Source organism: Chryseobacterium sp. FP211-J200 (assembly GCF_001643375.1).
Taxonomy (GTDB): domain Bacteria; phylum Bacteroidota; class Bacteroidia; order Flavobacteriales; family Weeksellaceae; genus Epilithonimonas; species Epilithonimonas ginsengisoli.
The window spans coordinates 1-57671 of the sequence record NZ_LSHB01000009.1 but is presented as its reverse complement, the minus strand read 5'-3'; the positions used below and the strand labels follow the sequence as shown (position 1 = coordinate 57671).

General features: G+C 35.8%; 46 protein-coding genes (1 of these 46 running past the window's edge). 27 read left to right on the top strand and 19 right to left on the bottom strand.

From position 1 onward, the window contains the following. The 4 genes from AXA65_RS03260 to AXA65_RS03245 form a co-directional block, all read right to left on the bottom strand. Nucleotides 1-145, bottom strand: the 5' end (the start) of a protein-coding gene (locus AXA65_RS03260) for a hypothetical protein (RefSeq protein WP_063968707.1). It extends 215 nt beyond the left edge of the window; only the first 145 of its 360 coding nucleotides appear in the window; its start codon is at nucleotides 143-145; its stop codon lies beyond the left edge, outside the window. Nucleotides 146-304: 159 nt separating this feature from the next. Further along, on the bottom strand, nucleotides 305-1651 hold the full coding sequence (locus tag AXA65_RS03255) for a sigma-54-dependent transcriptional regulator (RefSeq protein WP_063968706.1): 1347 nt from the start codon (nucleotides 1649-1651) through the stop codon (nucleotides 305-307). A gap of 117 nt (nucleotides 1652-1768) precedes the next feature. Next, on the bottom strand, nucleotides 1769-3142 hold the full coding sequence (locus AXA65_RS03250) for a sensor histidine kinase (RefSeq protein ID WP_063968705.1): 1374 nt from the start codon (nucleotides 3140-3142) through the stop codon (nucleotides 1769-1771). After that, nucleotides 3139-3828 carry a response regulator transcription factor gene (locus tag AXA65_RS03245; RefSeq protein ID WP_063968704.1) on the bottom strand — a complete coding sequence of 230 codons (690 nt, stop codon included), beginning with the start codon at nucleotides 3826-3828 and terminating at the stop codon, nucleotides 3139-3141. The genes AXA65_RS03250 and AXA65_RS03245 overlap by 4 nt, the downstream gene beginning before the upstream one ends. Before the next feature lie 205 nt (nucleotides 3829-4033). On the opposite strand from AXA65_RS03245, the gene AXA65_RS03240 reads away from it, so the two are divergent. The 7 genes from AXA65_RS03240 to AXA65_RS03215 all read left to right on the top strand — a co-directional run bounded on the left by AXA65_RS03240 (nucleotide 4034) and on the right by AXA65_RS03215 (nucleotide 11565). Then, the gene (locus AXA65_RS03240; RefSeq protein ID WP_063968703.1) at nucleotides 4034-4606 is read left to right on the top strand and encodes a porin; all 573 of its coding nucleotides are present in this window, start codon (nucleotides 4034-4036) and stop codon (nucleotides 4604-4606) included. Further along, complete coding sequence (locus tag AXA65_RS03235; RefSeq protein WP_063968702.1) at nucleotides 4607-5362, top strand: hypothetical protein; 756 nt, start codon at nucleotides 4607-4609, stop codon at nucleotides 5360-5362. It begins immediately after the preceding gene. A gap of 14 nt (nucleotides 5363-5376) precedes the next feature. Continuing rightward, entirely contained in the window at nucleotides 5377-5796 is a 420-nt protein-coding gene (locus AXA65_RS03230; RefSeq protein WP_063968701.1) for a Dabb family protein, read from the top strand. An 18-nt stretch (nucleotides 5797-5814) separates the two neighbouring features. Further along, nucleotides 5815-6303: a hypothetical protein gene (locus AXA65_RS03225; RefSeq protein WP_063968700.1), complete on the top strand. Its 489-nt coding sequence runs from the start codon at nucleotides 5815-5817 to the stop codon at nucleotides 6301-6303. 57 nt (nucleotides 6304-6360) lie between these two features. After that, nucleotides 6361-6537, top strand: coding sequence for a winged helix-turn-helix domain-containing protein (locus AXA65_RS19810; RefSeq protein ID WP_165596558.1), 177 nt, complete (start codon nucleotides 6361-6363; stop codon nucleotides 6535-6537). 306 nt (nucleotides 6538-6843) lie between these two features. Beyond that, nucleotides 6844-9996, top strand: coding sequence for a T9SS type A sorting domain-containing protein (locus AXA65_RS03220; protein WP_063968699.1), 3153 nt, complete (start codon nucleotides 6844-6846; stop codon nucleotides 9994-9996). An 87-nt stretch (nucleotides 9997-10083) separates the two neighbouring features. Further along, nucleotides 10084-11565, top strand: a complete 1482-nt coding sequence (locus tag AXA65_RS03215; RefSeq protein ID WP_063968698.1) for a tetratricopeptide repeat protein — start codon at nucleotides 10084-10086, stop codon at nucleotides 11563-11565. Nucleotides 11566-11660: 95 nt separating this feature from the next. Here the strand turns inward: AXA65_RS03215 and AXA65_RS03210 are convergent, their stop codons facing one another. The 3 genes from AXA65_RS03210 to AXA65_RS03200 form a co-directional block, all read right to left on the bottom strand. Beyond that, a complete protein-coding gene (locus AXA65_RS03210; protein ID WP_063968697.1) occupies nucleotides 11661-12536 on the bottom strand; it encodes a hypothetical protein in 876 nt (291 codons plus the stop codon). A 121-nt stretch (nucleotides 12537-12657) separates the two neighbouring features. Beyond that, on the bottom strand, nucleotides 12658-13647 hold the full coding sequence (locus AXA65_RS03205; RefSeq protein WP_063968696.1) for an SH3 domain-containing protein: 990 nt from the start codon (nucleotides 13645-13647) through the stop codon (nucleotides 12658-12660). A 6-nt stretch (nucleotides 13648-13653) separates the two neighbouring features. Beyond that, nucleotides 13654-15411, bottom strand: coding sequence for a patatin-like phospholipase family protein (locus AXA65_RS03200; protein WP_063968695.1), 1758 nt, complete (start codon nucleotides 15409-15411; stop codon nucleotides 13654-13656). 299 nt (nucleotides 15412-15710) lie between these two features. On the opposite strand from AXA65_RS03200, the gene AXA65_RS03195 reads away from it, so the two are divergent. Beyond that, the gene (locus AXA65_RS03195; RefSeq protein WP_063968694.1) at nucleotides 15711-16478 is read left to right on the top strand and encodes an XRE family transcriptional regulator; all 768 of its coding nucleotides are present in this window, start codon (nucleotides 15711-15713) and stop codon (nucleotides 16476-16478) included. Nucleotides 16479-16601: 123 nt separating this feature from the next. Further along, a complete protein-coding gene (locus AXA65_RS03190; RefSeq protein WP_063968693.1) occupies nucleotides 16602-16802 on the top strand; it encodes a DUF2945 domain-containing protein in 201 nt (66 codons plus the stop codon). A 91-nt stretch (nucleotides 16803-16893) separates the two neighbouring features. Here AXA65_RS03190 and AXA65_RS03185 read toward each other — a convergent pair whose 3' ends face one another. Beyond that, nucleotides 16894-17796 carry a leucine-rich repeat domain-containing protein gene (locus AXA65_RS03185; RefSeq protein ID WP_063968692.1) on the bottom strand — a complete coding sequence of 301 codons (903 nt, stop codon included), beginning with the start codon at nucleotides 17794-17796 and terminating at the stop codon, nucleotides 16894-16896. A gap of 451 nt (nucleotides 17797-18247) precedes the next feature. Between AXA65_RS03185 and mnmE the strand changes: the two genes are divergently transcribed. The 10 genes from mnmE to AXA65_RS03135 all read left to right on the top strand — a co-directional run bounded on the left by mnmE (nucleotide 18248) and on the right by AXA65_RS03135 (nucleotide 27803). Further along, on the top strand, nucleotides 18248-19633 hold the full coding sequence (mnmE, locus tag AXA65_RS03180) for a tRNA uridine-5-carboxymethylaminomethyl(34) synthesis GTPase MnmE (RefSeq protein WP_063968691.1): 1386 nt from the start codon (nucleotides 18248-18250) through the stop codon (nucleotides 19631-19633). 167 nt (nucleotides 19634-19800) lie between these two features. Next, entirely contained in the window at nucleotides 19801-20940 is a 1140-nt protein-coding gene (locus AXA65_RS03175) for a site-specific integrase (RefSeq protein WP_063968690.1), read from the top strand. 173 nt (nucleotides 20941-21113) lie between these two features. After that, nucleotides 21114-21326, top strand: coding sequence for a helix-turn-helix domain-containing protein (locus AXA65_RS03170; protein WP_063968689.1), 213 nt, complete (start codon nucleotides 21114-21116; stop codon nucleotides 21324-21326). Next, nucleotides 21323-21658 (top strand): HipA N-terminal domain-containing protein, encoded by a 336-nt coding sequence (locus tag AXA65_RS03165; protein WP_063968688.1) that lies wholly within the window; start codon nucleotides 21323-21325, stop codon nucleotides 21656-21658. The genes AXA65_RS03170 and AXA65_RS03165 overlap by 4 nt, the downstream gene beginning before the upstream one ends. Beyond that, nucleotides 21651-22598 (top strand): HipA domain-containing protein, encoded by a 948-nt coding sequence (locus tag AXA65_RS03160; protein ID WP_063968687.1) that lies wholly within the window; start codon nucleotides 21651-21653, stop codon nucleotides 22596-22598. Before AXA65_RS03165 ends, AXA65_RS03160 begins: the two co-directional genes overlap by 8 nt. A 79-nt stretch (nucleotides 22599-22677) precedes the next feature. Continuing rightward, nucleotides 22678-23478, top strand: a complete 801-nt coding sequence (locus AXA65_RS03155) for a hypothetical protein (RefSeq protein WP_063968686.1) — start codon at nucleotides 22678-22680, stop codon at nucleotides 23476-23478. A 124-nt stretch (nucleotides 23479-23602) separates the two neighbouring features. After that, nucleotides 23603-23884, top strand: a complete 282-nt coding sequence (locus tag AXA65_RS03150; RefSeq protein ID WP_063968685.1) for an excisionase family DNA-binding protein — start codon at nucleotides 23603-23605, stop codon at nucleotides 23882-23884. Nucleotides 23885-23986: 102 nt separating this feature from the next. After that, nucleotides 23987-25147: a VapE domain-containing protein gene (locus AXA65_RS03145; RefSeq protein WP_063968733.1), complete on the top strand. Its 1161-nt coding sequence runs from the start codon at nucleotides 23987-23989 to the stop codon at nucleotides 25145-25147. Between the two features lie 216 nt (nucleotides 25148-25363). Next, complete coding sequence (locus AXA65_RS03140) at nucleotides 25364-26347, top strand: toprim domain-containing protein (protein ID WP_063968684.1); 984 nt, start codon at nucleotides 25364-25366, stop codon at nucleotides 26345-26347. A gap of 295 nt (nucleotides 26348-26642) precedes the next feature. Beyond that, nucleotides 26643-27803 carry a hypothetical protein gene (locus tag AXA65_RS03135; RefSeq protein WP_063968683.1) on the top strand — a complete coding sequence of 387 codons (1161 nt, stop codon included), beginning with the start codon at nucleotides 26643-26645 and terminating at the stop codon, nucleotides 27801-27803. 308 nt (nucleotides 27804-28111) lie between these two features. Here AXA65_RS03135 and AXA65_RS03130 read toward each other — a convergent pair whose 3' ends face one another. Both AXA65_RS03130 and AXA65_RS03125 read right to left on the bottom strand, forming a co-directional pair. Beyond that, the gene (locus tag AXA65_RS03130) at nucleotides 28112-29206 is read right to left on the bottom strand and encodes a hypothetical protein (RefSeq protein ID WP_063968682.1); all 1095 of its coding nucleotides are present in this window, start codon (nucleotides 29204-29206) and stop codon (nucleotides 28112-28114) included. Between the two features lies 1 nt (nucleotide 29207). Continuing rightward, the gene (locus AXA65_RS03125) at nucleotides 29208-30005 is read right to left on the bottom strand and encodes an RNA polymerase sigma factor (protein WP_228391611.1); all 798 of its coding nucleotides are present in this window, start codon (nucleotides 30003-30005) and stop codon (nucleotides 29208-29210) included. Between the two features lie 398 nt (nucleotides 30006-30403). Here AXA65_RS03125 and AXA65_RS03120 point away from each other — a divergent pair, with 398 nt between their 5' ends. Continuing rightward, complete coding sequence (locus AXA65_RS03120; protein WP_063968680.1) at nucleotides 30404-30637, top strand: helix-turn-helix domain-containing protein; 234 nt, start codon at nucleotides 30404-30406, stop codon at nucleotides 30635-30637. Nucleotides 30638-30974: 337 nt separating this feature from the next. Here the strand turns inward: AXA65_RS03120 and AXA65_RS03115 are convergent, their stop codons facing one another. From AXA65_RS03115 to mobA, 7 genes are all read right to left on the bottom strand, one after another. Further along, entirely contained in the window at nucleotides 30975-33347 is a 2373-nt protein-coding gene (locus AXA65_RS03115) for an AIPR family protein (RefSeq protein WP_063968679.1), read from the bottom strand. A 3-nt stretch (nucleotides 33348-33350) separates the two neighbouring features. Next, nucleotides 33351-34328, bottom strand: coding sequence for a PD-(D/E)XK motif protein (locus AXA65_RS03110; RefSeq protein WP_063968678.1), 978 nt, complete (start codon nucleotides 34326-34328; stop codon nucleotides 33351-33353). Further along, nucleotides 34325-37165 (bottom strand): Z1 domain-containing protein, encoded by a 2841-nt coding sequence (locus AXA65_RS03105; RefSeq protein WP_063968677.1) that lies wholly within the window; start codon nucleotides 37163-37165, stop codon nucleotides 34325-34327. Before AXA65_RS03105 ends, AXA65_RS03110 begins: the two co-directional genes overlap by 4 nt. Next, the gene (locus tag AXA65_RS03100; RefSeq protein WP_063968676.1) at nucleotides 37162-38622 is read right to left on the bottom strand and encodes an ATP-binding protein; all 1461 of its coding nucleotides are present in this window, start codon (nucleotides 38620-38622) and stop codon (nucleotides 37162-37164) included. The genes AXA65_RS03105 and AXA65_RS03100 overlap by 4 nt, the downstream gene beginning before the upstream one ends. Next, nucleotides 38619-39866, bottom strand: coding sequence for a DNA cytosine methyltransferase (locus AXA65_RS03095; RefSeq protein ID WP_063968675.1), 1248 nt, complete (start codon nucleotides 39864-39866; stop codon nucleotides 38619-38621). Before AXA65_RS03095 ends, AXA65_RS03100 begins: the two co-directional genes overlap by 4 nt. Before the next feature lie 10 nt (nucleotides 39867-39876). After that, a complete protein-coding gene (locus tag AXA65_RS03090) occupies nucleotides 39877-40305 on the bottom strand; it encodes a very short patch repair endonuclease (protein ID WP_063968674.1) in 429 nt (142 codons plus the stop codon). Between the two features lie 126 nt (nucleotides 40306-40431). Next, a complete protein-coding gene (gene mobA / locus AXA65_RS03085; RefSeq protein ID WP_185114310.1) occupies nucleotides 40432-40872 on the bottom strand; it encodes a conjugal transfer protein MobA in 441 nt (146 codons plus the stop codon). A 521-nt stretch (nucleotides 40873-41393) separates the two neighbouring features. On the opposite strand from mobA, the gene AXA65_RS03080 reads away from it, so the two are divergent. The 4 genes from AXA65_RS03080 to AXA65_RS03065 all read left to right on the top strand — a co-directional run bounded on the left by AXA65_RS03080 (nucleotide 41394) and on the right by AXA65_RS03065 (nucleotide 43521). After that, nucleotides 41394-42161 carry a ParA family protein gene (locus AXA65_RS03080; protein ID WP_063968672.1) on the top strand — a complete coding sequence of 256 codons (768 nt, stop codon included), beginning with the start codon at nucleotides 41394-41396 and terminating at the stop codon, nucleotides 42159-42161. 12 nt (nucleotides 42162-42173) lie between these two features. Further along, the gene (locus tag AXA65_RS03075; protein WP_063968671.1) at nucleotides 42174-42575 is read left to right on the top strand and encodes a DUF3408 domain-containing protein; all 402 of its coding nucleotides are present in this window, start codon (nucleotides 42174-42176) and stop codon (nucleotides 42573-42575) included. Between the two features lie 371 nt (nucleotides 42576-42946). Beyond that, a complete protein-coding gene (locus AXA65_RS03070; RefSeq protein ID WP_063968670.1) occupies nucleotides 42947-43243 on the top strand; it encodes a helix-turn-helix domain-containing protein in 297 nt (98 codons plus the stop codon). Continuing rightward, the gene (locus AXA65_RS03065) at nucleotides 43240-43521 is read left to right on the top strand and encodes a helix-turn-helix domain-containing protein (RefSeq protein WP_063968669.1); all 282 of its coding nucleotides are present in this window, start codon (nucleotides 43240-43242) and stop codon (nucleotides 43519-43521) included. The genes AXA65_RS03070 and AXA65_RS03065 overlap by 4 nt, the downstream gene beginning before the upstream one ends. A gap of 95 nt (nucleotides 43522-43616) precedes the next feature. Here the strand turns inward: AXA65_RS03065 and AXA65_RS03060 are convergent, their stop codons facing one another. Beyond that, entirely contained in the window at nucleotides 43617-46811 is a 3195-nt protein-coding gene (locus AXA65_RS03060) for a sacsin N-terminal ATP-binding-like domain-containing protein (protein ID WP_063968668.1), read from the bottom strand. A 101-nt stretch (nucleotides 46812-46912) separates the two neighbouring features. After that, nucleotides 46913-48163 carry a site-specific integrase gene (locus AXA65_RS03055; RefSeq protein WP_063968667.1) on the bottom strand — a complete coding sequence of 417 codons (1251 nt, stop codon included), beginning with the start codon at nucleotides 48161-48163 and terminating at the stop codon, nucleotides 46913-46915. Nucleotides 48164-48633: 470 nt separating this feature from the next. Between AXA65_RS03055 and AXA65_RS03050 the strand changes: the two genes are divergently transcribed. From AXA65_RS03050 to AXA65_RS03040, 3 genes are all read left to right on the top strand, one after another. After that, entirely contained in the window at nucleotides 48634-51546 is a 2913-nt protein-coding gene (locus AXA65_RS03050; RefSeq protein ID WP_063968666.1) for an NACHT domain-containing protein, read from the top strand. Between the two features lie 165 nt (nucleotides 51547-51711). Further along, a complete protein-coding gene (locus tag AXA65_RS03045) occupies nucleotides 51712-55140 on the top strand; it encodes a helicase-related protein (RefSeq protein ID WP_063968665.1) in 3429 nt (1142 codons plus the stop codon). A 3-nt stretch (nucleotides 55141-55143) separates the two neighbouring features. After that, nucleotides 55144-57671: BREX-1 system adenine-specific DNA-methyltransferase PglX (locus AXA65_RS03040; RefSeq protein ID WP_228391610.1), on the top strand; the 2528-nt coding region annotated here is incomplete at its 3' end.

Below are 57671 nucleotides of genomic sequence, written 5' to 3'. Positions count from 1 at the left end.
CACCTTTCCTGATAAGGTTTCTGATCTGTCTTGTAAAGACATTGATCACCATAAAGGAATTTTTGGTTTTATAAACCTCTTCGAACTCCGCTTTGGAATCCGGAACCACTTGTATGATCTCCTGTATTGCTTCTGTGTGATTCATTTTAGTAATTGTTTTGAATCACTAATGCCAATAAATATTCCCACTAGCAACCAAAGTCAATAACTAACAAACAATCAATACATTAAAATTAAAAATGAATTTTTGACCAATAAAAAAGCCTATCAAAATGATAGGCTTTTTCTCAATATGATAATGATCTTATGAAATTTTGTATTCTTCGATCTTGCGGTAAAGCGTGGCAATACCAATTTCTAGCAATCGGGCTGCTTCTGCCTTGTTTCCTTTGGTGTAGTTCAAAGTTTTCTGGATCTGAATTTTTTCTGCGCTTGCAAGAGAGAACGCCGACAAACTTTTGTTATCGGAAATATTGGAATTAACATTTTGAAAATCTGATGGAAGCGAGGTCAATTCCAGTTCGGAACCATCGGTCAGGATCACACTTCTCTCTATCACATTCCGAAGTTCGCGGATGTTGCCCTTCCAAGGATGGTGTTTTAGGGCTTCAAGGTATTCCTGACTGATTGAATTAATTTTCTTTCCCGTTTTGAGAGAAAAATTTTTCAGGAAGTAATGCGCCAACTCCTCGATATCCGAAACCCTTTCCCTAAGTGATGGTAGCGAAATATTAAAAATATTGATCCTATAAAACAGATCTTCTCGGAAGTTCCCGGCTTCGATCTCTTTTTCCAGATCTCGGTTGGTGGCCGCAATAATTCTGACATTGACCTTCGTCGCTTTGTTATCGCCAACTTTCAGAAATTCGCCTGATTCCAATACCCGCAGCAGTTTTGCCTGCAGATCGAGAGGCATTTCTCCTATCTCGTCCAGGAAAACAGTTCCATTGTTGGCTTCTTCAAAAATCCCTTTGGAATCCTTGATCGCACCAGTAAAAGCACCGGCTTTGTGCCCGAACAATTCGTTCTCGAGTAATTCTTTGCTGAATGCAGAACAATTGACCGCGACAAAATTCTGTTTGCTTCGGTTGCTCGCATTGTGGATCGCTTGCGAAAAAACTTCTTTTCCAGTTCCAGTTTCGCCTGTGAGCAGCACTGTAGCGTCTGTAACCGCCACTTTTTTTCCGGATTCTATGGCCGACCTTATCTGTTTTGATCTACCGATGATCGCATCAAAAGAATATTTGTTTCCCAATTGTTTTTCCAATTGAAGGACCCGTTTGTTCAAGGCAACTTTTTCGATGGCTTTGTAAACCAATGGAATGATCTTGTTGTTGTCATCCCCTTTTGTGATGTAATCAAAGGCGCCATTTTTGATAGCCTGCACGCCATCGGGAATATTTCCAAAAGCGGTAAGCAGGATGATCTCCAGTGACGGGTATTTGTCTTTGATAAACTTGGAAAATTCTACACCACTGCCGTCAGGAAGCTTGACATCACATATCACAACATCGATGTCAGAAACCTCGAGTCTTTTTTTTCCGTTTTTCAGATCAGAGGCCTGGAAAACTTCAAAGCCTTCCAAACCGATAATTCGGGAAAGCAAGGTTCTTATTTTTTCCTCGTCGTCGATGATAAGTATTTTGTTCACTCTGCAAAAAATTATGGACAAAGATAAATATTAAAGAACCTATCAAAATGATAAACTTTGGTAAAAATGACATTAGGCCAGTAAAACAAAATTCCAATTGGATCATTCATATCATGATCATTTCTTCGCTGGCAGCCTTATTTTGAAAACGCTTCCTACTTTCAGTTCAGATGCAACTTCCAATTCTCCCTGATGGATCTCTATGATCCTTTTGACAATAGATAAACCGATTCCGTTGCCTTTGCCGTAATTTTTATTATTTCCACGGTAAAACAGATCAAAGATATTTAACTGATCTTCCTCCGAAATTCCTATTCCACGGTCTATAAAGCGAATCTCCAAAGCATATTTTTGAACTTCTATCTCTACATTACAAAACTTGTCTGGCGAATATTTGCAGGCATTTTCCATCAGATTGAGAAAAGCGATCTGGAGCAGGTAAGGATTTCCGTTAAAATCATAATTGCTCTCATCTTTGTCTGCGAGATTATCCATATAATTGATCCCGATCTTGTAATCCTGATTTTTTTGTAGCAATGCAACTTTCGCATCTGCCAGCACCTCATCCAAACGAACATCCGTAAAACTGATCTGCGAAACGTCATAACTTGCCCGCGCAAAATCCAAAAGTGCCGATGAAAGCTGCGATGCATGATTGGCGTCCTGCAAAGCATTATCAATGGACAGTTTGTAATCATCCAAGGTAATATTAAGTTCCTTTGCCAGTTCCAGCTCGGCTATCAATGTGGAAAGCGGCGTTCGGAATTCGTGCGAAATGGTCGTCACAAACTGCTTGTGGTTGTTGAATGATTTTTCTAATCTGTTAAAAGTCGAATTGAAAGTTTCCGCCAGTTCAGAGATCTCGTCTTTGGCTTTTGGAATGACCAATCTTTTGTTCAGATTATGCTCCGAAATATCGCGGATCTGGAGAATGATATCTTTTAAAGGTTTCAAGGTGTAATATGAAAAGAGAAAACCTATGATGAAAATGACAGCGATGGAAATAAAATATACAACAATTACATCATCCTTAAATTCCGAAATATGTTCTTTTCCTGTCACATCTACCGCACTTCCAATGATGTAATAATTGGCGCCACCAGACTCGTATTTGATTGCCATGTACTGCCGTTCTCTTCTCAGCCATGTCATCCTGTTCTTTCCACTCCTGATGAGTTTATCTAGGTAATGCTGATTTTTGGAGGAAGGCGTGATATCTGTGAAGATCAAATTCCTGTCACTGTTGTAAACACTGATGTCAGCTTCGTTCAGCATTTTTTTGTTGCGCTCGTGGAGTTCTTTGATCTTCGAATTAGGAATTTTCGCATCAAATATAAACTCAGAGCGCCAAATGATCTTGTAGCCCAATCGGTCATTGAACTCGTCTTCCCTATTCTTCTCGGAAACAAAATACAAGACGTACGCAAAAACGAAAAGGATCCCAGCAGTCAACAATGCGTAACTGAGTGCTGTTCTGGTAGCAATTTTCATAATTGATCAGTGAATATGAAACCTACTCCAGGTTTTGTATGAATCAGTTTTTCATCAAAATCTTTATCGATTTTCTTTCTGAGGTAAGCAATGTAAACATCGATATAATTGGTTCCGGTATCAAAATGATTTCCCCAGACATTCTCCGCAATCTCGTCCCTAGCCAGTATCCTATCGGCGTTGCTCATTAGAAAAACCAATAGTTTAAACTCTTTGGGCGTAAGATTGATCTCTTTTTCATTTCGGAAAACACGGTTGGTATTTTTATCCACTTTTAGATCTTTATATTCGATGTGATCCGAAAGTTCATTTTTCTGTGATGAAGTTGATTTCCTTAATAAGATCGCTTTTATTCTGGCGTAGAGTTCTCTGATCTCAAAAGGTTTCACCATATAATCGTCTGCGCCTGCATCAAAACCTTCGATCTTTTCATCGATCGTTCCTAGTGCGGTCAGCATAATGATGGGAAGTTCTGGATTTTTTTTCTTGATCAATCTGCTTAATTCGATTCCGTTCATCTTGGGAAGCATAATGTCTGTGATCACAAGCTCGAACACTATTTTATCGACCATTACCAACGCATCTTCCGCGTCTTCCGAAATATAGATCTGATAACCCTGACTTTCCAAACCTCTTTTCAAAAGTGCGGAAACACGGGCATTATCTTCAATAATTAAAACCTTCATATGAACATTGTTACAGGACAAACTTCAAGATCCCCAATATCAATCAGCTGATTATCATCGTCCTTTAAATTCTCTGCAAAGGTATCTCATATTTTTATTCTTAATGAATTTCTAAAGATTTTCTAATGGTTTTCTAACGACGACCCGGGATTTCCGAAAGTAATTTTGTCCCGTTGAAATCAACAAAAAGAGGACAATCAATATTATGAACAAAAAATCTATCAAAGCAGGGCTGGCCATACTTACCATCATGGGAATGTCAGCCAAAATGGAGGCTCAGAAAAAAAATGACTTTAATAATCCGGGACTCACGCATTATCTGAATGACGAACATACACGCTACGTTTCCTTCAGCGGCTATGCAGAATTGTGGGCAAGATACACCCAGCTGAATCCAGGAAGTCTTATCAACGACCAGGCAAAATCTGATGTTTCCGATCTGTCTCTTAGAAGGGTGAGAGTAAAGATGACCTACAAACCGACGGAAAAACTGATGTTCGTTCTACAGGCCGGAACCACCAACGTGAATATGAATGCGAAAGCAAGCAATTACATCGACCTTTTGGATGCTTACGCGGAGTATGCTTTTAATGATAAAATTGCGGTCGGGGCTGGGCGTTCCACTTGGAGAGGTCTATCAAGATTCACAACTGGACCTTTGAACACTTTGTTGTATGACCTTCCTGCCTATGCTACTTCCAACGCTGGAGCAACAGATTTTACGGTAAGAGAATTAAGCGTTTATGCGAAAGGCCAATTGGGAAGATTTGATTACTGATTGGTAGTTGCAGATCCTTACACAATGGCGACCGCTGAACCAAAAGTGAATGTTGCTACTTTCAGCAAAAACGCGCCAGGTAAAGATTTTTCAGGTTATTTCCGATATGCATTTCTTGACAAAGAAAATATCACAACACCTTTCAATTCCGGGACTTATGGCGGCAAAAAGAAGGTCTTGAGTTTGGGAGCAGGTTTCGATTACATCCACAATGCAACTTGGCACAAGTACTTTGATAACAATGTTCTGAATGATGATATGCAGAATTATGCGGTCGACCTTTTCTATGACGCACCTATCAACAAAGACAAAGGAACATCCATAAGTGCATATGGGATGGCGATGTACAATGATTACGGCCCCAACTATGTTCGCTACGTTGGGACCAATAATCCCGCAACTTCCGTGAATGCTTCACAGGCAAGTCTCAATGGTGCTGGAAATGCAATGCCTGTGATCGGGACTGGAAACACCTATTACGTACAAGTTGGTGGCACGCTTCCTTACTTTAATAAAGACAAAAAGAACCTACAACTACAGCCCGCAGTTGGGATGCAATTGTCCAATCTGAAAGGACTTCAGGATAATGCGATTGTTTATGACGCCGGAATATCATTACTAATGAACGGCATGTCTTCCCGATTGACCTTTGATGCGCAGAACCGACCGATTTTCACTGGAGATGCATTAAACAAGGGTGTTGTTTCTGACAGACAATGGCAGTTTGTCCTTAAATATAGAATTGATTTTAATTAAAAATAATAAATAAAATGGAAAGAAGAAAATTCTTGTTCCGATCCGTACAGGCTTCTGCCCTGCTACTTTTATCAGGAACCCTATTCGCATCAGTTTTACCCAATATCAATCCCATAAAACCTACAAAAGTGTACGCTCACAATTTATTCTTCTGGCTTAGAAAAGACCTTTCCGCAGCAGAAGTGAAAGACTTCGAAAATTTCTTCGAAGGTCTTAAAAAACTTCCTTATCAAAAAAATCTACGTTACGGAAAACCAGCAGGATCCAGTCCGAGAACAGTTCTAGACAGCACTTACAGCTACAATTGCGCGATGCAATTTGATTCTCTGGAAGAACTGGAAGCTTACGGGAAATTACCAGAGCATTTGGCTTTAGTTAAAAAATACAAGCCAATGTTTGAGAAAATGTTGGTCTATGATACTGTTTACAATTAATAAATTATTATATTTAAAATGAAAAAATTCATCAAAGGAATATGCCTCGCATTGGCACTAAGCTCATTCGTAATGAAAGCACAAGACAAAGAAAACAAAAACCTCAGCATCAAGGTCAATAAGGAAGAATCGAAAGAATATATTCCTGCAGTGAGGCTCATCAACAATCCTGATGGTTCTTGTACCTTCGAGAAAGGCAGAATTCCTACTTTGAAACATCTGAACACGACCACATTCTGGATGAGCAACAAGACAGAAGATTGGGAAAAAAATGCGCATCCCGCTCCAAGAAGACAATATGTGATCACTCTGAAGGGAAATATCAGATTCAAAGTGACGGATGGTTCTACTTTTATCATCAAACCTGGAACTGTGCTTCTGGCTGAAGATCTGAAAGGAAAAGGTCACAGTTGGGATATGGTGAGAAGCAAGGCGTGGGAAAGACTATACATTCCGATCGCGGAGAATGCAGACGATTTTTTTGTCGCAGATAAAGACCATGATTGATCATAATTTTGATGAAAGATGTTTCCCCTGTAAGCAGATGTCAGGATCAGGGGTGTTTTGGACTACCATAAAAGCTTCAGCCCAGATAAGAGTTCCTATTCCTACGAAATAACATTGACCAGACAACAACTGGCATCTATAATAGTCCTTCGGGTAGAAACCGTCATCCGCAACATAAAAAATATTGAAAAGCAGGAAGTTCTGAAGATCATCAATAGAAATATCTATTATTAAAATTAAGTCGTAAAACCCACCTTATAAAGTGGGTTTTGTGTTTTCTGAGGAGCTTCAATACTGAAAAAATTGAGGTTTTGATCTGAAGTCGATCAAAAAAAATCCAATTAATTAATCCAGTGGCTTTGCCTAAACTATTTATATTCTTCAAGTCCTAATCGTGGAAATAATAAGCTCTCAAAAACAGACCAATATCAAGCCGATATCATCATAGAATATCATTTGTCAACAGCATTGTCAACACTGTAAGCCAATTAAAGAATGATATTTGGAATAAATTTACCTAACAAAATTAAATTGTATTAGATGAAATTTACTATCAGATCCATTGTTGTTTTTGTGTCTACAGCCATCAGTATTGGTGCTGCTGCACAAAGCACAAATCTAAAAAAACAAAACGGCTACCTCGCTTCTCAAAAGAATGGCAGCATTTCTTTACTATCCCGATGGAGCTCTTTCAGAGCAAACGATGGGTACAAAACCTCTTTTGATCCGCAACAAAAAATGCTAGCCCAAATGGGCCTGTCAATACCCGAATCAAAAATATCAACTAAGACGAACCAGTTCTACGGTGGCGAAGCCTACAAAGGCAATAATGTCCCTTACGCCTCAATTACAGATGGTCTGGGAAATACTTATATTACAGGAGGAAGCTCTAACGAAAACCAATCGTCTGGAGACTTATTTACGATCAAGATCGGGCCAGATGGACAGACACTTTGGCAAAAACGGGAGCTGGCGGCACAGTTTGCCGTAGAATACGGAATGCAGATCAGCTTTGATAATTTGGGAAATATCATTGTATCTGGTCTTAAATGGAATGGTAACGATATGGATATCCGGGTAGTGAAATATGACACTTCCGGTTCCAAAATTTGGGATACGACCTTTGATAACGGTAAGGAAGGACTTGATGTTCCAAACAGCATGACCACGGACGCCAATGGCAACGTCTACATCACCGGAATTGCATGGTCCGGAAATTCTAGTGATTTTGTGACCATCAAATATAACAGCAACGGTGTTGAGCAGTGGCACCATACAGAAAATCCGGCAGGGGGAGAAAACTGGAATGAAGCAACAGCCGTAGCAGTAGATACCTTCGGAAATGTTTTGGTCACAGGCTATAGTCCCAATTCAGAAGGCTGGCTAAATTACCATACGATCAAATATAATGCTAACGGTTCGAAGCTTTGGGAACAGGATTATAATTATGAAAGTACCGACCCTGAGAATATTGCTGACGTCACCAACTCTGTAGCACGGGCCATAACTACAGACAGCGACGGCAATGTTTATGTGACCGGAACTTTTGACACCTTCCTTAACCGAATTGGAACCATCAAATATAATTCTGAAGGCCAGCAAGAATGGGTTCGAACTTACAGAAGCGAGAGCGAAGGAACAATGGGTTGGAAAATAGGCTTTAACAATAATGCATTGTATGTAGCAGGCAGCCATTCAGGAGGATTTTCAGATGACGGAACTGTATTACTTTCTTATACCAATAATGGTGAAGAGAATTGGAGCAAAGAAACCAGTGATCTCATCGACATTAATAATGCTTCTCTAACCTTTGACCAAGAAGGCAATATTATAACCTCAGCCAATGGTATGACGCCAGGCGCAGAAGAATGGGAACAGGATGTTGCAGCTCGTGCCTACAAATATTCAGCGGATGGAGAACTTTTGGGGCAATCTGCTTTTGTTATCTCTACATCCACAGGAATGGCAAGTATGGGACAAATGGCGGGAGCAAGAACTGATGCTAACGGGAATATCTATTTCTCTGTCAATTCCTATTACACTGACAAAGGCGCTGTCTTTGAAACTGTAAAATCAACCTTTGAAACCACCAGTCCAACACCACAGTGGAACGCCACTTACGCCAACTTAGGAACCAAGGATGCGACATTGCTCAATTCTTTCAATGATAAGAATGGCAACACGTTTTCGACAGGTTCGTATTATAACTATGCCGATGGAATGCTTAATAACAATTACTTCCTCGTAAAACACAATACCGAAGGAAATATAGTTTGGGATGCCGTCTTTAATTCAGAAAATGGAAATGCTGCGGAAGGTATTGTAGCAAGAGCCGATGCCAACGGAAACACTTATGTTTGTCTATTGCCTGGTTTTGAGCAGAATCCTCCAGCTTTAAAAGTGATGAAACTTTCACCGGAGGGCAATCAGATCTGGTCAAAGGACATTGAAATTTTCAATCCTCAGGTCTATGTGATGGAACCTCAGGCAGACGGATCGGTTTATCTTGCTGGTACTGGTAAACAAACAGAAGGAAGTAGTTCAAGTTCTTTTTTAGGAATTAAATTAGCTGCTGACGGCTCTCTTGCCTGGAAAACTTATATGCCTGGATCAAGTGATAATAACATTTATAGAATCAATTCCGGAAAGGTGGATTCCAACAACCGACTAATACTTACAGGTTCACACGGTAACGGTAGCTTCATCTCCGAAAATGTCGACCTGACAACCGTTCAGTTCAATGCGGATGGAACGCCAGGCTGGATCGCTCCCGTAACCATTGAAGGTTCAAACTCTTATGGGACGGACCTGTATATTGCTGAGGATAATAGTATTTATGTTAATGGTTATGCGAAAAATAAAGAAACTTATGCTGACGATATTGTTACAGCAAAAATAAGTGCAACAGGAAATATACTTTGGAGCAAGACCTTCGGTGATGCTGACAGAGATGAGCGCTCATACACCATAAAACCTTTCAGCAACGGCGATATTGCAATGGTAGGTTACAGCCTTGCACTTAATGGTGACATTAATAATACTTTGGTAAAATACAATGCTTCTGGTGATGAACTTTGGAATTTCGCATCAGAAAACATGCGTTACTACAACGATTTCCATATCGATGCTTCTGATGTGAGTTATGTTATGGATCAAGTTCTTATCGATCCGTTCCCTCACAAGATCTTTAACCAGCCTTTTCCAATTGCTTCCTTGATCAAAATCGATAAAGACGGACAAAACAAAGGAGAGACGTTTTTCAACGGACCAGAATATGCTGAGTTTTTTGGACAGAAGCTTATCCCACATTCTGATGGCAGGCTTTTGCTGGCAGGCAGCGTGAGTAACCAATCTTTTTTCAAAGGGCTTTACTTTTTTGAAACAGAGCATGACGAAACACTGAGTCTTTCGGATGACTTAAATTCTTCGACAACAAAAGATGCGCTAGGTCAAAACTATCCCAATCCTGCTTCAAATAGCACAACAATTCCATTTACTCTCATTAGTAGTGGAAAGGTTGTCATAAGACTTTACAATACGCAAGGGAGCTTGATCAGGGAAATAGCTTCGGCGGTTTATCCTGCGGGGCGTAACCTCATAACATTTGATACCAAAGGTTTACCAACCGGCATTTACTTTTATCAATTAGAATCTTCTGGCATCAAACAAGCCAAGAAAATGATCATCAAATAGTTTTGATTACTAAAATCAAAGGCTCTGGGTAAATATCCAGAGCCTTTTTTTTGTTTACGCAGTATAAAAATTTAAATTTGGATTATTATGCTGAAGATGAATAAAGTAAATCCAATACTATTCCTGTTTTTAATTTTACTGTTTGCCGTTTTCTGCAATGATGAAGGCGCTAAATCTGTTGCTAATAAAAACCATTCTGCAAAAGACGAATCAGGCAATTTCAGGAAGCTTGGCGATGAGCAATGGCATCTTGGAAACTATCAGGAAGCACTTAATTATTTCACTAAGGCTTATAAAAAAGTAAAAGCCTCCGGTGATGAAAAAGAAACCGCTACCCTACTCAACAATCTCGGATTGGTGCATTGGCGGCTTGAAAACAACACGGCCGCCTTAGAATGCTATACAGAATCAGCGGCATTAGCGGAAAAAAATGGAATGCAAAGGCTTTTGGGTTTAACGCACACGAACCGGGCATTGATCCTAAAAGAACAACGAAATTTTGAGGAAGCATTTATCCAAAACAATGAAGCGATCAGGCTGTTCAAGGAAATCAACAAACCTCATGATCTGGCAACGGCTTACAATAATCAAGGTCAGATCTACAGATATTCTGGAGCCTATGATGAAGCTCTGAAATTCTACCTTTTATCTTTAGAGCAGTGTGAAAAAATAAATGATCTGGAAGGCAAGGCGGTTGCCTATCAAAATCTGAGTACAGTTTATGCTAAGCAAGGAAAAAAGGAAAAGGCTCTTGACGCCGCCAGAAAATGCCTTAAAATAAGCTATAAGACCAAAAGCAAAGTTCGTATAAGCGAGGGTCTTTATGAACTTTCCCACAATTTTGATCGATTTAAAATGCCTGATTCTGCATTGTACTATTTCAAAAAACACAATGAGATCGAAAAAAGCCTGATGAAGGCCAATCAAAGTAAAATCCTATCTCAGTTTCAAGCCAATTTGGGAATCGAGGTCAAAAATCTCCGGATCAAAAACCTGCAAAATGAAAAGGAAATTGCCAATGACCGTTTTATGTTCGTCGGAGCCTGTGTGATGATCGCCTTGTTGGTCTCGGCATTTTTTATTTACCGTTATTTGTCAATCATCAAATTCAGAAAAAAACAGCTTGAAGCAGAACTTGAAACCTCAAAACAGATCATTCAAATAAAAGAAGACGACCTGAGGACCTACATCATCGACCTTACTGATAAAAACAACATCATCAGCAAACTGCAAGAGCCAGACAAAGAACCGAGAGACATTGAAGATGAGGTCAATGAACTATTGGAACAGAAGATCTTTACCGATGACGGTTGGGACAAATTCAAGAAGCGCTTTGCAGAAATATATCCAGATTTTTTCAAAAGGATCAAGCAGAGCAACATTCCTGTTACAGAGGCAGAAATACGAATCTTGGTTCTTATGACATTGAAACTGAATGGCAACGAAATGGCAAACAGCCTTGGTATTTCTCCGCAAAGCGTAAGAGCTTGCAAGATGAGACTCAAGAAAAAACTGCAGGTCAATGACTATGAATCTGTTGAAAATTATTTGAACTATATTTTTTCTTAGATTTAAATTATCATTTGGGTTGTCACAAATTCCATACAAGCCAATCACTCGTAAAAAACTAAGCTCTTAAGATTCACTTACAAATGTAAATCTGCTTAGCTGATACTGAACGCAAAGTAATTGAACGGCAATTCTTTATGTACTCCATATAAAGACTGAATAGTCCCAAAATTTCTATTGTAATGCCATTTGCTCCAGTCAAATGATCCTGGATCTGAGGTCTGTAACGCAATGTAAACACCTCTTGCCATTTTGAGATGAGAGGCGATATTATCAAAATAAAGTCCCATTTTGGGAGCTGTGATCTCCCTGTTCCTATTGCGACCGGCTATTAATTTTGTAATGCCTGTCGCATATTCGCTTAAGATCGGAATGATGGGATTCAGCGTTCCGAGCAAGGTTATGCCATTCTTGACAACTCCTTTTTCCATGGTGTCCAAAAGCTGGTCATCATTGTCATTGGAAACATTGATGATCTCTACATCAAACTGCATCAGCTGTTTTCCTGTATTTAAACCAATAAAGATGGGATAGCCGGAGATCGGTGCATTCTGTCCTTCCTGTATGGAGAAGATTTGATTGAAACTTAGATCCTGCTCCGAAGAATCTGTCAGATAGTTCTTTGCATTGAATTTGAACAACACCCGATGCTTACCTCTCCCCGGATATTCATAGGCACGAAAGTAATCCAATGAAATGTTGACCTGTGTATTCTTGAGGGATTCATCCGCAGAAACGTTCCGAGCTTCAACGATCTTGAGCGAAGTTTCCGTAGAGCTGCTTTCCGGAATAAAACCAAAGGCATAAGAAGAATGCTCCCAAGCTCTCGGTTCCCTGTTCCAAGGCCACGCAACAGATTCCAGATCGGCGTTGGGATTTTGATTTAAAATTTCTTCAGCTTCGGCCTTCAGATCCATTGATCGGTACAATGCAACCGCTTCTTGGGCATTCAATTGTGAAAAATTTTTCATGTCAGATTAATTTAAAATTGTCTGTTACTAAATGAATAATGGTCATTGATCTCCTTCTGTTCAGAAAATTAAAATACTTAAGGAAGATACTTAAAATTAAACAACTTTTGAGCAATATAATTTAAGAAGTCAACTCAATAAAAGAATCCTTTACCCATTGGTCATCCATCGCGATCTGTGACCAGCCATCTTTTTGGCTATAAATAAAAACCTCTGTCCCTTTATCTAAACTGCCCACTTTTGGAAATGAAGTTCCGGCACCGGCCCTCACATTTAGAATATCGGATTTCACCAAAGCCCTTTTGACCTCATTGGTAAATCTGCCTGAAACCAAATGCTCCGCTGAAGAAGACACTTTGAACCAGCCATCCTTTTCTTTGTACACTCTTAGAACACTGCCAAACAATTCCGGTTTTCTGTCTTTTACTTTTGCGTTTGAGGAAGATGGTCCAGTTCTGATGTTAAGCGTTTCTGTATTCACCACCACGTATTTTAAAACTTTGGATGTCGGGTTTGCACTTTTGATCGATAAAGCTTCGGCAATCAACGGGATAAAATTTCTATTGCAGTCTTCTACTTTATTACCGCCGAAGAAATTGCTTCCCGGACAAGATTTGTTGTTGCCACTTCCATTATTTCTGGCACCTGTGGAGAGGTTGAACCAATGGTGATAGACAATCGTGTTCGTATTGGGAATTAGTCCAAATTTTTTGAGCAACGCTGCAGTTACGGTTATGATGGCTTCTCTTTGCTGAGTGGTCATCTGGTCTCCACCTTTGTCAAAATTCCCCACATTTTCAATACAAAAATGATTGGCATTGCTGCCATAGATGCAGGCCGGTGACTTTTCGAAACTTCGACCTGTCACCACAGAACCATCGGGGAAAATAGAAATGTGCTGACCTATGTCTGCCCAGCCGTTGGCATTGATGTGCGTATTCTTCATCCCCTTTTGCAGTTCCAAATGATTTTTACCATTAAAATGATTGTAAGACGGGATGTAAGTATGATGCTGCTGAACAGAAAGTACTGTTCTGGCAATCTTTAATTTTGAAATATAACTTTCAAACTCCGTTGAGGTCATCTTTGTAAATCCATACTTGGTCTCCATGGCATTTTATTTTAAAAGTTTGTATTTGAACAGCTCCTCGATTAGAATGTTGGTCAGTTTATTCGAGACGGTTTTTGCAATGAAGCGGTTTCCTACGGTTTTCATAAAAGTATAACCAAGGATTCTCCACAACCTGATCTTGAAATTTTTGATGAAAACCAGTTCATTCCTTTTTTTGACAATTGGTACAGTTGCCTCATCATCTTTTTTCCTTAGATGGTCATAGGCAATATCCACAATTCCCTTCACTCTTTTGTTCATTAGTTTTTCTAAGGGAACAATGTCTTTCTGATAATCGATGGACGGAAACACCAGACCTTTGGTATTGTCTTCATTGATGTAAGGATCAAAATAAGTCCTGTTGTTTTCAATCTTTTTAGATTCTATCCGGAAATCTGGAATAATAGGCAACATGATCTCATCCGTGTGTCTATCGACAAAGGCGTAGGCATCTTTCAGGGAAGAGGTCCATTCCGAAGCTGATGGATGTTGCGCTTCATTGAGGTGGAAATAATAACGCAGAAAACTTTGACAGTTCTTTCTCCCCAACATAAAATCATGCACCCTGAACGACTTATGGATGAAACCCGAAAAACCCGACAATGCGCCACATGCAATGGTATTTTTCAGTGGCTTTTTATTTTTATCATAGCGTGTCGGCCAGATCATATTTTTGTCGGTATTGTCGTCGAACATCTCACTGATATCCCTTTCTTTGAAAGAAGCCTGATGTCTCAGCGTGGATATCAGTTGTGGAATGATGTGGAACAGATCCTCTTTGACATCCTTGGTTGCAAATGGATTCTCGGGTATGAAATTGGGGAAAGGATCGATCATGATCAGCTTATAATTTTTATTGAACTCCTTTCCAATGACATTCAACGCTTCTGCTATTGGCTCATTGTTGGTCATTCCTCCGTCTACCGCAGTGAAACTGTATTCCTCCTCTACTCTGGGAACGAATTTGAAGCCTTCACCAAAAATACGTTTAAGGTTGGCATTGATATAATCTTTGGGAATCCCGGTAAAAGAAATACTTTTAAGACCAACTGGAAATGCACCGCTTGCCCTGGCACATTTTAGAAAGAATCGAAGAGAGTTTTCATCACCAAGATCCAGGTCGAGTTTGGACACATCACTTGTAGGTTTGTTGTTCTGGAAATAGGCAAATGCTTTGTGGTAGGACATCGTGTGCGCTACCCTTTTTTTGTCAGAATCGAAGTACAAATCGATGGGAATTCCCTTCAAGTTACTCAAAGTAAAAAGGACATCCAGATTTGGATTGATGAAAGTTGGCAATATATTGACCTCGATCGATCTGGCCTTCATCACGATCTTATCGATAAGATGGTCCATAAACTCGACATTGAGCAGAGCGTCCAATTTACCTTCTTCCAGGTCTGCAGCGGAGAACAGATATTCGCTGATTTCCTCTTCAGACTTCAAACCGAAATTGACCCAAGTATCAAACAACAGATTATCAGAAGCTTCCTTGGAATATGGATCGATGACTTCTTTCAAAGAATCTTTAGCGAGTCCTATGAGTGCGACCGCTGCAGCAATACTTCCCGCAGATGCTCCTGTGAAAATATCAATAACCACATTGGGTTTGGGTGTAGTGGTCGGATCTTCTTTATACTTCTCGTCCCAAATAAATAAGGTATTGAAAAGATAATCCAAGACACCGGCAGTGTAGGCTCCAGCTGTTACTGCGCCCGCCAATACTAAACCAATATGAATTTTTTCTTCTGATGTTTTGTCCATAATTATTCTTTTCAAAAAAAGGAATTTAAAACTTTATATCTACTCTCGATTATTCGTCTTTACAATACTTACATTCAAATTTAGAAATTAATTTCAACGTCTCTGTACATCTTTAACAAAGCATAACGTCAAATGAGTTCTATTAAAATATCTGTAATGTTTTGAGAAATGTTTTAAGACAATAAAAAGATAGCAAAGAAGAAATGCGGAGTTTCTTTCTGGCGTAAAAAAATTTTACAATGTAAATATAGTAGCATTTGTATCAATTTTTATTATATTTGTTGATACAATTCATACCAATGTCGAAATTAGCAGATAACATCAAGTTGTTGAGAGCCAGGCAAAAGATCTCTCAGCAAAAAATTGCAGATGCATTACTTATAACCAGAGTAAGATATGCCAAGTATGAGGATGGCACTTCTGAACCACCGATAGAGATCCTGTTGAGACTGTCAAAATATTTTGGTATCAGCATCGATCTATTGGTATCGGTAGACATCAGAAAATATCCTTTGGAAGAAATGCTCAACCTGCCGGACAACAGGATCCTGGTACCAATTACCGTTGATGCTTCCGGGAACAACCAGATCGAGATCATCCCCCAAAAAGCCTCCATGGGTTATCTGAATGGCTACGCAGATCCCGAATATATAGAGAGTCTCCAGACCATCTCATTGCCTTTCCTCCGAAATGGAAAATACCGCGCTTTCCCGGCACAAGGCGATTCTATGCCACCATATAAGGATGGAACGTATATCGTTGGAAAATATGTAGAAGACCTTTCTGAATTGAAGACCGACAAGACCTACATCTTCATCACAACCAATGATGGGATCACCTACAAAAGATTTCAGTTTCATGAAGCCACTGCTATTTGCGTAAAATCTGACAATAATTTTTATGAACCTTACAAGATCCCGCTAAGCGAGATCAAGGAGATCTGGGAATTTGCCTGTAGCATCTCTACTCAGGAATATGAACCGGAGGAGTTTTCCCAACATAACATCCAAAATCTTTTTGTTGAGATCAAAGAAGACATCAAGAAGATCAACAGCCGAATGACTTAGAATACACTGCTCTCTCTTTGGCAAATAAATTGAAGTTCAATTATTAAAGTTATAAAATATGATCTAAGTTTTCTCTGATGAATATTTATACGTAACAATTGAATTGCAAAAAGAACAAACATTATGCTGAAAAAAGGAGATAAAGTCAAATGGAGATTTCAGTTTGGCGAAACACACGGGATCATCACAAATGTCCATACCAAGGATTTTGTCTTCATGAACAGACAAAGAAGAGCGTCCGAAGAAAGCCCGCAATATGAGGTCATGAGCGAGAAGACCGGTAAAAGTGCTGTTCACAAATCTTCTGCTTTGAAGAAAATTTGACCTTGAAAATAAAGAAGGTGAATCTTCGGAAATAACTTGGCTCCACTCCTATCCCACTCCTATCTTCATCAATTTTAATGTAGATCCAGAATTAATAATTTCGGATACTACAATTGGTCAATCTGCTTTTGATCCTTGCTATTTCTTCTTTGCTGAAGTTATTGCCTTGGATCTGAAGTTCCCTTAATTTTTTAAGTTCAAGGATAGATTCTGGTACAAAATCGATCTTCATGTCTGCAATCGAAAGTCTAAATAAATTGGGAAAATGATCAAAAACATCTGGAATTGACACTTTACCATCTTTGACCACAAGTCTTTCCGATTTTTTCTTGGTTCTCCAAAAAGAAATATCCAACTCTTCTATCTGACCCAAATCCTTGATGCTCTCCAGCATTTGCCCAAAAAGTTCATAATTAGGCATTTTTTGCCCCATCACAGTTTCGGCGCTCAGATTTAGCTTCTTTACATTTTTTAAGGATGACAGATCTGGAAAGATTTTCAAATCAGACAGGGAACAGCTGAGGTCTACTTCTTTCAACTGGTTGGCGTTATCATTATTTATTTTGATCTCCGAAAATCTGCAGACCGGTGCGCTCAGTGTTTCGATGTTTTTTACATCAAAGATCCAATCAGGAGCAACTTGTGGTTCTTTATCTTTAGGATCGAAGACAATCTTCAGGTCTGTGATCGACGTCGTATTCTTGATAGAATCGGGAACATTGTAAATCGCTTCATTGCTTAGATTAAGCTCTTCTAAGGATTTGAGCTGATCAATATTCGACGGGAGATGACAATGGTCATTCACGCCAAGACTTTTTAGATTCTTCAGTAAAACCAAATCCTCTGGGATATGGTAATCTTTTTTACTGCTGAAGCCCAATTCCTCAATATGGCCGATCGCTTTAAAATCTATTACTTCATAATCACTTGCTTTATCTATAAAAATACTTTTTGATTCCTGTGCGTTTTTGAGATTAAATTTTTTGAGAGCCATATTTGTATGATGAGGTTAGATCAAATACTTTTTTCACTATGATATTAACTGGATTTTAACGGTCCATTAGGTATAAATGATTACTAATTTACAAAATTATTTAAGACATAAGACGATAAAAGTTGTATCACTGGAATCTATATGCAGCTTTTCTTAATCAAGTAAAAAAATCAAAAACTTCAAACTATTGACAAAAAAAATCATCATGATCGCTCCAGAATAAATTATAATCATTGAGACAATCATTTACAGTTAAAATATCAGTCAATCAATTTGAAAATCTTGTTTTACAGAAAAATCCATAGCCCTGATGGTAACGACATCCTTTTTTATTTTTTTTGTGCTTCGGTTTTATTCAGGATGACAAATGTGAAAAAAAATAAAAAAGATATAGTGGACAGCAGGTTCCCGGCTCCTGAAAAATATGCGGAAAAACACGTAACTTTGTAACATGAATCAAGACACGATCTGTGCATTGGCCACGGCAAACGGAATAGGAGCTATCGGGATCATCAGGATTTCCGGAGAGCGATCTTTTGAAATTGTAAGCAAGATATTCCAGGGAAAAAACTTGGAAAAAGTAGATTCTCATACGGTACATTACGGCTTCATAAAGGATGAGAGTGAGGTGATCGATGAGGTGATGATCTCTGTCTTCCATGCTCCGAAGACCTTTACGACAGAAAATTCTGTGGAGATCTCATTTCACGGTTCGCCTTACATTGCCAAAAGGATCTTGGAAGTTCTGATCCAAAATGGTGCTAGAATGGCGAGAGCAGGAGAATTCACGATGCGAGCCTTTATGAATGGACGGATTGACCTTTCGCAAGCTGAATCCATCGCAGACCTGATCGCCTCTGATAATGAAGCATCCAGAAAAGTGGCTCTGAATCAACTGAAAGGTGGGATATCTCAAGAGATCTCTATCCTTAGGAATGACCTTTTGAATTTTACATCTCTGATAGAACTGGAATTGGATTTTGCTGAGGAAGATGTAGAGTTTGCAGATAGAACAGCACTCAACCAATTGCTTAATAGGATCGAAGGTAAATTAAGTTCTCTCATCGAAAGTTTCCAGTACGGTAACGCTATAAAAAATGGGACAGCTGTTGCCATCATCGGAAAGCCTAATGCTGGAAAATCCACACTTTTGAATGCGCTTTTGAAAGAAGAAAGGGCAATCGTGAGCAATATTGCCGGAACTACGCGAGATACGATCGAGGAAATTTTGCACATCAAAGGCAACGCTTTCCGACTGATAGATACGGCAGGATTGCGCGAAACGGTGGATGAGATAGAAGCAATTGGCGTAAAAAAGGCAAAGGAAAAAGTAGATTCTGCGGACGTTCTGATCTATTTGGCGGATGCGGCGACGGAAGATTTTTCGGAAGACTTTGAAATTCTAAAACCGCTGTTGAGAGAAGATCTAAAACTGATCATCTGTGCTACGAAAATTGACGAAGTTCTACCTACAAAATATGAGCTTGTGGAATCCGCATTTAGAACAGAGATCACATCTGACTTTGATTTCATAAAAATTTCGGCTGTCGAAAATCAAAACATTCAGGACCTCAAAAATGAGTTGTCCTCGTTCGTTGAGCATTTAAAATCCGAAGAAAATAATGTGATTATCACCAACCAACGCCACTTCGAAGCTTTGAAGAAATCACTTGACTCGGTGAGAAAGGTTGAAGAAGCTGTAAGTTCTCAAATCACGACCGAGCTATTGGCTTATGAACTACGCAATGCGTTGGAATATCTTGGTGAGATCTCTGGGGAATTCAGCAACGATGAGGTGCTGGGGAATATTTTTTCTAAATTTTGTATCGGGAAATAAATTAGCTTTTCTTTGATTTCTTTTTCTTTCTTTTAGTTGACTATCAGATATTTATATAGTTTTTATTTTCTCTTTTTAGTGTTTATTTATATATTTGTACCACTTTTGTACTACTTCATACCTCGAAAATAGTGAAAAGTAGTACAAAGTAGTACAAAACAGAATTTATGAAAATATCACTTAGTCAAAGAAAATTAAAGGACGGAAGGATCAGTCTGTCAATCGAGTTTTACCGTGGTTCTGAAATTACTGATAACGGAAAAAGAAAGCATCTGAGAAATTTTGAGAACTTAGACACCTATCTAATTATAGATCCAAAAACTGCCAAAGAAAAAAAAGAAAATAAAGAAGCTTTGGAATTTGCAGAAAATGTTATTGCAATTCGAAAAGCTGAATTTGCGCAAGGAAGATTTGAGTTGAAAAATACTGCGAAAGCTAAACGGGTATTTTTAAATTTCTTCGCTGATCTTGCTGAGGAAAAACGAACGCTCGATTCGTCAAATAATTATGGTAATTGGTTCTCTACTTACCAGCATTTGAAAAAAGTAGTTCCAAAGAATTTAACTTTTGAGGAAATTGATGAATATTTCATTAAAAAAGTTCGGAAATACTTTGAAAAGGATGCAATCAGTAAGAGTGATTTACCTCTTTCTCAGAACTCCAAATATTCTTATTTCAACAAGTTTAAAGCTGCACTTCGAAATGCTTTCGATAATGGATATTTGACCATAAATTATGCAGCAAAAATAAAATCATTTGAGCAGGCTGAAAGCCAAAGAGAATATCTTATTTTTGATGAACTACAACGATTAGCAAAAGCGGAATGTAAATATCCGGTTTTGAAAAAAGCTTTTCTTTTTTCGTGTTTATCAGGATTACGTTGGTCAGATATCAATACTTTGATTTGGAAAGAAGTCCGTGATGAAGGTGATATTTCCAGAGTCAATTTCCGACAAGAAAAAACAGAAGGTGTAGAATATCTATATATTTCAAAACAAGCCAGAGAATTGTTGGGTGAAAGACAAGATCCGCAAGAAAGAGTTTTCAAAGGGTTAAAATATGGAATGACCTACAATACTGAAATTATCCGCTGGTGCAATCGTGCTGCGGTTCCGAAACATATTACTTTTCATTCAGCTCGACATACGAATGCTGTCCTACTTCTGGAAAATGGTGCTGACATTTACACAGTTTCCAAAAGACTAGGACATAGAGAATTGAGAACTACGCAGATTTATGCTAAAATCGTGGATAGCAAAATGAAAGAAGCTGCTGAGATTATCCCGGAACTAAATATTGAGTTTTGAAATTTAATTGCATAAAAATGAATTTCATTTCTTGTTCATCGCAATAAATAGTAACACATATGTAGGTATTGTTATATGTATTTAGATATAATAATACTTTATTTTTCATTTTTATATCTATTTGCATATATTTTTATAACTTTACTTAATAATCGATGTAAAAGCATATAGCTATGTATACCAATCTTTCAAATTTTGTAAAGAAAAAACGCAAAGAAGCAAATTTGACACAAGAGGAATTTGCTGATAGAACTGGCGTTGCACTTACAGTAGTTCGTAAAATAGAACAGGGAAAAGATAATCTGAGTTTAGCAAAGGTGAATCAGGTGCTTCTGATGTTTGGTAGTAAACTTATACCAATGAATAATAAAGAAGTTGAAGAATGAGACAGGGCAAGGTTTTTTATAAAGATATTTTTGCAGGAATCGTTTCAGAAACTGATGATGGTGAATATACATTCGCATATCAGCCCTCTTATATTGAAGAATATCCAACACAATTCCTTACATTTTCTATGCCTGTAAAGGACAATATTTACAGGGACAGAAGATTATTTCCTTTTTTTGAAGGGTTGATTCCAGAAGGCTGGCTATTGGACATTGCGTCAGATAACTGGAAAATCAATAAAAACGACCGTATGGGCTTGCTTTTAGCTTGCTGTAAAAACTGTATAGGAGCGGTCAGTGTTGAACCTTTAGATCTATCTACAGATGAATAAGTGTCTTTTTTGTTATCAACTGTTGAAAGACAATGAAGTTGACTTTCATCCGAAATGCAGTAAGATAATTTTCGGAACCGCTACAGCTCCAGTGCTTAACTATTCTTTAAGCGAAATGGAAATTTTAGCTAAGGAGGTTATAGAAACATCTATTTCGGTACCAGGCGTCCAACCAAAATTGTCTTTAAACTTCACGAAAGAAAAACTAGAAGATGGGACTAAGGGAAGGTTGACAGTTCTGGAAGCTTTAGGAGGTAATTACATCCTGAAACCTCAGAATATGGCTTTCCCTCAAATGCCGGAAAACGAACATCTGACAATGCGGTTGGCAGAGTTATCAAGAATTCAGACCGTGGTGTCTTCACTGATAAGATTAAAATCGGGAGAGCTTTCGTACATCACAAAAAGAATTGACAGAACAGCATCTAACGGGAAAATACATATGTTGGATATGTTTCAGATAACGGAGGCATCTGACAAGTATAAAAGTTCCATGGAGAAAGTTGGCAAAGCTGTGAATGAGTATTCTTCTAATACTTTACTTGATGTTTTACGACTTTATGAAGTGGTTATTTTCAGTTATATCACAGGGAATAATGATATGCACCTGAAGAATTTCTCTATGATCTTACAAGGTGAAAATTGGGTGTTTTCACCTGCTTATGATCTGCTGAATGTCCAGCTTCATTTACCGGAAGATAAAGAAGAAACAGCATTGACGATCGGAGGAAAGAAAAGTAGATTGACAAAAGCTGATTTCATTAACTTAGGATTAAAATTCGGATTGTCTGACAAACAAATTGCAAACATTTTCAATAGGTTTATAAAGGCTGAAAAAAAGATGATGGATTTGATTGATATATCTTTCCTCATGCAGGAAAACAAAATGATATATAAAGATCTACTAAATTATAGATTTCAATTATTCAAAAACAGTTAATTTTTTATACCCCATTCTACACCTAGAGCTATATGCGTTTTTTAATAAACTGTTTTTTTGTGTCATTTGATATTGAGTTATGATGAAAAAAAATATAGAAAGTAGACCATCCCTATTAATTCTGCTGGCATTTATTATCTCAGTAATAATTTTGTTGGGCGTTTATTTAATTCCTGAAAATTTCAGGGTTTATTTATTAAAAAGCATCTTCCTTATTTCGATCATTTTTATTCTCTATCCGTTCTGTCGAGTAAATGTAAAATGGATCCTTTATTATTTTTTCTGCCTCGATCGTGATTGGTGGATCGCGAGGATCGAAAGGCCTAGAATTTTCATCTACAGTATTTATTTTGGTATTTTACTGATGATGTTGAAAGATATATCGATTTCCAATCAATATGTACTGTTCTTCTATCGTCTGTCCATCCTATTCTATTTAGTGGTTGGTGCTGTGATGCTTGGAAGATTGATTTGGACGAAAAAATTTGAATCTGCGCTTCTGCCTGAGATCAAGAATTTTGTCAATCAAAGTATTTCGATCCGAAAAATAACATTGTCCGAAATTGACGAGATCATCAGATCAAATACTAAAAATATTGAGGAGAGTTCATTGGGTGATCTTGAAGATCTATTGAAAGGAAAAGAAGTCGAGAATAAAATTAGATGGGTTGGGACATCTGGTAAAAATGTAATTACCTATACCGAATTATTTTCGTTGTTACATTCAATTCTGGAAGGAGGCGACATCAAATTCGAGAGAGCAAAAAGAAGGAGCTTAATGAACTTCATTATAGCAAACTTCGTAAAGTATGAGAAAGGAGAAATTTCTCAAATTCCGTATGGCAGTTTAAACAGTGCATACACCAATTTCGTTTTGTAAAATCGATCATATTCAAATTCTATACTGTAAAACCCTTTATTAAAAGGCGTTTTGACTATCCGAGTATTTTAATGACATTGTCATTTGTTTTCCTTTGCCACACAAATTTTAAAATAGTAAAGCAATGGAAAACGAAATCATCCTTCACAAGCTGAACCGAATTGAAAAGCATATTGTCGGTCTCAAATCTATTCTTAATGTTGAAGAACTTTCAGATTATACAGGATTTAAAAAATCCTATATCTATAAATTAGTTCATACCAACAGTCTTCCTTTTTCTAAACCTAATGGGAAAGTTCTTTTTTTTGAACGAACTAAAATTGATGAATGGTTGTTGAAAAACAGCCATAAATCAAATGATGAAATTCAACAGGAAGCCATAGAATTTTCTTTACGCAAAAAATAAAACCTGACTGTGGCAGCAGTCAGGTTTTAGATGTTTGTTTTACCTGGAAGTAGAGCTCAGATATAAAAATTATATGTTCCGTTTCCACAATCCCAAATGTTTATGGAAGAGAATAAAACGCTGTATCAAACCGGTACAGAAACTAAAACGATCTTTGACCGGGCATTGAATTATCTCAATTCTAAATATTCCATTCGGTTTAATACTATATCTCTGGAGTTTGAGATCAAATTGAGTTCAGATAAAAAATGGTCAGATCTAAATTTGAACTCATTGTTTATCGAACTTATTCAGTCAGGAATTGATATCCCGATCAATAAACTGGAGATCCTGGTCAGAAGTCATTTGATCGAACAGTATGATCCCATTTCAGAATATTTTAAAAGTCTGGAAGATTGGGATGGTGAAGATCATATCAGGAAGCTTTGTTCTTATGTGAAAACCAATGATGACGCTTCATTTTTCTATCACACCGAAAAATGGTTTACCAGAGCGGTACTCTGTGCTTTGGAAAAAGAAAAGATAAACAAACATTGTCTGGTTCTTGCGAATGCCATCCAGAATAGCGGAAAATCAACCTATTTAAGGTTTTTTATTCCTGAAAAACTGATGAATTATATTTCTGAAGACATTGGTCTGGACAAAGACAGCAGGATCAAATTGTGCAAGAATCTGATCATCAATCTGGATGAATTGTCAGTTTTGGCTAAAGCAGACATCAATTCACTAAAGGCTTATATCTCCAAAACGCATATTAACGAGAGATTGCCTTACGCAAGGAAATCAGAATATCTGGAGCGGATCTGCAGCTTTGTGGGATCTACCAATAAAACAGATTTTTTAACCGATGATTCGGGAAGTGTAAGGTGGATCATTTTTGAAGTGACCGAGAAGATCAACTTCATTTATTCGTCAGAGATCAATATTGATAAAGTTTGGGCGCAGGCTTACTACAAAGCTTTTAAAAGGAAAAATTATAATCCGGAACTGTCTGTAACAGATATTCTGGAGAATGAAAAACGCAATGAACGATTTACACAAATGACCCTGGAACAGGAGATCGTGAACAAGTTCTACGAACCCTCCGATAATCTTGAAGAATTTATGACTGCGACAGAAGTGATGATCGATCTGAATTCTCACGGTGTCCGTTTGAATCATTTAAAGATCGGGAGAGCTTTATCCTCTTTCAAATTTCCAAGAGTTAAACATCCACAAAGACAGATCTACGGTTATCTCATTCGATTGAAGACCATAAAATAATTAGACAGAATTATTCTACCAACCTACCTAATAGCTTTAAGTGACACAATGTGAATGTTTTAATTAGGTAAGTAGATAAATCCAAACCTACCTAAGTTACCTCAATAATAAATTGGGTAAGTAGGTAGATCAAGGTAGTCGCAAAAAGAGGATTATTTATTTGATGATCAACAGATCGGTAACTAGGTAAGTATTTTAATTAAAAACATAGAAAAAATGAACTGTAAACAATTTAACAGCATATCGCTGGAAGAAGTCCTCCTTTCTCTCGGACACCTTCCCACGAAACAAAATGAAAAAGAAGCTTGGTATCTCAACCCCTTTGCCAGCGAATCCCAAGCCTCTTTCAAATTGGAAAAAAGAATTAATGCCTGGTATCTCCATTCAGAAGGTGTCGGTGGGAATAACACCGACTTTATGAAGAAATATCTAAATGCTTCGGTCAATGAAGTTCTGGACTGGGCGCAAAAGCAAAATTTTTCTTCTTTTCATCAGCAAGCACAGATTAAAAAGTCAGAACCAAATTACACAATAGATGAAATACTGGATCTCCAGAATCCAAACCTAAAACAATATTTGCAGGGACGTGGATTAAGTCCCAAAGTCTATGATCATATAAAAGAAGTACGATTTACCATCGGAAGTAAGAAACTCTACACCATTGGTTTTGAGAACTTATCTGGCGGTTTTGAATTGCGTAATGCTTTTTACAAAGGTTCATTATTGAAAAAGGATGTTTCCATAATAGATCTCAACAGCAATGGTCAGGATAAATCAAATATTCAAAATAGGGATATCAGAGGCGTAGCCGTTTTTGAAGGTTTTATGGATGCCTTGTCTTTTATTGAAATGCAGAAGTCTTTTGTAGGAGATATCCTTGTAATGAATTCCATTGCTCTTTTAAACAAATCCATCGAACATCTGAAAAACTATCCTGACATCCATCTTTTTCTGGACAACGATAATGCGGGAATTAAATGCAGGTCTGAGATCATAAGATCTTTTCCGGCAGCAAAAGACCATGCCAGTTTCTATTCAAACCATAAAGATCTCAACGAATTTTTGATACACAGAATGAAAAATAATGTATCAAATAAGGCAGGAAAACAATCTGAACAATCACAGGAACCTAATAAAATGAAAGCAGTAAATCAGGAGCCGAAAATCAAAAATTCAAATGGTTTTAAAAGGAAACGCTGATAAGGCGTGCTGTATTTTTTACCTACTACCCGCAGAAGTTAGGAGCGCATTCGCAACTTTGAAGGTCGTGCCTCCCAACAAAGTTTCTAATACGCTCTGCGAGGCTTTTAACCTGAGTAAAATAATATCAGGTTGGTTCTATTTACCAGTGTAAAGGACACTGTCATTTTCATCCAAGGTGTGTAAAATAAACACAGGTAAAAATTATTGCTGCGTAATATAACTACAGCAATCTTCAGCGAAAATTTAAAAGCATAAAACAATAAAAGTGTAAAACTTTAAAGATGTAAAAGCAATGAAGACCTCTATTAATTTCAAAGTTGTTAAGTCCGATTCTGAAACCCACAATTTCAGGAAGAAAACTTTTGATTACATCCGGAAAGACCTGACGCCAAGAAATGAATACTGGATGGAACAGAGAATAGCTGACAGGATTCAAAAGATCGAAGCGTATTGCAAAGAAAAGTCCGGAAGAAAATTACAGAAGAATGCAATGCCTGTTCGGGAAGCGGTTGTCGTGATCAAAGAAGATACAACGATGCTGGAACTTCAAAACTTAGCAAAGAGACTGGAAGAAGAATTGAGCATCCGTGTATTTCAGATCGCCATTCACAAAGATGAAGGACACACTGATAAAGACACGAAAGAATGGAAACCAAATTACCATGCTCATTTGATAGCTGACTGGCAGGATTTGAATACTGGCAAAACACTCAAACACCAATCCTTTCATTATTCAAAAATGCAGGATCTGACAGCTGAATGCCTCAATATGGAAAGAGGGATTTCTGGTTCCAGAGGAAGATTGGAAGCCATTGAGTTTAAGATTCAGCAGAAGGAAGAAGATCTCAAAGTTTTGGAAGAAAGGTATGACCTAATGAAATCTGAAATGGGTTCGAAGAAATCGGAGGAGCTGGTTGTCAAGGAAAATGATTTTCTAGGTTTTAAAAAAATTAAGACTGACAAGACCATTGAAAATTATGAAAAAGCATTTCGAACTTACAAAAGCACAATTCTAAAAAATAAAACGGAATTGGAATCCAAATCAAAACAAATTACTGAGCTCAATACAAAGGTTGATGATTTAAAAAAGCAGGTACATTTATCCAAAAACAAAAACGCTGTATTATTGACCAACCCTACCGTTTTTGCTTCAGAAAAGAAAAAATATCTGGATTCTGTTATTAACATTGTTGAGAGGGAAATCAAATTTTCACGATTCAGAAATCCACACCTAGATAGAACAGATAAGCAAAAGCTGATATCGGAAATGGAAAAAATAGCACAGAAAATTTCACAAGAAAATACGGTTCCATTTTCAGCCTTCAATGAGATTTTTAAAGATACTGGAATGACAAATCAGCTTTTCTCTCTGTTGCAATTCGGTAACAACAGTACAAATTATGAGGCTGAGGATATTCCAATTCAAAATAAAAGAAAGAGAAAAAGACTCTAATAACCACTACGTATTGCAGAGTGATTTCTTTTGATTGATGGCAATTAAGGAAACAAGAATTCAAGACTTCAAGAAAGCAAGAATTCAAGGAAGCAGGGAAGCAATCAATCACGCTGGATTGATTGATGACACCTTTGATGATGTAGGATTCTCCTATTGCAATTTGATTTTTTGGTTATGCTTTCTTAATTTTTGAAAAAAAAGAAACCCACGCCGTTGTATACACCGGAAAAAAGTTTCATTTTCCAGTATTTAGTGAGTGTTCAAAACCTCACCCTACGGGTTTACAAGCACCCTCATTTTTTTAGCTATCCGATGATCAATTCGATACCGGCCTTTTCTGCTTTGTATTTTATTTTGGCCTGCAATTCATAATAACTCCAGTTGCGAAGTACAAACTCCTGTTCTTTTGCAATCCCTATTTTGTCTTCCTGATCTTTGAGAATCAGGGTGCCCGCCTGCTGCCGGATGCAGAAATCAATCAACTGCCGGCTGTACAGATGAAGATGGTGACTGACAAAACTGTTTTCCAGATCCTCAGTTTTGTGCAATGCCTTCTGTTTGCGTTTGGTTCCGTGTCCGGAACGGGAATAAGCGGCTCCGCCTCTGATCCTTTTATTACTGGCCTGTATCGCCAGCCTGCGGTAGAGGAATTCCTCTTTCGAGCCGATAGCCATCCGCACATTGTTGGCTTTTACCACAATCGGATGTTCTAATGACAAAGAAGCTTCAGCAATGATTTCGGGTTTTAAACCGTGGTCTTCCTTTTCAAATTCAAAGACGGCCAGCCAAAAGATCTTACCGCCTTTCAGCTGTACCTGTGAGTTGCACAGCTTGATCTCTTCTCTTAAAAGGCGTTCCAGAATTAAATGTTTATCAGAGAAATCTCTCCCTAAATAGGTTTTGACCGGAATCGCAAACATATTGAAAGTGAACGCTTTCTTTTCCGGATCATACTTCATTTTGCTGATGCATTTCACCGGAAGGGGAATGGGAATGTCTTTTTTAAAATTCTGTAGTGATTTTGAGCCCTGCCAGTAGTCGGCTTTGTTTTTGGAAAAGGTAGATTGTATCGTATTGTTCAGGCATCCCAGAATGTCTGTGGGGATTTCTCCTTTGAATTTGTCAAAGACTAGACGTGCTGTGGTGTTTGTTTTCGAACGGTCGAAGATTCCCATTTCATCCTTTTTTTCATCAGCTAACTTATATTGGATTTCTTCGGTGAGGTAAAAGAAATCCTTGATCATTTCCTGAACATACAGATGTGAAACAATCAGATTAGCCGCCCGGAAACAGCGGTTCTGATACCGGTAAAGTTTTTCCCACATTTCGCTTTTACTGTCGACTGGAACATCTATCACCAGTTGAATTTTGCGCGTCAGCGTTATTGTAGACTTTTCCATATTAAAGCGGTATTTCAGATCGGTTATGATTTTGCAGGTGCTGATAGGCGTACAGAAATTCCCGATGGACTTCCTTCTCAGGTAGTTTGAGTTCTTGTGCAATCACCGCAAAAGAAGATTTCTGCTCAAACCGTCTTTTGATGATCTCGAGCTGTTGACTGCTGAGTTGTTCTGATTGCTCTTCTTTATTGAAAGTTTTTTCTTGTGGTGGCTCAAAAGAAGTGACCTTAAGAATTTTCCGAAGCTCTTGTATGGCTTTGCTCACCTCCGTGCTGATGCCTGTCACACTGCTTCCCATAGCTTCTGCAATGGGTTTGTACTGGAAGCCATATTCCAGGCAGAGTTCTATCAGGTGTTTCCTTTTGGGATTCAGAACGGGTAATACCTTTGTGATTTCATCGAATTTATTTTGGTCGGATTCCTGGCCGTGTAAATACTCTTTATCTTTCAAAGGATCGTAACCTGCAAGATACTCCTGGTAATTCTCAAAACTGTCAAGAGAAGCCATCAGGCGGGTGAATTTATTCCTGGGAGCAGTGACATACGCGATACAATCCCTTTTCATCACAAAGCGTAAAAAGCCGGTAATATGATCAGGCGATTCGATGGTGTCGCGGTACAGCCACAATTTTAGGAAGGTATCCTGAACAATCGTATCCACTACGAAATCATCCTTCAGTATTTGCCATCCAACCCAGAAAAGAAGTCTTTTGTGGCGCAGATGAATGTGTTCGAGAGAAACAGGATTACCTTTTTTCAGCAGTTCGTACAACTGAAGATTGCTCAACTTTCTGGGCAAAGAGTTTGTTCTTTTCATAAGCAGCATATTTTAGCAAAATTATTGCTGAAGGAACTGCTTATATCTACTAAGAAGAATTCTACCTACATCTTAATCCTCATTTCTTTAGGTTTAGCACAAAAGAAAAAGCGTGGAACTCAACTTACCGACTGGTGGTACTGGCATACCGAGCAACGATAAGTGAGCCCACGCCGAAGTCGTGGGCACATTTACTTATCAACTCGTTGCTTCTTGAAAAGTGCCAGTTTTCCAGTCGAGAATCTAAGCAATAGCTTCTATATTTCATTTAACTATCGCAAAGTTACATTCTTGTAACTTATATTACAAATGTAACAAAAATAATTTAATTACGGTCGAACGGCCGTAATATTTTGATAACAAAATATTTCTTTTGTTGAATGATTGACATAAACGAGAAAATCTGTTCTTATATAACTAAAAATTGGTTAATTCCTTGGCTTAAAGAAGATAAGTCACAGAATTCGTTTGCTAAAAATCACGATGTTGAAGAAAGTACGGTCAGAAAAATTAAAAGTGACAATACATATAGGATTCCTGTTGAAACACTTTATAGAATCTGTAAAGCAAGAAAACTTACTCTTGAACAATTTTTTAAACTTATAAATGAATAAAATACCAACGAGAGTTGGTGTTTTTTTTACCCCAAATTATACCTTTGATCGACGAGCATTTCAGAGATCTATAATCAATACAAGCAACAGTGTTTTTTTTAATTTATTTTAAAGTTTTCAGGAAAAAGCTGTATCGGTTGAATACTAAGCTTTTATAAAGATTATCAAAAAAGTCAGGTAACGATTTAGTAACGGTGCTTATTGCTTTGCTTTTCAACGTGTTTCCGTTAGCTCATAGCAAATATACGAAAATTACTTTCCTCCTCATATTTATCTTTAAATGTATAGTTTTTTTCAAAATCAACCATTAGTGTCTTGTTGTAATGGGACATCAATGCTATACCTTAATGCCAAACTTTTTCAATTTCCCCAATGATTCATAAGCCCGAATTAAGGCTTGCTCTTTTATTTTTTCCTTTTTAGCCAATGCGGTTTGAACGGCTTTTACGTTTGCTAATTCAAGGTTATCGAACACTTTTGTATGGCTGGCTACATCTATAATTCGTTTCCAATCGTCTTTTGAAACTAATAGAAGTTTATCGTAGATAAATTTCACTTCTACAATTTCTTTGTCTTCTAATTTCGACAAGGCTTTTACTTCGTCAATAAGTGCTGAATTTTCCTGAATATAGTCTAACACTTTTTTACCAAAGGTAATTTCCCTTGCCGTCAGATTTTTATTCTTGTTCAGTCGGCTTACCAAATCAAAAGCGATAGACCAATCAAAACCATCAGGCTTATTAGTGTCTATGTAAATTCTAAAACCGTCCCAGAATTTCAATCCCATTTTTTGAATTTCGCTGATTACAAAAACGGAATCTTCTATGTTGTTCGTGTCAATTTCTTTCTCGTTTTCCCGTTGTATTTTTTCTTCTTCCGAAATCAAATACTCGTTTAAAACCGAAACCAAATCTTCGGAATATGCTGTATTTTTCAGTTTCTCCCACGAAGTAGCACGTTTTGCATATTCCGAAATCAAACTTCCGCTTGCTTCTGTAATAATGTGGTTGTAAACAAATACAAGCAATTTTGATAACTGATTGCTCAAAAAATCGTCAATTTTTTGTTCTTCGTAAATCTTCCACAAATCAATTCTGTTGTTTGTCAAATGGTGGAAATACGAAACTGTATAAGCAACGGAAAGAGCTTTCAAACTTGTGTCGCCAATCGCATTAACTCCTTTTCTTCCGAAAAGCTGGTCAATGGTTTTAAACAAAATAGCATTAGCAATGAGTTTACGATAAAAATTCTCTCCTGGCAATTTGTTTTTGCTGACTAAATCCGTGATTTTTTTTGTATAATGAATAAAGTTTTTCTGCGAACCCTGAGCTACAAAATGCGGTTCTAATTCCCAACCGTTGATGAATTTTGCAATATCTGATTTTACAAATTTCAGACTTGACGGATTCTGTTCTTTGAACTTCTTTTGTTGTGCAGGCGTTTGTTTGTTCAGTGTTTCCCGATATTGTCCGTTAGCACGTTCAAAGAACCATAAACGTGACTGATTTTTATTTTCAGGATTGACCACATATTTTTTCCTCGACAGGTTTTCAATCTGCACAAAATACGGATTGTTTGACGACAAGTCTAATTCTGAAACTTTGTTCTGACTATTTGCGAAGCGTGAAATGTTGGGAACTTCAATGTTTTTCTGGTCTTTATCTTTGATAACCGTCAGTTTCATCTGAACAAAAATTTTGCTCAAATTAGCATCTTTAAATTTCTTTTGTGTGTGATAAAGCGAGGCCGTTGTTTGTCCACCGTTCACAATCTGGAAATCGTACAATCGTGTAATGACAAGTTGATTGTCCACAAACTTTGTTTCAACGCTTTCGGCTGTGGCAGTAATACCGTTGTTGTACGGCAAAAACATTTGCGGTTTTGTGCGAATGGTATCTCTGATTCCTTTGTTGAATTTTCCTGCCTGTCCCAAAAACGCACGAACATTGCTTTCCAATAATTCATTTGAAAATTCTTTGTACAATTTTGCTAATATTTCACCAGGCACAATTGCCAGATAACAATCATACATTTCATCAATACCCGGAACTTGCAGGCATTGCAAACCTTTTCCGTTTTCGGTAAAATGTTCAAATTCTATTTCTATCGGTTCGTGAACACTGTTGCTTTCATTGATTTTGAACAATCGGGCAATGTCCCAGGTATGGACGAAAATATCAGCGTCAGCAACTTCAATCTTTTCTTTGTCGTGATTTGAAAAGCCATTTATCAGGAAATAAACATTGATACGGTCAAAATCTTTGCCTTGTTTTCCAATGGTTTCGATTAAATGATATAATTCGGTGTTTGATTTATCAATATAGTCAATATGGCGTTTTAATGCAGAGTTAATAAAACGTTTTATTTGATTGAGCGACTTTGTGTAATCGTCTTTTGTAATGTTGTAATCGTATTCGTTTTTGTAGAAAGTGATAAACAAATCCAGCGTTTCGTAATACTCTTTTTTGTTTTCGTCTTTCACAAAATCTTTCAGACAAAACCCATTTATTTTCCAATCAATTCCGCCCTGACTGTTTGGGTTAATGTATGACAAAACTCTTGCTCCTTCGGATTTTCCGATGCTTTCCAAAACTTCAATGCAATATTCTGTGAATTTATCTTCAAAACTTGCTCCTTCGCCTTCCGAATAAACCCGTGAAGCGACATCTGATTTTAATTCTTCAATATAATTTTCTAACGCTCTTTCCATTACCTAAACCTTTGCAAGTATATTTTCGGGTTCCACAATAAAACTTTCTACGGCTGAAATTTCTATTGAATACGAAGTATCGTAAATTCCCAAAGGCAACTGATTTTTTACAATTTTAGGAAAGTCAGAAGTTACTGCAAAACCAAATGTTTTTTTGAGTGAATACATTCTGCCATAATGCTCACTGTCTTCGTCAAAATAGCCGTTTAACTGCAATTTTGAATTGAAAATACTGCGTTCTTCATCGGTTGAAATCACTTTTCGGGTTTGTGCAATCAAAGAATTAAGCGAAAATCCGTTGTCTTTTACGGCTTCCGTTGAATACAAAACCAAAAACAAATCGCTTAAATTTTCAGCATCTAATTGTCTTTCGTTTGAAACTTTTATTCGTGGTTGTTTTGATGAAGTAAATTTGATTTCTATTCCAACTGCACCCAAAGTAAAATCTTTTGCCTGAAATTCCATTTCCGCACCAGTCCACGCATTTACAGCATTTGCCGATGTTTTTTCGTCATTTAAAAGATAGTTCAGAAACAACAATTCGCCAATCAATCCTTTTTGTTGTTCCAGTGACAAGCCGTTGAAATTGATTTTATCAAACATTTTTTTCCATTTGGAAACTACATTCAGCGTTGTTGTAATTGCTTCACTTTCTGTAACACTTGGTTCAATATCTTCCAGAATGTTTTGAATGAATAAGGAAAAAATAACTTTTAATTCATTGTCTAAAAGATAGATGTAAAATTCTATTTTATCCTCGGGTTCAATCGGTAAAGTATAGATTTCAACACCTTTGAAACGATAATTTTTCAGTTCAGGAATTACTACATTTTTTGAAACCGACATTATGTATAAATGTTGTCCCGTGATATGGTTTGTAGCCGCAAAACAATTCAAATGCGGAATTTCATCAATTCTTGTTCTGATGATAACTTCGCCTGTCGGCTTTTGATTTTCCCAAATTGATTTAATGTTTATCATTCGTTTTCAGTTTCAGGGTTATCATCATCGGTCATTACTTCTTCATCAAAACCTTTATTAATTGTTGCTGTATATGAAACTTTTACTTCGTCATCAATTCTTGGAAAATGTAAACTGTAACCCACAATTGGGATACCGTTGTTTACATTTGGCGTTCCTCTTTCGTCTAATGCGTAAATCAATAACAGACCTTTCTTTTCCGCTTGCCGCTGTGCTTTAATATCCGCATAAGCCATTTTTGAATAATCTTTATCTTTTGACAAATCAAAATATCTGTCGCCTGTCTGGTCAATCTGATTTTTTGAAATCAGATAAAATTCGCCACCACGCCCGATTTGCTGATTACGCACACTGCAACCCATTGTGATAACTTCGTTATTGTGTTGCAACTTAAAAGTCGCAAGGCTTTCATTTGATTTTCGTTCGTTTCTTGGTGTTTTGCCTTTGTAATCAATAAAAACTTTTTCGTCAGTATTTGAAATAATACAAATGCTCCATTCCTTGATTTTATTGCCTTTCGACTGTGTTTTGATGTAGTCGCTTAATGTTGCGTTGTTAATACTTGGTTGCTCAATTTTGTACGCATCAATGAAATTACAAAGTGCTTCAATGTTTGTATTGGGATAAAATAAGTACCTTGTTTTTCCTTTATTTTCAACTCTGTTCTCTTTTGCAGGGAAACCGATTGTTGAAACCAAACTTTTTAACGCATTAAAGTTGTTTTCAATCGCAGATTTTGTTTTCAGCAAGCAATACGTTTGCGGATTTTCCCCAGAAAATGAAATTTCAATGTCTTGTGAAAAATAAAGTTTATTCAAGCTCGTAATGGTCAATAAACCGTGATGATTTCTGACTTTCAAACGAAAATCCTTTGGACGCTGATGTGTTGCCGTCATTTCGTCAAAGTCGTTTCGCATTTCTTCGGTTGCCATTGTGATATGGTTAAACCATTCAAAAATTTGGTTGGTTGTGTACAATCTGCACAAATCAACGTAACCAGGGCGATAACCAAACCAACGTCCCATTTGCATAAGCGAATCATACATTCGGGTTGTTCTGATATAATACGAAATTGACAAACCTTCGAGCGTAATTCCTCTTGACAGACGACTACCGCCAACAGCAATAACAGATAAACCGTTTTCGTGTCGGTTGTAATCAATTTCTTCAATGTTATGGTATTCTAAATTTGTCGTAGAACGTGTGCCGTGAACGGAACGAACATCAATTTTTAGAACAGCATTTTTGAGTTCCTTTTTGACTTCTTCCCAGGAATGCTCTTTTATTCTGATGTCGGTATAATCTAAATTATCCAACACATTTTTTGTTGTGGGTAAAAAGTCGGTTTCGTATAATTCTTTCAATTCACTCAATAAAGTTTCATCTTCACTTTGAATGGCATTTTTGTATTCTTTTGTTTTTTCATTTACCAAATACGCAACTCTGTCAATCCAACGCACCAGCAACGCAACGTGAACCAACATTGAATTGTGTTTGTTTTCGTGCCCCCTCACTCTGCGAATGGCACAGGTCAGAATGAACGATTTTATAGCTCGTTCCAAACTTGGCGGAAGATATTCGGGCAAAATATCTTTGTTTTCTCTGTTGATTGTTCTGAAAAATGGCGGGTCGTAATCGTCAATTTCTCTGAAAATATCCAACGGTTCTTTTGTGAGTTCTGGACTTGTATTTTCGTAGCCGAAAATTTTTGCTGCACCAATGTAATTGGTCGGTGCTTTAATGTTAATGATAAAATCTCTTGGAAATAAATCTTCTCCTATTTTGTATGTTTTGTTTTTTACGACTGTCGTTTGTTCCTCGTTGTAATCCTGTGAAATAAACAAGTTTGCATAAGGCGTAGCTGTGTAACCGATAAAAGTATTTTGGTTGAAAATGTTTAACAACGTTCGGATTAAACGGTTTATAGTTTTGATGTCGTTTATATCCCGTGAAGCGTTTACAGAAGCCGCATCGGCTTCATCATCAATTATCAGTGCTGGAACATCAAACAGTTTTGGCGTTCCGTCAACTTCTCGTATATTTTCATTTTTTGAAAACCAGTCAATCAGGTTTTCAAGAATACTTTTGTTCTTTTTGATAACGAAAACAACAGGATTTTTTCCGATTGGAATGTTTAATCTGTTCGCAACGGATTGACTGAAATCGCCTTCATCTCCGCTTTTGTAATACGAAGAAGTTAAAGAATAAATATCGGTTTCCGTTTTGTATTTACCAACTCCAATAAGTCGGTTTTGGTTTTCCCGGATAAATGCGGAACTGTTCCGTCCAATATAACCCGAATCAATTCTTTCCTGTGTTTGTCTGCGTAGCGAACTGATTGTGCCTGCAATAATGATGATTACTTTGTAACCTGCATCAGTCGCTTTATTGATGAGTCCGACATAGTTTGAAGTTTTTCCCGATTGAACGTGTCCGACAACCATTCCACGCCTGTCCCAAGAACCTTGTTTTTTCGGATTAACGCATTTATCAAGGATTTTATCTGTGAAGTCGTCCAAATCGTTTACAGGAAATGACGGGTCATTTTCCGACATATACAACTTATATCTGTTCCACAAATCAAAATTGACATTGGCTTTTTCATCATTTAGCCAAGGTTCAACATCATCAGATAAAATTGTGATTTCGCCTTTTCCTACACTATAATCAGCACGCAAAATTTCAAACAATTCTTGTTTGTCAAAAGTTTGTCCTTCAACTATGTTGATTGCAGATGCTTTTTCAATGACAGATAAAAGCACTTCATCAGTGATTTGTCCCTGATGAAGTGACAACAAAGTATGTGCTATTGCTCTTGCTGATTGTAATAAACTCATTTCAGATATTCATTGATTAACGGAAACAAATTAAAAGGCGTTGAACTCATAATTTGTTGTCTTGCCAATTCACTTGGCACTCCTTGTTTTACATTTATATTGTACAACTCAACAGCCAGATTGATTAAATCATCAGTTGGTTTGTCGGCTTGCTTTTCTAATTCGTGAAATGCCGGGTCTTCATTTTGGTTTGATAAAATCAATTCTATTGGAACATTTTCTTCCAGCAATTTCAATGCTTTTCCAACCATTTTGTTGTTTTCTTCCAGCAACGATTTTATTATCGGGTGCTTTCGGTTGATTTTATATTTCTTAATTCCTTCTCTTGTTTTTTCATCAATCCATAAAGGTTCGTGATTTACATTTCCGCTTTCGGAAAATGTTTTTTGACCTCGCCAGTTATAGATTTTAGCTGATTTCATAATTGCGATTTTCGCAATACGTGAAAGTTCCCGTCTGATTTCTATCGGTGGAGTAGCGGTTGATTTTTTGATATCCAAATGCCAGTTAAAATCATTTGAATTTGTAAAATTTACCGAAATTCTTGCCAGTTTTGAATAATCACGTTTCTTTTCAAGACCAAGCCAGTCGCCAGCAACAAGCAATCTGTCGCCACGATAAATATAAAATCCCTGTGCATTAAACCAGCCCAGCGAACCGCCCGAATTTTCATAATCCGTTTTACCAATTTCAGACATATGCGGAAGTATGAAATAGGTAATTTCCACATTACCGAAAATTTCAGGTTGTCCCATTTCGGGTTTCGGATTTAAGTTTAATAAGAAAGGATTGTAAGGCTCAATTTCTTCGTTTTGAAAGTAGATTTTTATTCGTTTGCTTTCAATAAACTTGTGAAACACTAAACTCAAATGTTGTTTTACAGCAATCATTTCAGCATAGAAAGCGTTTTTAACGCTTTCGTTTGTTGTTTCTGCATTGCCAACAATTCGGTCTAACTTTTCCCAGAGAACTAATGTTCCTGATTTTTGCTTTTCAATTTTTTCAGGAAAAGAATCGTCAGAAACATAATCCAACAACTGCCATTCGTTTTCCTGATTAATGTAATCAATGTCCCAACAACGCTTTATTATTGCGTAATTTTCACGTTTGGTAATACAAGTAAGCCGTTTACATTGCGAAAAAGAAGCGGTTTTCAACCCCATTCCAAAACGCCCTAAATCTTTTTCGCTTCGCAATTCTTCGGGGTCTTTACTGCCCGGTGTCATCGCTAAAACAAGTTCTTCTTTGTTCATTCCAGTTCCGTTGTCGGAAACAGAAATGAAAGAATTTTGTCCCTCCCATTTGTATTCAAGACGAATTTCGTTTGCGTTGGCAGAAATTGAATTGTCTATGATGTCAGCAATAGCCGTAGAAAGGTTGTAACCAAAACTTCTGTAAGAATTGATTGTTGATTTTGGATTTGGTTTGGCTATTTCCGCTTTTGTAAATTCATTCATATCATTTCCTTGATTTTTTCGGCAATTTTTTCAGCCATTAAAGGCGGAACAGCATTACCTATTTGTTTGAAAGCGGCTGTACGGCTACCTTCAAAGAAATAATCATCGGGAAAAGACTGTATTCTTGCGGCTTCTCTAACGGTAATTGAGCGGTTTTGTTTCTTGTCGGGGTGAATGTAATAATGCCCGTCCATTGCAATATGAGCAACTACAGTATGCGAAACACCTTGTCCATTTACAACCTGAAATCTGTTTGTAAATGACTTTGTATTGTTATGCTTTATTAAACGAGAAGGTAAAGTAGCATAATTTAATCTTTGCCCTTTATTCCACTCATCAACAGCAATACGATAGATTTCTAAATCGTTTTCGTTATTAGGTCTGGCTATGTGTTGTGTAACAATATCTAATCCATTTCGGATTTTAGCTTGTTCCAGATAATCGGTTGTTGGCTTTGCATAATCAACGGCATTTAAAGTTCCTTCTCCGTTTTGTAATTTTTTTAAATCGGAAAACAAATCTTTCAGAACTTCATATTGTGGTTCATTCTCTTCAAAATCAGGATAGGTCAAATTTAATTCCTGTTTCCAGCCAATGATAATAACTCTTTTCCTGTCTTGTAAAACCCCGAAATTTTTCGCATTGAGAAATTGTTGTTTATTTGTCGGAAGACTTAATTCGTATCCTGCTTTTCTTACAGCTTTGAAAATATTTTCCAAATGCACACCATTTTTGGCGGTTAGAATTCCTGGAACGTTTTCAAATACAAACATTTTTGGCTGGTATCTTTTCAGAAACTCAACATAATATTTATATAAAAAATTTCGCTGGTCTTTTTTCATTCCGTGTGGGTCTCTTGCTCTGCCCGCAACAGAATATGCCTGACAAGGCGGTCCTCCTATGATAACATCAACCTCTTTATCTCCCAACTCTCTGTCTATCACTTCAAAAATTTCAGGCAAAGACTTTTCTGAAATTTCTTTATTGATTACAGAATTTATAAGATTTTCAGGTACTTTCTTCCAAAGCTCTTCCTTGTTCTTTGTTTCAGATTTCAGATAATCATAATAAATTTCAGATTGCCCGTTTTCTTTCAGCCAGTGATAAGCCGTTCTTGTTTTTATGGTGTCACAGGCATCTTTATTCATTTCCACGTGAGCAACCGGATTAAACCCGGCACGGATAAAGCCCTCTGAAAGTCCTCCTGCTCCTGCAAACAAGTCTATGTAGTTCAATTCTTCCATACTTTAAATCTCAATTCTGTAATTGGTCTTGTATGTTTTGTAAAATATTATTTAACGTTACTTCCCGTTTTTCTTTTTTCAGCTGACATTCATAAACTATTATAATATTCCAGCCATTATTTTTTAAGAAAGCAACATTTTCTTCATCTCTTTTTTTATTCCCTTCAATTTTGTCCAGCCAGAATTCTGTTCGTGTTTTAGACACAACAAAATATTTACAGTTATCGTGTCCGTGCCAGAAACAACCGTTTACAAAAATTACGGTTTTAAATTTTTTCAGTATTATATCTGGCTTTCCTGGTAATTTTTTATCATACAGTCTGTAACGTAAACCATTTGCAAACAAAAATCTCCTTACCAGAAGTTCTGGCTTTGTGTCTTTCCCTCTGATTCGGCTCATATTATAGCTTCTGACTGCTTTGGAATGTACATCTGCCATTTGGCAAAAATAAGAAAAATATAAGCCCGTCATTAAATATACAAACAAAATATTACTTTTTGAATATCAGTTGTTTGAATTTTAAGGACTAATAACTCTAAAGTCCTTTCAGAAATATTTTTTCAGTTATTGGCTTTGCTCTTTTTTCAGATGTCTTTTTTCAAATTCCTCGGTTAGGGTGATAATTTTTTGACACAAAACGACCATTTCAGCTGTCTGCTTTTCCAGTTTGTAGAGGTAAGCCGATGCTTTTTTCTCTGAAAAATTACTGTATAACAGCTTTACAATTTGGTTGTAATTTACACCTACGGAACGAAACTGACTGTGAAAAGAAGTCAATCGCATATAAAAATCAACAGTTCCTTTGTCAATTTTTACGGATTTTATTTCCTTTCCAAACAATAACGAAACTATGAATCTTGCTTTATTGTCCACTCCTGACTGGTCAAAAAGAGCTAAAAATTTAGCATTTTCCTCATCCGTAAGACGAAAAACATAGCGGTTCATTTTTGGATTAACCTTCGGTTTTCGTCCACCTTTGTTCTGTTTTCTGTTCTTGTTTTCCATAATAAATACATTTTTAATTTTTTAACCATTCGACTTCGGAGAAATGGTTTAGCTCCCTGCGTAAGGGCAAGTTGTTTTAGGCACGATTTTAATTTGAGTGCCTCAAAACACAACTTGCCGTGTTCTGTTGAACACAATAATCCGTCCTGCAGAACGGATTGGAGTTAACAAGAAAAACAATCTGAAACCACTTTCCATTTTGCGTATAAACACCTTGATTTTAAGCGATTAGACCTACTCCGTTATTCCTTTATAAAGTAAAGGAACAATCCACTTTCAGCACTCGGACAAACACTGCCACTGAACGCCAAACACTGCCATACTTCAATCATCGGATACTTTAATCGCTTTATTTGCCTTATCGTTTTAATGCAGGTAGGAAAATTAGGTTTGTGTAAAAGCATAAAGTTTTAAAAGTATAAAACAGTGAAAGCATTTTACTTTCTGCAAGACTTACCGATTGCCCCAAAATATACTTGTGTGCAAAATGGATAAAATGTGTAACAATAAATTTTTAAATAATGGGAACAACAAAGAAAACCTTAAAAGTCAGTTTCGCCACCCAAAAAGGTGGCGTAGGAAAATCAACAATGACAACCTTATTGGCAAGTGTACTTCACTACCGTTTGGGGTACGATGTACTTGTAATGGACTGCGACTTTCCGCAACATAGCCTTACCAATCTGCGTGAAAGGGATTTAAAAACCATAATGCAGAACGAATACCATAGGAAAATGGCAATGAAACAGTTTCAAGCCATTAACAAAAAGGCATATCCGATTATCAGGTGCAAGGCTGACACTGCTTTGCAGACCGCTTCGGAACACGTAAAGCAATCGGCAGTTAAGCCCGATGTGATTTTCTTTGATTTGCCAGGAACGGCAAATACCAAAGGTGTTTTGACGACTTTAAAGAAAATGGACTTTATCTTCTCTCCGATGTCGGCAGACCGCTTGGTCGTGGAAAGTACATTGGGTTTTACCAAAGCATTTATCGGGCTTCCACCGATTGGGGGCGAAAACAAAGAACAAGTAATGTGGCTGTTCTGGAATGGTGTGGACGGCAGGGAAAGAACAAGCGTGTACGAAGCCTATCAAAGCGTAATCCAACAGCTTAATCTGTCCGTAATGCAGACAAGGATAATGGACAGCAAACGTTTCCGAAAGGAAATGGACGACACAAGCACTTATGTATTCAGGTCGAGCCTGCTACCTGCCGAAGTACCGTTGATGAGAGCGACAAAATTGGATTTGTTTGTTGATGAGTTTTTAAAAATTGTTAAACTATAAAAATATAGAATTATGGTTTCAGACAACATTAATGATGAATTTGCAAAGCCCGATGTAAATGAGGAATACCTTATGGGTATTATTGGCGGTGATGAGCCTGTTGTTCCACCCAATGCCGATAAACAGGAAACACCAAAGGCAGGCAAACCAAAAGAGAAAGCCCGAAACAGTCCGTCAAAGAAATTGGACTACGAGGAAAAATTTTTAGCCAATCGGTTTCCGTCTGGACGTAACGGAAAGGTCGTGTATATCCGTCCCGAATACCACGAAAGGTTAATCCGTATTGTTCAACTTACAAGGGAAGAAAAAACAACGCTGTATTCCTACATTGACAATATCCTCGAATACCATTTTGAGGAATTTGAGGAAATGATTTTGGCAATGTACCACAGTAAAACGAAACCTTTGTTTTGATTGTAGTATGGTGCTTTGCTCCCTCTTAAAATTATTTCTAAAACAAAAAAACAGAAAAAAAAGAAAGCCATTTTAACAAGGCGGACAGGCGGAAAAACCAAAAGGAAACGGAATAAGTCCCGAAGGGTGGCAGGGCAACACAACAACTCGGCGAAGCCACCTTATTGCTCTGCCATTATGCCGTAAGCTTTTGGTTGGTCGGTGCGGTGGCTGTCCGCATTACCTTTGCTACCTTTTTATTCTTTTTTGGGTACATATTTAAATATTTCATTATAGTATTTGGAAAAACAACGCCACTCAACGCCATTGACTACAACTTTGGAAAATCCTGTATAAATACCATATATTTTTGAAGTCTAAATTGATTAGGTATGGAAATAACAGTTTTAGACATTCAGATTTTAAAGGCATTGCACAGGGAAGTTAAGGAAGTTTCCAATTTGATAGCGGAAATTACTGCCCCCTACAAAGCATTGCAACAGGCAACGAAATGGCTCGACCAACAGGAAGCCTGCCAATTGCTGAACATTAGTAAACGGACGTTGCAGACATACAGGGCAAAAGGTATTCTTGGGGCAACACAAATCAATCGGAAAACTTATTTTAGATTGTCCGAAGTGGAGTCACTTATGCAGGGAGAGCGACCATTAAAAAAGCAAAAGAAATGAAACAGATTGGAAATTCAAACGAAGATATGCTTTCCTTACTCGAAGCTGTGGTAGGCATCAAAAATGAACTGCTGTATATCAGGGAATATTTCCACCCATTATTGCAAGGGGAAATTTATCTTTCGGGCGAACAGGTTTGCGAGATGTTACACATCAGCAAACGAACGTTGCAACAGTACAGAGATGACGGACTGATACCTTTTATCAAACTCGAACGTAAAATCCTTTTTCGTGAAAGCGATATTATCAAGGTGTTGGAAGATAACTATCAGCGTTAGTCGATTGTTTGAAACTGTAACCGTATCGGTCAATTAAAGAAACAGCCCACTGCTTAAAGCAGTGGGCTGTGGTGTTTTATGAATTAATGTTCAATTCATACGTTTACAACATTTGCATTTTTATTGATAGTTTCAGAAAGCAACTCAATAAAGTTATCAAAATCACTCCCTTTTTGAATAATGTCCTGTGGAATTATACCTCTGTAATCTATTAAGTGTATTGATTTGTCCTGTTGTTTTTCTGCTTCTAAATTGTCTTCAATTAATGGTTTTATAGTGTTCCCAATGTTTGTTACAAATTTTGTTAGTGGCAAAATTTCGTCAGTTGAAAGTTTGTATCTGTCATTTTCGCCTGTATAGCGTGTAATGTCCACTGCACACAAAGTATAACGGTCATTTTCTTCAACCGAACGTTGTAATTGTAGCTTACTCATAGAAACGGAGTTTTGTGAGTTCCACCTTGATTTTACTTCTATGAAATAAACAGGGTTTTCGTCAAGGAAAACAACAATGTCTTGTCCGCCTTGTATGTTTGTAGTTTCTGTTTCTTTGTTACCAAATGAAACTCTGCCTTTTAATTCGTTAGATAATTTTTCTCTAATTAGACTTTCAATGTAAGTTCCAATTTCATATTTATGACGAAAATCAGCTTCTGTTTCTATTTGCTGTTGAAGCAAATCTGTTGCTTTATCTAATAATGCTGAAAAGTTATCTTCTTGAACAAGTTGACCAAGTTTCTTTAATTCGGATTCCTTTAATGTTACAATAGAGAAAATTTCATCTTTCGTATTCTCATTAGTAACTACGTCCAACATTAAATTCGCTTTTTTGTCGTCAAGTCGTGGAAATAGTTCAGCATATTTTTTATCTCGCAATGATGAAATAATTTTCAAGATTTCATCCTTAAATGGGTGTTCGTTGATATTATGAATGTCTGAATTGAAAAAGATGTCCTCAATGTGATTAGTTAGATATTTGCTATTGATAAATCTGTCTTCGGTAACAAATTCATTAAACTCTTTGTAAACTAAATCTTTTCTGATTTCGTCTTTCGTTACTTTGTTGTAAAGGGTTTTGATTTCAGGAATTATTTCAACATCTCTTTTTAAGTCGCTAATGCTTTTTAGTTGGTTTATTTGATTAGGATAAATTTTTGAAGTTGAATAAACTTCTTTAAGGCTGTCCTCATTGCAGTTTGCAATTTCAAGCAATAACTCAATATTTTCTTTTACCCAATCTTCATTGTGGTATTGAAGTAAATTGAAGAAAATTTGAACTAATATCTTTCTTGACGAACGAATATCTAAATTTTCTTCTTGGTTATCAAGGTTAGATAATTGGACTAAATTTTCGTCAAGAGAATAATACTTGCTTATGATTTTTACTAATGATGAAGGTTTGCTTTGTGAATTTATATTACTATTCAGTTTGCAATACTTCAATAGATTCTCAAAGAAAACATCTTCAAGTTTTTGAGTTTCATCAAATGATTGAACATTGTAATTTTCTTTGTTGATTGTTCCAGGAAAGTAAATGAAAGTTGAAGCCTGTATTTCGTCTAATTTAGCTTTAACACTATTTGAAAAATCTTTTCGATTGAATTTTTCAAAATGAAAATCAAAGCAAAAATCTTTATGAATTAGTTTTTCAATAACACTTGGAATTAAAAATTTCCCAATTTCAATAAGTGTTTCAGTTAAATTTTGAGGCGTAAGAAGCGATGTAAGTAAACAAAAATTACCTTCTAAATTTGGCAACAAAGTATGTTCCGAAAAATAATTTATCTTTTCTTCTGCTATTAGATTTTTGTAGTAATTGATTAAGCAATCTTTATCGAACTTTGATAAATGCTCTTTTGATATTTTTTCTATCAAATCTTGATGTCTGATAAATTTAGTGTCTTCGTTAGTCCATTCACTTGCAAATTTGCTCCATAAAATGACTTTGTTTTTTGTCGGAATGTTATTGTAAAAAGTGGAAACCAAAGTATAAATGTCCTCAAAATACTCTATGTTATTTAAAAGTTCTTCGTCAAAAAAATAAACTTCGTTTACGGGTTTAAAGCCGTCAATAGTTTCAACAATAGGCAACAATTTATATTCTTCTATCCAAGTGTTTTGTAGTGTTTCAAAGTACTTGTTCAATAAATTATTATCTGTATTTCTTTTAAAATTTATTTGAGCATATAGAAGCGGATTTGAAACGTTTAATACGTTACTTTTTAGAAAATCAAAAATTAATTGCGATGCTTTTTCTATTATTTTTTGATTCGCCTCTTCTTGCTCTTTTACTTGGTCTTTGTTACTTTTTAAGTGGATTCCGTCTCTTGGCTCGGTTGGCAAAAATTGATTACAGTTGATAACGAAGTTTAATCCAAAACCTTCTGAACCGATTAAGGGATAATATAAAAATAATCGGGCAACTCTTTCTGAAAACTGAAACAATTCAAGGTTTTCGTTGATTGGAAGAATTACTTCAATTTGGTCATCTGTTTCAATAATAGAGTAAATTATTTTTTCTGTTCCGTTTTTTGAAACAGTTGTTTTATATAATTCTATTCCTTTATCATTTTCAACTTTTTCCTTTAAAACTCGTTCAAACAAAGTTTCGGTATCATTTAAAATTATTTTTACTTTTTTAAGTCTATCATTTATTGTTAAAACAATAGGAATATAGTCTTCTAAATCTTTGCTTGATTCCGATATGTAGCTTCGTTCTTGGTCGGTTTCAGGTAAAAAAGAGAATGTCGTTTTTATAATCGGGTTAGAAAGAATAGTACCCTCTTTTATAAGCTGATAAACATTTTCTTTTTGCGTTCTGATATTTTCGCTTAATGCTTTCCATTCTTTCGGACTACGGTCAATTAAAAAGTCTTTGATTTCAAAAAATGTGTTGTTTGCTTCAAGAATTGAATTTATAAGAAACTTTCGTCCGAATGTATGTGTTGTCAAAAAACCTGTTCCGTATTTTCCTACCTCTGGCACATCAGATTCTTCGCCATATTTCCCACTTACTTGCTTTATCAAAGAAATAAACGACTTTGTCGTGAACGGTTTTCCGTTGTGTGTAAATGAAAAACCACTTTCGTAATCTATAACAACTTCACAATTTTTAGTCAAATCACAAGCGTTTTGAACTAATTCCCATACTGCCCGATTTGATGAAAAATTGTTGAAATTCTCAAAACCTCTTATCATCTTGTCTGCGTGTTGCTTCAAGTCTGATAAGTCAGATTCTCTCTTTGCGTTATCTAATATTTCGTCACGATTTATTGTTGATGAGCCATTCATTCTTGAATATATTTTTCTATTATTGTTTTTAGTTAAATAGCTAAAATACAAAAAAGCCAACGCAAAAACAGCATTGACTTTCTTTAATCGCTTTATTAGTTTCAGAGTTGAGCTACAAAAGACTGCTCCATTCCCTTAAACCTACGCGATACCTTTTGCATATCCTTAGCAACTTTCTCGTTGAGTATCTTGGCGTAAATCTGTGTGGTAGCAATATTTTTATGCCCTAACATTTTGCTTAAACTCTCAAGCGGAACGCCTTCGCTCAAAAATAGCGTGGCAAACGTATGACGAGCCAAATGAAAAGTTACTTTCTTTTCTTTAAGGCAGTCAATCTGTTGGGATATTCGTTTCAAACTATCATTGCAGACGGTGTTTGATGGTACAGGGAAAACCTTTCCATCTTTCGACAATCCTGCATATTTTTCGATAATCATTTTCGGAATATCTAACAGCATTACATTGGATGATGTTGCTGTCTTTTTCCTGCGTATGATAATCCACTGGTTACCGTCAAAGAAGTCCTGAATATTGCTGTTTCTAAGCCCTTTCATATCTGAATAGGAAAGACCAGTAAAGCAACTGAAAACAAACAGGTCTTTAACCAATTCATCTTTCTTTTTCTCGCAGTTGAAAGTTACAAGGTGTTCCAATTCATTCCGTAGCAGATAACCTCTGTCTTTGTCCTTTTTGGTATTCTTGTACTCACTGAAGGGATTAAAGGCAAGGTGCTTTCGGTTCATTGCCAAACGGCAAAGCGTGGTAAATCCAATCATATACAACCAAATGGTGTTGTGTGTCAAGCTCTGGTCATCACGCAGATAGTAATCAAAGTCCTGCACAAAATCAGGGGTAAGGTCGTTGAATGATAAGTCAGAATATCCGTATTTTGTAAGTGCAAAATTTCGCAGGTGCTTTAACAGTGTTTTGTACTTACTGCGTGTACCATTTACCCGAAGTCCGTTATTGACCTTTTTCTCATAATCAGAAAGGAATTGTTCATAGAACTTGAAAAAGGTCAGCTCTCCGCTTTTCATACCGAGAAAGGAATTTTTGAGTTTAGAACTGTTTACCGTTCCCTCGTTCTTTAGGATTTTGGAATAGCATTCCTCAATACCTAAACGGATTTTATCAAGCTTGCCGTTCACGTCTTGGGCTTCTCGGCTTTTTCCTAAAACCCTGCCGTACTTCAAATCCCAATTTGATGCAGAAATATCCAGCTTGGTACTGAATGCAGACTGTTTGCCGTTTACGGTAATCCTGCACATAACCGTAACTTTCCCGTTCTTCTTCGGGGCATTTTTTTTAAGGTAGAAAAGAACCTTAAACGTTGATTTTTTTGTCGTTTCCATACTCACAATTCTTAATGATAAAATTAAACCTATGTGAGCTACGGAACAATATGAAAAACCATGCAGAAGACTGAAATACAGTATTTTAAAAAGATTGTTTCCAATATTTAAAAGTAACGTTTTAGTAACCTTACTTTTGCCAATCGTTGCTTTTTTCTGCTTTTTACCTCATTACCAAAAAATCAAAAAACGATTGTAAAGCCTTTATTTACAACCGTTTTACCTGTTATCAATCTTTGATGTATATTTACTGAAAATTTATTTTAAAAAACACTCGTTATACGGTTAACCGTTTTTTCTTTTGTTGTTCTTTAATTATATTTAACGACTAAAAAATAATTGTTCAAAAATGATATAATGGCAACAGAAATAGCAAATCATTATAATGTGTAACACTTATCCAACTAAAATGTTTGTTGTTATTGCCTTTGGATAAAAAAACACAAACGAATGCTTAAAAAAAAATAATTATGACAAAGAATATTGAAATAACGACTGATATGAACGAGTTTCTCCTCCTAATAGAAACTCTTTTATTTAAGATTGGTTATACTGAGATCAAATCGACAATATCAAACAAATTTGAATTTGGTATTATAAGCTATTCCGAAAAATCATTGCTAGGATCGACAAATCATAAAATGTTCATAACATTTTCAGAATTGAACGGTAAACTGCACATACTTCATGAGGCAATTAAAGAAAATATTTTAGAAAATGAAAATTTATACATAGTTACATTAAGTAATAAAATATCAGAATATTTTAAAAGTTGGATAAAATCAGAATTCCCAAGTAGTAATGCTCAGTTTTGGAATCAGCAAGATTTGATACCCTTACTAGATAGGTATTATATAGAATACTGGGATGACAAAGACTTGGTAATTAAATTTTTTGAAGACAAATACAAACTTAACCCTGATCGCCTGGACGATATAACAAAATTTTTAAATCTTGATAAAAAATATAAAAAATACTTAGATATTTTTATTGAACCAAAAGTTTTTATAGATAGAGATAATGACGGTAGAAAAAGTAGAGTTAAAATTTCCATCAATAAAATCTTAGAAACCAAGGTTAATTATATAATTTCTGGAGATGCAGGAACAGGGAAGAGCACTTTTATAAAAGAAATTGGACTTAAAATTTTAGAAAATAATAAAGGGACCTCAAAGAAAACGATACCGATATTTATCAAATCTACTAATATAAGTGACAACGATTTTAGTCTGATTAAAACTATCAAAAGTCAAATAGAAGAAAACTCTTTAGATTTTGACAAAATTAAGCAAAACTATAATTTATTTATTCTAATTGATTCAATTGATGAATTCGAAATTAAAATTAGAGAAACTTTAATCAATGAATTAAATTCGATAAATGAACTCGATATAAGGTATATCATCGGAACTAGAAACAGTCAAAATTTACTTAAAAACATAGTTCTGGAAGATTGTGAGACAGCAAATTTATCCAACTTTGATTTAAATCAAATTAGACAATATCTAAGTAATTTTTTCAAACATGATTTAGCCAAATCACAGCAGTTGTGGCAAAATTTAAAGGAAAATAATATATTAGAAAAGATACCAACAACTCCACTTACCTTATCACTTATTTCAATACTTTACGAAGAAAACGGATTTGAAATTCCTGCTACTTTAACAGATATTTATGATAATTTCAACACATTACTTCTAGGTAGATTAACAGTTAAAAATAATTTAGATTTTTTAACTATAACTGTAAAAGAGAAGATTTTATCTCTCTATGCATTATCAATCATAAAAAAGCCAAATAGGGAGAGATTAAAAAAAGAAGCATTTACTACATTTTCTCAAGAGTACTTCTCTACTCAAGGAACAGCAGTCGATATTGAGCAAATACCAGATCTAATTATAAATTTAACTGATGGTACTGGTGTTTTGTATATAGATGAAAATGATTATGTAAATTTTACTCACGATCATTTTATGGAATATTACGCATCGAGAGAGATGTTTTTATCAGAAGATAGAATTGAATATGAAAACGAAATAATAGAGAAGTTTATAGAGTATAACTGGCAAAATGTTGCTATCTTTTATACAGGCAGAACAAAAGACATGAAGACATTCTTGAATAAGCTGTTAAAGAGGATTGATAAATATCAGTCGATACATGAATATTTACTTTGCGTCTCAGGTTTGGGATATGTTCTCCAATCACTATGGTTGACAAATTCGATTAATCGAAAAGAAGGTATATTAAAAGCTTTAGATCTGATTCTCAAAGCAGATACTGAAATCAAAAGCTTGTCACTCAAAAACAATAATTTTTTTAATGGCATAAATGAGAATTTGATTGCTTTACTTAATCTATCTTGGTTCTATAATAACTTTAATTCTATTTCATTAAAGGATCCTCTTGATTTGGCTTTTGATGAAATTCATAAAGCTGTTAGAGAAATGAAAGATACAGTATTTACAAAGAATCAAGTATCTGAGATCTATAAACTGTTTTGTATTGCTACTGTACTTCAGCATGGAAGAAACGGAAATAATAGTAAGATGGAAATTCTATTTGAAGAAGAAAAAATACTAACTAATCCTTTATTTGTGTTTCTTTTTGATAATGCTTTAAATCATTTTGAGATACACAACAAAGAATCTCTAAAGACCGAATATAAAATTGATTCAAAAGTAAAAAGATATACACAAGGCATTAAATATTATTTGGAAAACGATACTACTAAAACATCATTTACTGATAACGAACAACTAACTATTATTAAAAATGTACACTTAATAACGGAGGGTAAGTCTGATGCGATTATAATAAGGCAAGCTTTTAATATTTTGACCGAAAATATAGAACCTTATTGGAGTATTCAATCTGTAGAAGAAAAGTTAGGGACTAAAAGTGGCGGTGCTCACGAACTAAGTAAGTACATCACATTCATTGCAAACAAAATACAAACAGATTATGACAAAGCAAATGTTGTTATTGCAGTCTTTGATAACGATTCAAAAGGATTTCAAGAATTTAATGGTCTTTCAAAGGAGTTTTTATTTCTGAATCCATGCGCAAAAAAACATGAGGAGTATGATATTTATGCGATCCTTCTTCCCATACCTAATGAAGATGGATATCTAGGCTATGAGCAGGATAAGCAGAATTTAAAATATTTTGCTATTGAACATTATTTTCCTGTTGAATTTCTAAAAGAAAACAATATGGTGAATGAACTACCTATTCCAAATGTTTATGAAATCAAAGAGCAAAAAATTGATTTTGCCAATAAGATCAACAATCTAGGTAATATAGAGCTTTTTAAAAACTTTAGATATTTATTTGATGAGATTGATAGTATAAATGGAAAAAGCATTAATTACATTTGTTAGTCTTTAAGGCAAATTTTATATTGCTCGAAAATAGCGAAAACTAAACTAATTATTAAAGTAACAAATGAAATATGGCAAAAAAAATAAAAATTGGAGAAAATTTAGAAGTTAAAAGTATTATTTATTAACTGTAATCTTTACCCAAAATTAATACATTTTCTAATTATGCTAATAGATAACCATTCGTCTGCTACCAAAGTTCATCATTGGATCGAAAAATATATTTCTGAAGGAGATTTTTCTGTAGTAACAGGATATTTTACGATTGGTGCGCTAAATTATTTCTCAAAAATTGCTAGTGAGAAAATTAAGGAATATAAATTTGTACTAGGAGATATAACTCAAAGAGATTCTAGTATTGTCAAATCTTTGGATTTATTAAATGCAGATTTGAGTATTGAAAAAGCTTTGTCATTAAAAAAAGTGGCAATGAAAGCAGTCGAGTTTTTGAAATTGGATACAGTTTCAGTAAAAACACTTGAACCTAATTTTTGTCATGCAAAACTTTACTTGTTTAATAGTGAGGACGAAAATCCACAAAAAGATTTTTACATTACAGGAAGTTCAAATTTGACAGAAGCTGGAATAGGTCTAAGAGAATCTCACAATATCGAATTAAATATTGCAAATTTCGGTGCAGATGCTCAATTCAAAGATCTCGAAAGGTGGTTTCAAAATCTTTGGCTAAATGAGAAAGCTTTTGATGAAAAAATCATTGTTGATGAAAATGGAGTAGAAAAAAAAATACCTTTTAAGAAGTATTTGATTGACGAAATAAGTAAACTTTTCCAGAATTATTTACCAAAAGATATTTATTACAAGATCCTTTTCGAATTATTTTCACAAGATATATTTACAGATATTGATAATCCTGATTTTGCAAAAAAAATAGGGAAATTAGAAAATTCGGAAATATATAATGCGCTTTATGAATTTCAGAAAAAAGGGGTAATTAGCTTAATCAAAAGAATTGAAAAATTTGACGGTGCTATTTTAGCAGACGCAGTTGGTCTTGGGAAAACTTGGTCTGCTTTAGCAGTGATGAAATATTATCAAAACCAAGGGCGAGAAATTATTATGTTCTCTCCTAAAAAATTAGAGCATAATTGGATAAAATATAGGAAAGATCAAGATTCTCGGTTTGAAAGAGATGGATTGGAATATTACATTCGGTACCATACTGATTTAGTAGAATCTCTTATGTCTAAGCCAGAATATTTAAAAGATAGAGCCGATTTTAATTTTAAAAATAAGAAACCAAAACTTATTGTAATAGACGAAAGTCATAATTTGAGGAATGATAAATCTAATCGGTTCGTTTATTTGCTAGAAGAAATTATTAAGAAAAATGAAGATGTAAAGGTTCTTTTGCTTTCTGCAACACCAATTAATAATTCTTTTAAAGATGTTAGAAATCAGATTCAATTAATCACAGGTGGAAATGATGAAGCTTATGATGATCGCCTAGATATTAAAAACCTTTACAATCTTTTCATAAATACATCCAAACATTTTAACGAATGGCAAGCAAAACCAAAAAGTCCAGTTTCTGATCTGGTTAAAATCCTTGATGACTCCTTTTTTAAATTAACAGATTCCCTTATTGTCGCTCGTACCCGAAAGATGATTACCGGTCAACAAGAAGGTTTGTCTTTCCCAAAAAAACATAAACCAGAAAATAAATACATAACGCCCAAGATTATGGCAGATGTAAATACGCTAGAAGAACTCATCAATATGTTTCCCGAAGCTCTTTCTGGCTATCAACCCAAATATTACACATTAACCAAAAAGGAAAAAGAAATACGAACAAAAAAAATTAATGCTGGTACCTATGAACGGGATGTTTTAGAAGATGAAGTTCAAAGAGATTATTTTTTGGTAAAGATGATTTATATATTGCTGCTTAAAAGGCTAGAGTCATCTTGGTTTTCTTTTGAATCGACCGTGCAAAAAATTCTAGATCATCACAATAATGCATTGAATAAAGTGCTACGATATAAAAAAGGTCAAAATAACGGAGATAATGATGATTTTGATTTAGATGATTTCGAGGGATTTGAAGAATTTGAAGATTTAACTTTAGGAAAAAGAGAAATTAGAATTGCAGATATTGCAGAATCAGGGAATTTAGAAATTTTTGAAAAAGCTTTGAACAGAGATATCAAGAAATTAGATAAATTAATTGTCGGGATGAAAGCTTTTGCCACAGAAATTGAAAAGGAAACAATTATTGAGAACAATCATAAAAGCACTGATTCCAAATTAGAGGAACTCATAAAAATAATTAGTAATAAAAGAGAAAATGGCTCAAATTTTAAAAATCAAAAAGTACTTATCTTTACGTCTTATACCGATACAGCGAAATATCTATTCGATCAATTAATAGCTCGTGGTTTTTCTAAAATTGCAATGGTAAGTGGTGCGGGTGCAAAAACTGATGACAAAGCCGATGTTCTTAAAAATTTCGAACCTATTTTAGAAAGATTTGCGCCCTATACAAAATTATATTTAGATAAAAAATGGGATGGTTTTGCGTCTGATAGCAAAAGTGCAAACAAAAGATATAAAGATTGGCAAAGATGGGTTTCAGGGATAGACAATACGGTAACTTATAAATTGAATATTCCGATCGACATTCTGATTGCAACTGATACTCTGAGTGAAGGTCAAAATTTACAAGATTGTGATATGGTAATTAACTATGATATTCACTGGAATCCTGTGAGAACAATTCAAAGAGTTGGTAGGATTGATCGATTAGGTTCGCCAAATGATGAAGTCTTTACCGTGAATTTTTGGCCGGCCCCGAATATTAATGAATACTTGAATTTACAAGGAAGAATAGAGCGTAGAATGGCTGCAATGAAAATTGTAGGTTCGGAGGATATTAAAGATTTTACCGAAGATTATTCACAAATTTCGATTGATGAAGATTTAGAAACCAAGCATACAGATCGTATGTTAGAACAAATGCAACATTCAGTAGAAGATTTGGATTCCGAAAAATCTTTTGGTTTTGATGACCTTTCACTAGAAACATTTCGTCAAGATTTAGCTGTTGAATTAAATGAGAGAAGATCGTATTACGAAGATCTACCGAATGCAATCTTTTCAGGCGTTAAATATACCAAGTCTAAATTGTTGAATAATGAAAAGGGAATAGTAGCATTACTTGGTGCACCACATAAAAGCGCAACTGAAAAGAAAAATTATAAAACTTTGCGTCTTATTTACATAGACAAATCTGGAAATGAAATTTTATTGAATGATAAAGAAATTCTTCAATATTTGAACGAAGTAAAAGATTTGGAAAGATACGGTTGCGAAAAACTAGACATTGGTGAAACTACCGAAGTTAATAAATATGCAAATGCACTCGAAACTTGGTTTGCCAGTCAGCAATCTGAAACACATACTGATGCCGAGGGAAACAAATTAAAAACAGCGGGCAAAGAAAGTTTATCAGTGTTGGATAAATTAAAAAAAGGCAAGAAAGATGCTTTTGAAAAACTAAAAAGCAACGAAAAAATAACGGATAAATATAATAAGGAAAATTGGGATTTAATTGCTTGGTTAACCGTTCAAAAATAAACTATGAAGAATTTAAACGATTTCAAAAGTGACAATTTTTTTGAGAATGCTTCCTCTTTTTTTCAAGAACTCAATATTCCTCTGAAGTCTATTGATAATCAAGCTTACCGTCCTGAGGATTTTTTGTCAAACACTTATAATGCCAAAAGTCCTGCTCACTCTTTGGTAGATAAAGTTTATCTATTAGGGATTGTTGACGATGATGCTTTTATTGGTGAATCGCAATATGATAGTTTAGAAAAAATTTCTACTATAACTACAGATTATGAAGGTCTTGCCGTAGTTGGTATTGAACTAAAAAATAGAGATGGCGATTTATTACCTACTCGTTCTCAATTGGCAGAAATTACCAGAGCCGTAAACCGTGAGTTTTTATACACACCAGTTACCGTTTTGTTTAAGTACAACGGTTTTTTAGCATTGGCTAATGCAGAAAGAACATCATATATGGCAAAATACAAAGAAGGCGAAAAAGTTGGCAAAGTTTCCTTGCTTCGAGATGTTGATTACACCAATCCTCACACAGGTCACCTTCAAATCTTAAATGATCTTAAAAAACCAGAAAAGATTAAAACCTTTGCAGATTTGTACAAACATTGGGGAGGAGTTTTCAGTGTAAATGTTCTGAATAAAAAATTCTATCAAGAATTATCCAATTGGTATTTCTGGGCAATACAAAATGTTACTTTTCCGGGACAACCTACTTTTGATGATGCAACTTTACAAAATAAAGATTATAAAGATTTAAAACAGCAACATAACGCAACCAACGTGATAAGAATGCTTACAAGGCTTCTTTTCGTTTGGTTTATGAAAGAAAAGAAATTAATCCCTGAAGAGTTATTCGAATTACAAAATTTGCAAACTGATATTCTGAATGAGATAGAACCGTTACACGAAAAAGGACTATTTACCGAAAGAAATAAAGACAGTGTTTACTACAAAGCCATTCTACAAAATTTATTTTTCGCAACGCTCAACTGTCCTATAAAATCAGATACTTTAGATAAACGTGAACGTGGTTTTCGTGGTGATGGATATGGAACCAACCGTGGGATAGATTATCTAATGCGATATAAGAAATATTTTAAAGATCCAGAAGCTTTTTTAGCAAAAGTAAATGATGTTGTTCCTTTCCTAAACGGCGGTTTGTTTGAGTGTTTGGATGATAAATTCAGCAATAATTATATAGATGGTTTTTCTGATCAAATGACAAAAGGTGAGCAATTAATTGTTCCGGATTATCTATTTTTTGGATTAGAAGAGGAAGCTGATTTAAGTGATGTTATAGGTATTACAGACAAAAAGACAAAAAATTCTGCAGTAAAAGGATTAATCAATATCCTGAAATCTTACAAATTTACCATTACAGAAAACACACCTATTGAAGAAGAAGTAGCATTAGATCCTGAATTGTTGGGGAAAGTATTTGAAAATCTGCTAGCAAGTTACAATCCCGAAACAAAAACAACCGCTCGTAAGCAAACCGGATCTTTTTACACCCCGAGGGAGATTGTAAATTATATGGTGGACGAAAGTTTAATTGCGTATTTGAAAAACAAAATCCAATCTGCAGATGTTATCATAACCGAATTGGGAACTTTACAATCTAATTTGTTTGGTAATGAAGGAGTAAGAGGTCAAGCTAGTTTAATGCAACATCATAGCGGCAGTGAGCTAAAAGATAATGAAACGCTTTTAGATGAATTGCTACATCAGTTAGTGACTTACAATTCTGAAAATCCTTTTGTAGATTATCCGGAGACATCCAAGATTATTTTAGAACATTTAGATCAATGTACCATTTTAGATCCTGCTTGCGGTTCCGGTGCATTTCCGATGGGTATTTTGCAGAAAATGGTTCATATTCTGGATAAGCTGGATCCGGATAATAAAATCTGGAGAGAAGTCCAGATTGAGAAAGCAAAAAAAGATAGTGATGATGCTTTTGCCATTGAAGACAAACAAGCTCGCGAAGATTTGTTGATAGAAATAAACGAAGCTTTTGATGAAAACATTAATAATCCAGATTATGCCCGAAAGTTATTCTTGATAGAAAATTGTATATACGGCGTTGATATACAACCAATTGCTACACAGATTTCTAAACTGCGTTTCTTTATTTCTTTGGTAGTAGAGCAGAAGGTGGATCGGGAGAAAGCAAATTTTGGGATAAGACCGCTTCCCAATTTAGAAACTAAATTGGTTGCTGCCAATACTTTGATAGGAATTGAAAAAGAAGACAATCTTTTTTCTCTTCCAGAAATTGAAATTTTAGAACAAAAACTAAGACAAACCCGCAATAAACTTTTTAATGCTCGTACAAAAGATACAAAGATTAAGTATCGTGAATTAGATAAACAGTTGCGCCAAGAGATTGCAGAAAAGTTAAAAGAAAATGGACTTCCTTTAGCTAGCGCAGAAAAATTAGCGACTTGGGATCCTTATAACCAAAATGCAAGCAGTAAATTTTTTGATCCGGAATGGATGTTTGGATTGCCTAAAATAAACGGTGGTTTTTTTGATATAGT

What these genes read in the sequence shown, in the direction of transcription:
- AXA65_RS03160 (WP_063968687.1), top strand. Translation starts at nt 21,651, where the DNA reads ATGAATAAGTGTCTTTTTTGTTATCAACTGTTGAAAGACAATGAAGTT.
- AXA65_RS03070 (WP_063968670.1), top strand. Translation starts at nt 42,947, where the DNA reads ATGGAAATAACAGTTTTAGACATTCAGATTTTAAAGGCATTGCACAGG.
- AXA65_RS03230 (WP_063968701.1), top strand. Translation starts at nt 5,377, where the DNA reads ATGGAAAGAAGAAAATTCTTGTTCCGATCCGTACAGGCTTCTGCCCTG.
- AXA65_RS03120 (WP_063968680.1), top strand. Translation starts at nt 30,404, where the DNA reads ATGATTGACATAAACGAGAAAATCTGTTCTTATATAACTAAAAATTGG.
- AXA65_RS03155 (WP_063968686.1), top strand. Translation starts at nt 22,678, where the DNA reads ATGATGAAAAAAAATATAGAAAGTAGACCATCCCTATTAATTCTGCTG.
- AXA65_RS03045 (WP_063968665.1), top strand. Translation starts at nt 51,712, where the DNA reads ATGCTAATAGATAACCATTCGTCTGCTACCAAAGTTCATCATTGGATC.
- AXA65_RS03110 (WP_063968678.1), bottom strand. Translation starts at nt 34,328, where the DNA reads ATGATAAACATTAAATCAATTTGGGAAAATCAAAAGCCGACAGGCGAA.
- AXA65_RS03065 (WP_063968669.1), top strand. Translation starts at nt 43,240, where the DNA reads ATGAAACAGATTGGAAATTCAAACGAAGATATGCTTTCCTTACTCGAA.
- AXA65_RS03055 (WP_063968667.1), bottom strand. Translation starts at nt 48,163, where the DNA reads ATGGAAACGACAAAAAAATCAACGTTTAAGGTTCTTTTCTACCTTAAA.
- AXA65_RS03220 (WP_063968699.1), top strand. Translation starts at nt 6,844, where the DNA reads ATGAAATTTACTATCAGATCCATTGTTGTTTTTGTGTCTACAGCCATC.
- AXA65_RS03145 (WP_063968733.1), top strand. Translation starts at nt 23,987, where the DNA reads ATGGAAGAGAATAAAACGCTGTATCAAACCGGTACAGAAACTAAAACG.
- AXA65_RS03100 (WP_063968676.1), bottom strand. Translation starts at nt 38,622, where the DNA reads ATGAATGAATTTACAAAAGCGGAAATAGCCAAACCAAATCCAAAATCA.
- AXA65_RS03130 (WP_063968682.1), bottom strand. Translation starts at nt 29,206, where the DNA reads ATGGAAAAGTCTACAATAACGCTGACGCGCAAAATTCAACTGGTGATA.
- AXA65_RS03140 (WP_063968684.1), top strand. Translation starts at nt 25,364, where the DNA reads ATGAACTGTAAACAATTTAACAGCATATCGCTGGAAGAAGTCCTCCTT.
- AXA65_RS03195 (WP_063968694.1), top strand. Translation starts at nt 15,711, where the DNA reads ATGTCGAAATTAGCAGATAACATCAAGTTGTTGAGAGCCAGGCAAAAG.
- AXA65_RS03095 (WP_063968675.1), bottom strand. Translation starts at nt 39,866, where the DNA reads ATGGAAGAATTGAACTACATAGACTTGTTTGCAGGAGCAGGAGGACTT.
- AXA65_RS03205 (WP_063968696.1), bottom strand. Translation starts at nt 13,647, where the DNA reads ATGGAGACCAAGTATGGATTTACAAAGATGACCTCAACGGAGTTTGAA.
- AXA65_RS03115 (WP_063968679.1), bottom strand. Translation starts at nt 33,347, where the DNA reads ATGGAAAGAGCGTTAGAAAATTATATTGAAGAATTAAAATCAGATGTC.
- AXA65_RS03150 (WP_063968685.1), top strand. Translation starts at nt 23,603, where the DNA reads ATGGAAAACGAAATCATCCTTCACAAGCTGAACCGAATTGAAAAGCAT.
- AXA65_RS03240 (WP_063968703.1), top strand. Translation starts at nt 4,034, where the DNA reads ATGAACAAAAAATCTATCAAAGCAGGGCTGGCCATACTTACCATCATG.
- AXA65_RS03190 (WP_063968693.1), top strand. Translation starts at nt 16,602, where the DNA reads ATGCTGAAAAAAGGAGATAAAGTCAAATGGAGATTTCAGTTTGGCGAA.
- AXA65_RS03210 (WP_063968697.1), bottom strand. Translation starts at nt 12,536, where the DNA reads ATGAAAAATTTTTCACAATTGAATGCCCAAGAAGCGGTTGCATTGTAC.
- AXA65_RS03245 (WP_063968704.1), bottom strand. Translation starts at nt 3,828, where the DNA reads ATGAAGGTTTTAATTATTGAAGATAATGCCCGTGTTTCCGCACTTTTG.
- AXA65_RS03075 (WP_063968671.1), top strand. Translation starts at nt 42,174, where the DNA reads ATGGTTTCAGACAACATTAATGATGAATTTGCAAAGCCCGATGTAAAT.
- AXA65_RS03250 (WP_063968705.1), bottom strand. Translation starts at nt 3,142, where the DNA reads ATGAAAATTGCTACCAGAACAGCACTCAGTTACGCATTGTTGACTGCT.
- AXA65_RS03165 (WP_063968688.1), top strand. Translation starts at nt 21,323, where the DNA reads ATGAGACAGGGCAAGGTTTTTTATAAAGATATTTTTGCAGGAATCGTT.
- AXA65_RS03185 (WP_063968692.1), bottom strand. Translation starts at nt 17,796, where the DNA reads ATGGCTCTCAAAAAATTTAATCTCAAAAACGCACAGGAATCAAAAAGT.
- AXA65_RS03135 (WP_063968683.1), top strand. Translation starts at nt 26,643, where the DNA reads ATGAAGACCTCTATTAATTTCAAAGTTGTTAAGTCCGATTCTGAAACC.
- AXA65_RS03050 (WP_063968666.1), top strand. Translation starts at nt 48,634, where the DNA reads ATGACAAAGAATATTGAAATAACGACTGATATGAACGAGTTTCTCCTC.
- AXA65_RS03215 (WP_063968698.1), top strand. Translation starts at nt 10,084, where the DNA reads ATGCTGAAGATGAATAAAGTAAATCCAATACTATTCCTGTTTTTAATT.
- mnmE (WP_063968691.1), top strand. Translation starts at nt 18,248, where the DNA reads ATGAATCAAGACACGATCTGTGCATTGGCCACGGCAAACGGAATAGGA.
- AXA65_RS03200 (WP_063968695.1), bottom strand. Translation starts at nt 15,411, where the DNA reads ATGGACAAAACATCAGAAGAAAAAATTCATATTGGTTTAGTATTGGCG.
- AXA65_RS03175 (WP_063968690.1), top strand. Translation starts at nt 19,801, where the DNA reads ATGAAAATATCACTTAGTCAAAGAAAATTAAAGGACGGAAGGATCAGT.
- AXA65_RS03060 (WP_063968668.1), bottom strand. Translation starts at nt 46,811, where the DNA reads ATGAATGGCTCATCAACAATAAATCGTGACGAAATATTAGATAACGCA.
- AXA65_RS03090 (WP_063968674.1), bottom strand. Translation starts at nt 40,305, where the DNA reads ATGGCAGATGTACATTCCAAAGCAGTCAGAAGCTATAATATGAGCCGA.
- AXA65_RS03080 (WP_063968672.1), top strand. Translation starts at nt 41,394, where the DNA reads ATGGGAACAACAAAGAAAACCTTAAAAGTCAGTTTCGCCACCCAAAAA.
- AXA65_RS03105 (WP_063968677.1), bottom strand. Translation starts at nt 37,165, where the DNA reads ATGAGTTTATTACAATCAGCAAGAGCAATAGCACATACTTTGTTGTCA.
- AXA65_RS03170 (WP_063968689.1), top strand. Translation starts at nt 21,114, where the DNA reads ATGTATACCAATCTTTCAAATTTTGTAAAGAAAAAACGCAAAGAAGCA.
- mobA (WP_185114310.1), bottom strand. Translation starts at nt 40,872, where the DNA reads ATGGAAAACAAGAACAGAAAACAGAACAAAGGTGGACGAAAACCGAAG.
- AXA65_RS03225 (WP_063968700.1), top strand. Translation starts at nt 5,815, where the DNA reads ATGAAAAAATTCATCAAAGGAATATGCCTCGCATTGGCACTAAGCTCA.